The sequence below is a fragment of the Bradyrhizobium manausense genome, from assembly GCF_018131105.1.
GTDB classification, from domain to species: Bacteria; Pseudomonadota; Alphaproteobacteria; order Rhizobiales; family Xanthobacteraceae; genus Bradyrhizobium; species Bradyrhizobium manausense_B.
In genome coordinates, this window is the sequence record NZ_JAFCJI010000001.1 from 3,215,870 (window position 1) to 3,257,500 (window position 41,631).

38 protein-coding genes (2 of these 38 only partly in view) are annotated in these 41,631 nt (G+C 63.7%); 12 read left to right on the forward strand and 26 right to left on the reverse strand.

The genetic code is table 11. The features are described 5' to 3' along the window. The 3 genes from JQ631_RS15395 to JQ631_RS15405 form a co-directional block, all read right to left on the reverse strand. Window positions 1-768, reverse strand: partial view of a class I adenylate-forming enzyme family protein gene (locus JQ631_RS15395; protein ID WP_212327364.1) — the 5' portion only. The gene continues 615 nt to the left of window position 1, outside the view; only the first 768 of its 1,383 coding nucleotides appear in the window; its start codon is at window positions 766-768; its stop codon lies off the left edge, out of view. Then, the gene (locus tag JQ631_RS15400; protein ID WP_015688794.1) at window positions 755-1,000 is read right to left on the reverse strand and encodes an acyl carrier protein; all 246 of its coding nucleotides are present in this window, start codon (window positions 998-1,000) and stop codon (window positions 755-757) included. Before JQ631_RS15400 ends, JQ631_RS15395 begins: the two co-directional genes overlap by 14 nt. Before the next feature lie 151 nt (window positions 1,001-1,151). Next, complete coding sequence (locus JQ631_RS15405) at window positions 1,152-2,966, reverse strand: long-chain-acyl-CoA synthetase (protein ID WP_212327366.1); 1,815 nt, start codon at window positions 2,964-2,966, stop codon at window positions 1,152-1,154. 291 nt (window positions 2,967-3,257) lie between these two features. On the opposite strand from JQ631_RS15405, the gene JQ631_RS15410 reads away from it, so the two are divergent. Beyond that, window positions 3,258-3,998: an SGNH/GDSL hydrolase family protein gene (locus JQ631_RS15410; protein ID WP_212327367.1), complete on the forward strand. Its 741-nt coding sequence runs from the start codon at window positions 3,258-3,260 to the stop codon at window positions 3,996-3,998. A 42-nt stretch (window positions 3,999-4,040) separates the two neighbouring features. Here the strand turns inward: JQ631_RS15410 and JQ631_RS15415 are convergent, their stop codons facing one another. After that, entirely contained in the window at window positions 4,041-4,319 is a 279-nt protein-coding gene (locus JQ631_RS15415; protein ID WP_212327368.1) for a DUF3551 domain-containing protein, read from the reverse strand. Window positions 4,320-4,746: 427 nt separating this feature from the next. Between JQ631_RS15415 and JQ631_RS15420 the strand changes: the two genes are divergently transcribed. Continuing rightward, entirely contained in the window at window positions 4,747-7,881 is a 3,135-nt protein-coding gene (locus JQ631_RS15420) for an efflux RND transporter permease subunit (RefSeq protein WP_212327369.1), read from the forward strand. Between the two features lie 114 nt (window positions 7,882-7,995). On the opposite strand, the gene htpG is transcribed toward JQ631_RS15420, so the two are convergent. From htpG to JQ631_RS15440, 4 genes are all read right to left on the reverse strand, one after another. Beyond that, the gene (htpG, locus tag JQ631_RS15425) at window positions 7,996-9,870 is read right to left on the reverse strand and encodes a molecular chaperone HtpG (protein WP_212327370.1); all 1,875 of its coding nucleotides are present in this window, start codon (window positions 9,868-9,870) and stop codon (window positions 7,996-7,998) included. A 123-nt stretch (window positions 9,871-9,993) separates the two neighbouring features. Then, the gene (locus JQ631_RS15430; RefSeq protein WP_212327371.1) at window positions 9,994-10,440 is read right to left on the reverse strand and encodes a hypothetical protein; all 447 of its coding nucleotides are present in this window, start codon (window positions 10,438-10,440) and stop codon (window positions 9,994-9,996) included. A 251-nt stretch (window positions 10,441-10,691) separates the two neighbouring features. After that, entirely contained in the window at window positions 10,692-11,291 is a 600-nt protein-coding gene (locus tag JQ631_RS15435) for a nuclear transport factor 2 family protein (RefSeq protein WP_212327372.1), read from the reverse strand. A gap of 154 nt (window positions 11,292-11,445) precedes the next feature. Continuing rightward, window positions 11,446-12,252: a response regulator gene (locus JQ631_RS15440; RefSeq protein ID WP_187434896.1), complete on the reverse strand. Its 807-nt coding sequence runs from the start codon at window positions 12,250-12,252 to the stop codon at window positions 11,446-11,448. Between the two features lie 208 nt (window positions 12,253-12,460). Here JQ631_RS15440 and JQ631_RS15445 point away from each other — a divergent pair, with 208 nt between their 5' ends. Together JQ631_RS15445 and JQ631_RS15450 are read left to right on the forward strand one after the other, a co-directional pair. After that, window positions 12,461-12,691, forward strand: a complete 231-nt coding sequence (locus JQ631_RS15445; RefSeq protein ID WP_212327373.1) for a NepR family anti-sigma factor — start codon at window positions 12,461-12,463, stop codon at window positions 12,689-12,691. Then, window positions 12,691-13,239, forward strand: coding sequence for a sigma-70 family RNA polymerase sigma factor (locus tag JQ631_RS15450; protein WP_084292346.1), 549 nt, complete (start codon window positions 12,691-12,693; stop codon window positions 13,237-13,239). The genes JQ631_RS15445 and JQ631_RS15450 overlap by 1 nt, the downstream gene beginning before the upstream one ends. Before the next feature lie 86 nt (window positions 13,240-13,325). Here JQ631_RS15450 and JQ631_RS15455 read toward each other — a convergent pair whose 3' ends face one another. The 8 genes from JQ631_RS15455 to JQ631_RS15490 form a co-directional block, all read right to left on the reverse strand. Then, window positions 13,326-14,024, reverse strand: a complete 699-nt coding sequence (locus JQ631_RS15455; protein WP_212327375.1) for a nitroreductase — start codon at window positions 14,022-14,024, stop codon at window positions 13,326-13,328. A gap of 168 nt (window positions 14,025-14,192) precedes the next feature. After that, on the reverse strand, window positions 14,193-15,437 hold the full coding sequence (locus JQ631_RS15460) for an acyl-CoA dehydrogenase (protein WP_212327377.1): 1,245 nt from the start codon (window positions 15,435-15,437) through the stop codon (window positions 14,193-14,195). A 9-nt stretch (window positions 15,438-15,446) separates the two neighbouring features. Then, on the reverse strand, window positions 15,447-16,691 hold the full coding sequence (locus JQ631_RS15465) for an acyl-CoA dehydrogenase (RefSeq protein WP_212327379.1): 1,245 nt from the start codon (window positions 16,689-16,691) through the stop codon (window positions 15,447-15,449). 15 nt (window positions 16,692-16,706) lie between these two features. After that, window positions 16,707-17,834: an acyl-CoA dehydrogenase family protein gene (locus JQ631_RS15470; RefSeq protein ID WP_212327381.1), complete on the reverse strand. Its 1,128-nt coding sequence runs from the start codon at window positions 17,832-17,834 to the stop codon at window positions 16,707-16,709. A gap of 27 nt (window positions 17,835-17,861) precedes the next feature. Then, a complete protein-coding gene (locus JQ631_RS15475; RefSeq protein ID WP_212327382.1) occupies window positions 17,862-19,733 on the reverse strand; it encodes an AMP-binding protein in 1,872 nt (623 codons plus the stop codon). A 43-nt stretch (window positions 19,734-19,776) separates the two neighbouring features. Beyond that, window positions 19,777-20,583 (reverse strand): enoyl-CoA hydratase/isomerase family protein, encoded by an 807-nt coding sequence (locus tag JQ631_RS15480; RefSeq protein ID WP_148775057.1) that lies wholly within the window; start codon window positions 20,581-20,583, stop codon window positions 19,777-19,779. Window positions 20,584-20,760: 177 nt separating this feature from the next. Next, entirely contained in the window at window positions 20,761-21,519 is a 759-nt protein-coding gene (locus tag JQ631_RS15485; RefSeq protein WP_212327383.1) for an SDR family NAD(P)-dependent oxidoreductase, read from the reverse strand. Window positions 21,520-21,586: 67 nt separating this feature from the next. Continuing rightward, window positions 21,587-22,189 carry a TetR family transcriptional regulator gene (locus tag JQ631_RS15490; RefSeq protein ID WP_249160673.1) on the reverse strand — a complete coding sequence of 201 codons (603 nt, stop codon included), beginning with the start codon at window positions 22,187-22,189 and terminating at the stop codon, window positions 21,587-21,589. Between the two features lie 213 nt (window positions 22,190-22,402). Between JQ631_RS15490 and JQ631_RS15495 the strand changes: the two genes are divergently transcribed. Further along, a complete protein-coding gene (locus JQ631_RS15495; protein ID WP_212327385.1) occupies window positions 22,403-23,575 on the forward strand; it encodes an acetyl-CoA C-acetyltransferase in 1,173 nt (390 codons plus the stop codon). 77 nt (window positions 23,576-23,652) lie between these two features. Then, the gene (locus tag JQ631_RS15500; RefSeq protein WP_212327386.1) at window positions 23,653-25,197 is read left to right on the forward strand and encodes an acyl-CoA synthetase; all 1,545 of its coding nucleotides are present in this window, start codon (window positions 23,653-23,655) and stop codon (window positions 25,195-25,197) included. A 123-nt stretch (window positions 25,198-25,320) separates the two neighbouring features. Here JQ631_RS15500 and JQ631_RS15505 read toward each other — a convergent pair whose 3' ends face one another. Then, on the reverse strand, window positions 25,321-25,863 hold the full coding sequence (locus JQ631_RS15505) for a methylated-DNA--[protein]-cysteine S-methyltransferase (RefSeq protein ID WP_212327388.1): 543 nt from the start codon (window positions 25,861-25,863) through the stop codon (window positions 25,321-25,323). A 140-nt stretch (window positions 25,864-26,003) separates the two neighbouring features. Here JQ631_RS15505 and JQ631_RS15510 point away from each other — a divergent pair, with 140 nt between their 5' ends. Continuing rightward, window positions 26,004-26,822, forward strand: coding sequence for an alpha/beta fold hydrolase (locus JQ631_RS15510; protein ID WP_212327390.1), 819 nt, complete (start codon window positions 26,004-26,006; stop codon window positions 26,820-26,822). A 2-nt stretch (window positions 26,823-26,824) separates the two neighbouring features. Beyond that, entirely contained in the window at window positions 26,825-27,637 is an 813-nt protein-coding gene (locus tag JQ631_RS15515) for an alpha/beta fold hydrolase (protein WP_212327392.1), read from the forward strand. 34 nt (window positions 27,638-27,671) lie between these two features. On the opposite strand, the gene JQ631_RS15520 is transcribed toward JQ631_RS15515, so the two are convergent. Further along, the gene (locus JQ631_RS15520) at window positions 27,672-28,127 is read right to left on the reverse strand and encodes a carboxymuconolactone decarboxylase family protein (RefSeq protein WP_212328614.1); all 456 of its coding nucleotides are present in this window, start codon (window positions 28,125-28,127) and stop codon (window positions 27,672-27,674) included. A gap of 99 nt (window positions 28,128-28,226) precedes the next feature. Between JQ631_RS15520 and JQ631_RS15525 the strand changes: the two genes are divergently transcribed. The 4 genes from JQ631_RS15525 to JQ631_RS15540 all read left to right on the forward strand — a co-directional run bounded on the left by JQ631_RS15525 (window position 28,227) and on the right by JQ631_RS15540 (window position 32,322). Beyond that, the gene (locus JQ631_RS15525; RefSeq protein WP_212327394.1) at window positions 28,227-29,084 is read left to right on the forward strand and encodes a sigma-70 family RNA polymerase sigma factor; all 858 of its coding nucleotides are present in this window, start codon (window positions 28,227-28,229) and stop codon (window positions 29,082-29,084) included. A gap of 154 nt (window positions 29,085-29,238) precedes the next feature. Further along, window positions 29,239-29,916 (forward strand): GntR family transcriptional regulator, encoded by a 678-nt coding sequence (locus JQ631_RS15530; RefSeq protein ID WP_212327395.1) that lies wholly within the window; start codon window positions 29,239-29,241, stop codon window positions 29,914-29,916. A 136-nt stretch (window positions 29,917-30,052) separates the two neighbouring features. Then, window positions 30,053-30,853, forward strand: coding sequence for a phytanoyl-CoA dioxygenase family protein (locus JQ631_RS15535; protein ID WP_212327396.1), 801 nt, complete (start codon window positions 30,053-30,055; stop codon window positions 30,851-30,853). Between the two features lie 161 nt (window positions 30,854-31,014). Beyond that, window positions 31,015-32,322: an NAD(P)H-dependent oxidoreductase gene (locus JQ631_RS15540; protein ID WP_212327397.1), complete on the forward strand. Its 1,308-nt coding sequence runs from the start codon at window positions 31,015-31,017 to the stop codon at window positions 32,320-32,322. Window positions 32,323-32,365: 43 nt separating this feature from the next. On the opposite strand, the gene JQ631_RS15545 is transcribed toward JQ631_RS15540, so the two are convergent. The 8 genes from JQ631_RS15545 to JQ631_RS15580 all read right to left on the reverse strand — a co-directional run. After that, window positions 32,366-33,313 (reverse strand): DUF4432 family protein, encoded by a 948-nt coding sequence (locus JQ631_RS15545; RefSeq protein WP_212327398.1) that lies wholly within the window; start codon window positions 33,311-33,313, stop codon window positions 32,366-32,368. Beyond that, window positions 33,310-34,848, reverse strand: coding sequence for a sulfatase (locus JQ631_RS15550; RefSeq protein ID WP_212327399.1), 1,539 nt, complete (start codon window positions 34,846-34,848; stop codon window positions 33,310-33,312). The genes JQ631_RS15545 and JQ631_RS15550 overlap by 4 nt, the downstream gene beginning before the upstream one ends. A gap of 24 nt (window positions 34,849-34,872) precedes the next feature. Next, window positions 34,873-35,703, reverse strand: a complete 831-nt coding sequence (locus tag JQ631_RS15555) for a carbohydrate ABC transporter permease (RefSeq protein WP_212327401.1) — start codon at window positions 35,701-35,703, stop codon at window positions 34,873-34,875. Continuing rightward, entirely contained in the window at window positions 35,700-36,674 is a 975-nt protein-coding gene (locus JQ631_RS15560; protein ID WP_212327403.1) for a carbohydrate ABC transporter permease, read from the reverse strand. The genes JQ631_RS15555 and JQ631_RS15560 overlap by 4 nt, the downstream gene beginning before the upstream one ends. 5 nt (window positions 36,675-36,679) lie before the next feature. Continuing rightward, window positions 36,680-38,038, reverse strand: coding sequence for an extracellular solute-binding protein (locus JQ631_RS15565; protein WP_212327405.1), 1,359 nt, complete (start codon window positions 38,036-38,038; stop codon window positions 36,680-36,682). A gap of 111 nt (window positions 38,039-38,149) precedes the next feature. Next, window positions 38,150-39,070, reverse strand: a complete 921-nt coding sequence (locus JQ631_RS15570) for a LysR family transcriptional regulator (protein WP_212327407.1) — start codon at window positions 39,068-39,070, stop codon at window positions 38,150-38,152. Between the two features lie 153 nt (window positions 39,071-39,223). Next, window positions 39,224-40,888, reverse strand: a complete 1,665-nt coding sequence (locus JQ631_RS15575; RefSeq protein ID WP_212327409.1) for a sulfatase-like hydrolase/transferase — start codon at window positions 40,886-40,888, stop codon at window positions 39,224-39,226. A gap of 218 nt (window positions 40,889-41,106) precedes the next feature. Beyond that, window positions 41,107-41,631, reverse strand: the 3' portion of a protein-coding gene (locus JQ631_RS15580; protein ID WP_212327410.1) for a hypothetical protein. The gene runs 66 nt beyond the window's last position; the window shows 525 of its 591 coding nt (coding positions 67-591); its start codon lies beyond the right edge, outside the window — the gene reads right to left on this strand; the stop codon is at window positions 41,107-41,109.

A 41,631-nucleotide genomic window follows, 5' to 3' on the forward strand; every position in this document is an offset into this window, starting at 1 on the left:
GTCGGCGATCTCGCCGGAGAGACGAACGTATCCAGGCGCGAATCGGGCAGCCGAACCGCTCATCAGGAGCTTGCGCCAGTGCGAGGGCGTGCCGGAGATATGCGAGACGCCGCGCGCGTTCAACCGCGCGACATGATCGGGAAGCGCTTCGTGCGGGTCCGACAGCACCATCGAGCCGCCGGAGAGGATGGCGCGGAGGAATATCTGCAGGCCGCCATAGCGGCGAATGTCGTAGAACGTGGCCCAGACCGGCGCGGGTCCCTTTGCAGGACCTTCGGCGACGATGGCGCCGGTGAGCGCTTCCAGCGTGTGACCGACGATTTTCGGCACGCCCGACGTGCCCGAAGTGAGCATCAGCCATTCCGTGGCGCGCTCGGTCTTGGCGGGCGCCGTGGCTTGAAGCGGCAATTGTGCGGTAATGACCAGCGACACACCGGTCTCGGCCCAGCGATGGGGCTCGTCGGTGACGACGGCATCGATCCCGGCATCGGCGATCAATGCATCGAGATGCGCCGGATTGAGATCGGGCGGACACAGCAGCATGCGGCAGGCGATGCCGTCGAGCTCGATCATGGCAAGGCCGGACCGGAGCTGGTCCGACAGCTTTAACAAGACGGCACGGCCGGAGAGCTCGCGCAGGCGGCCGCCGAGCACGGTCTGCGACAGGATGTCGGTCATCGACACGACATCCTGCGGATCCGAGATCGTTCTGCCTTTCAGCTCCGCGCCGAGATGGTCACGGAGCGCGAAGATCTCACGCGGGGACATTTTCGTAGGCTCGCACGAAATCGCCCACGGTGGCGGGGAACGCTGCGTCCTCGGAAATGGTGAACGGATCGACGCCGGTCTCGTCCTCGAGACGCGCGACCAGGATCGCGAAGGCGAGCGAGTCAAAGCCCGTCTCGTGCAGGGACAGGTCGTCCGAGAGGGCGGGAAGCGTGACGTGCTGCTCTTTGGCGATCTGCTGGATCGCTTCGATGACTTTGGACCTTACCGACATGGCTTTCTCGCCTCTTGCTTAGTTAATCAATCGTGTTTCTTGCGGCGGCTCTCGAAGACCGCCTCCCATGCCCGTCTGTTTACCCGACAGAAGTAAATGGCCTCTTGGACAATTCAGATAAAATTGGACCTATCTGCCGATTTCACTGCGGCTACAGCCTGATCGTACCGTCCACGATTTGCGCAAACGCACCGGAATCAAGCGCGACATAGGCGCCGGATTTCGGCTCCAGCATGAACATCGGATCTACCACCGCGCCCGGATCGAAGCCTTCACGCGCGAGTTCCCCCTTCTTCTGCTTGAACGTCTCGGTCGCATCGAGCTCGCGCGAGATCCGGATAAAGACGGGGCGGGCATAGACCGGAAGGCGCTGCGCAAGGTGGCCTGGCAGCGCTTCGATATCAAAACCTTCGTTCACGACGATCGCGCTCATGCCGGCGCGGCCGTCAGTTCCGGGGATGCTGACGCCATAGGTGGTGGCGTCGACCACCCCGGTGAAGTCGCGCACGGCATCGTTGACCTCGGACGTCGCGACGTTCTCGCCCTTCCAGCGGAAGGTATCGCCGATGCGATCGACGAAGTGGAAGAAGCCCTTGTCATCGAGCCGCATCAGATCGCCGGTACGGAACCAGGCATCGCCCTTGGCGAAGACGTCGCGCAGGACCTTCTTCTCGGTCTCAACCGCATCGGTATAGCCCTCGAAGCGACCGCCGCCCTCGTCGGCCTTGCCGATCCGACCGATGGCCTCACCGGCCTCACCGCGGGTGCAGGCGATGCAAAAGCCACTGTCGTTACGCAGCGGCGCGCCGCTGTCGGGATCGAGCTTGATGAGGCCTGCGGGAAAGCGATGCGCGAGCAACGGCGGGATGCGGCCGATCGCACCGGGCTGCCCCTCGACGTTGAACAGCGAGAAATTGCCTTCCGTCGCCGCGTAGAATTCGAGAATGCGGGGAATGGCGAAGCGACCCTGGAAGTCTTCCCAGATGTCGCCGCGTAGGCCGTTGCCGCAGACTAGCCGCAAGCGATGGCGGTTTTCGTATTCCGACGGCGCCGCCTTGAGCAGATAGCGGCAGAGCTCGCCGATATATTGAAACAGCGTGCAGTCGTGCCGTACGATGTCGGGCCAGAAGTTCGACGCCGAAAACTTCTCCGCGATCACGACGGAGCCGCCGGCGGCCAGCATACTGCACGGCGCGACAATGCCGCCGACCGAGTGAAACAGCGGCAGGCTATCGTAGAGCCGATCCTGCGGCGTCGCGCCGGTGAGACCGGCGAACCAAAAACCCCAGTTGAGGATGCGGCGATGGCTGATGCTGGCGGCTTTCGGCAGGCCTGTCGTGCCTGACGTGTAAATCAGCAGCGCGCGGTCGTCGATGGTGACGTCGCCGCGTTCATCCGGCGACAGCGGGCCATCATCAAGTGCTGCAAGCGCAACGTCGATCGCGCGCTCGCTGCGCGCATCGCCGAGCGTCCATATCTTGGCGTCTGTCTTCAGATGCGGCGCAGCGCTCTCCAGTGCTTCCGCAAGCTCGTGGGCAACGATGATATGCGAGGGTCTTGCGACGTCGACGCAATGCGCGAGAGATTTCCCGATGAGCCTGGTATTGATCAGCGCCACCACGCCACCGACGCGGCTGATGCCGAGCCAGGCTGCGACATAATCGATGCCGTTCGGCATGATCAGAGCAACGGTGTCACCCTTGACGACGCCAACCGAGCGGGCCCAGCGCGCATAGCGGTTGATGCGCTTCGACAGGCCGTCATAGTCGAGCATGGCGTCGTCCATGAGCAGCGCGATGCGGTCGGGCTGGCGCCGCGCCCAGTCGTCGACGACGTCCGCGAACAGGCGGCCCGGCAGCATCTCGATCCGTGCGGTCAGCTCAATCGCCTTCAGCCAGATCTTTGAGGCCGAGGGCGCGCGCGCGGCTTTCGTTTGCTCGATGACGCCGGTGGTCATGCCGTTCATTCTTTCGGACGGTATCTGCTTGGTCCCGGCAGCTTATCCCGCGCGTCCTGCCCAGGCGTTAAGAGACAAGGTAAAACCCGGTTAGGTCTCGATTAACTGCAATCATCCTTTACCAAACCGGCGGGAACGTGCGGCCTCGCACCATTCTTGCCATAGCAATTCCAGTCATACCGGCGCGCTGTGCGCGTCGCTATCTGACCACGGCCAACCCACGAGACTGGCACTTTCTGCCGAACCGGCTATCCTTTGTTCTACCTTGCGTTGTCCTGGTTATGACAAGGGAGATGCGTTGTGGCTCTCGACCTCTCACGGATTCCGGTTCAGGCAACGCCTTTCGAGCAACCGCTGACCCATCTTGCCGACCGCCTGAGAGGCGGAGGACCCGTCAAGGTGGTCGCGATCGGCTCGTCGACCACCGCCGGCGAAGGCGGCATCGCACCGTATCCGCAACGCCTGCTGGCGGATCTTCGCAACCAATTCCGCGCGCCATTCCCGAACGCTGCGATCGATGTAATCAACAGGGGCGTCAGCGGCGAGGAAGCTCCGCTGGAGCTCAGGCGGTTCGACAACGACGTCTTTAGACTGGATCCCGATCTCGTGATCTGGCAGGTCGGCACCAATTCAGTCTGGCAACCCGCCGATCAGCATCCGCCCTCGTTCGAAGAAACCACGAAGGCCATCCGAGATGGCGTGGACCTGCTGCTCGGTACCAAGAAGATCGATGTGATCCTGATGGACCTGCAATACGTGCCGGCCGTGCTGACACCAGCCAAGGCCGGCGCGACTCACGCCATGGTCGAGGCGATCAGCGACATCGCCCATAAAAAGGGCGTCAATGTCTTTCGCCGCTTCGAGCTGATGAAGGGTTGGCATGACATCGCCCGGATTTCATTCGACCGGCTGGTCGACCCGGGCGATGACTCCAGACTTCACGCAAGCGACTGGACCACGGACCAGATGACCTGGCAATTGACAGGGGCGATCAACACGGCGGTGAACCAAGCCCCGCCATCCTCGGGCGCGCGCGGCTAATCGACTGGCGGCAGTCGAGCGATGAGCGCTGGCCGCTTCCCGTCAGTACGCCTGCTTGTAACGCTTGCGCGGCCGCTGCGGCTCATCGAATGCGTAGTACGGATTGACGTCGCAGCTGGCTGCGCGGCCTGACGCCGAGGCGCGGCATTGCGGCAGCGACGTAAAGGAGCAATCGAACCAGCTGCCACCCCCACCGCTGTGCCCACCGCCCGAGTAGACGTGCATGCACACCGGGTAGCGCGGATCGTAGGTCTGGGCGCTGGCATCTGCCGCGACGAACAGCGTGGCAATGGCTGTGAGGGCCAGGAGAGGCAGGCGCATCGGACATTTCCTCGAATCGGTAGCAACGACAGGCGTTATGCCATTTCGATATGGCACAGCCGCGCGGAAGAAGCGATCGTTGCTATTCATACCTCTCCCGCTTGTGAAACGCAGCAAAAAACGATCTGACACGACGCCGCAACGACCTGAAACCGCGAAGGCGCGCCGTATCCGGCCTGCACGAAACGCATATCTCGCGACACCAATTCTTCGACAAAGGTCGCACACCCCCGGCGCAGGAAACCATTCGCAGGCAAGGACGAACGGACTAGTCTTCCGATGACAACGCCGGCCCCGGAACGATGACGTCCCAGGGCAATCAACAAACATATGGGCTGAAGGAAACGCACATGCGCGCTCGGGCTCTCGAGCGCGGCTCCGCTCTGCGCGGGGACAAGATGCGCTGGCCGGTCCGTGGGCTCAGGGCATGCAAGAGAGCATTTCGTCTCCTTTTATCCGCTATCCGATCGGCACCTCGCTGCTGATGGCTGGCATCCTGTTCGTAGGCCTCGTGGCCTATCCCCTGCTGCCGGTTGCGCCGCTGCCGCAGGTCGACTTTCCGACGATCCAGGTCTCCGCGTCGCTGCCCGGCGGCAGCCCCGAAACCATGGCGTCCTCGGTGGCGCAGCCGCTGGAGCGCCAGCTTGCGCAAATCCCCGGCATTACACAGATGACCTCGACGAGCTCGCTCGGCTCTGCCTCGATCACCATCCAGTTCGCGCTCAATCGCCTGATCGACGCCGCCGCAAACGACGTGCAGGCTGCGATCAACGCCGCCGGCGGTCAATTGCCGAAGAACCTGCCCTCGCCGCCGACCTACAGGAAGGTCAACCCGGCGGATTCGCCGATCATGATCCTGTCGGCGACCTCCGAGACGCTGCCGCTGACCACCGTCAGTGACCGTACCGACGCCCAGCTTGCGCAGCAGATCAGCCAGATTCCCGGCGTCGCGCAGGTGTTCGTCGGCGGACAGCAGAAGCCCTCGGTGCGCATCCAGGTCGACCCGGCCAAGCTGGTCGCCAAGGGCCTGTCGCTGGAGGACGTGCGCAGCCAGATCGCGATCGCGACCACGGACAGCCCGAAGGGCAACATCGACGGCACGCGGCGTGCCTATACCGTCTACGCCAATGACCAGCTGCTCGAGGCTGCGCAGTGGCAGGATGTGATCATCGCCTATCGCAACGGCGCACCCTTGCGGATTCGCGATATCGGCGAGGCGGTGTCAGGACCGGAGGACATGAAGACCGCCGCCTGGGCCGACGGCAAGCGCGGCGTGTTCCTGGTCATCTTCAAGCAGCCCGGCGCCAACGTGATCGAGACGGTCGACCGCATCAAGCAGAGGCTGCCGCGGCTGATCGCGGCAATCCCGCCGGCCATCCGCATCAAGATCATCAGCGACCGCACCATCACCATCCGCGCCGCCGTCGACGACGTGCAGATCACCCTCATGATCACGATCGTGCTGGTGGTGATGGTGATCTTCGTCTTCCTGCGCAGCTTCTGGGCCACGATCATCCCGAGCATCACCGTGCCGCTGGCGCTGCTAGGGGCCTGCTCGCTGATGTGGGTGTTCGGCTACTCCCTCGACAATCTGTCGCTGATGGCGCTGACCATCGCGGTCGGCTTCGTGGTCGACGACGCCATCGTGATGCTGGAGAACATCACGCGCTATGTCGAGCGGGGCGAAAACCCTGTTGCCGCTGCCTACAAGGGCGCGGCCGAAATCGGCTTCACCATCGTCTCAATCAGCATTTCGCTCGTCGCCGTGCTGATCCCGCTGCTGCTGATGGGCGGCATCATCGGCCGGCTGTTCCGCGAATTTGCGGTGACGCTGTCGATGGCGATCTTCGTCTCGCTGGTGGTGTCGCTGAGCCTGACGCCGATGATGGCCTCGCGCTTCCTGCGTTCCGACCACGAGGCCCGCCACGGTCGTTTCTACCAATGGAGCGAGCGACTGTTCGAGCGACTGCTCGCCGCCTATGAACGCGGGCTCGACCTCGCGCTGCGGCACAGCCTCATCACGCTCTGCGTTTTCTTCGCCACCGTCGCACTATCGGCGCTGCTGTTCATCCTGATCCCAAAGGGCTTCTTCCCGCAGCAGGACAACGGGTTCCTCACCGCAGTGTCGGAGATGCCTCAGGACATCTCCTTCACTGAGATGAAGCGGCGACAGGAGGAACTCAATGCCATCGTCCAGGCAGATCCGGCCGTCGATTCCATCGCCATGTTCATCGGCGGAGGCGGCACGGCGCTGAACTCGGGGCGCATGTATGTCACGCTGAAGCCGATCGGGGAGCGCGATGCCAATGCGCAACAGATCATCGCACGGTTGCGACCGCAGCTCGCCAAGGTCGAGGGCGCACGGCTCTATATGCAGGCTTCGCAGGACGTGCGGCTGGGCGGTCGCGCCACCCGCACCCAGTTCGAGTTCACGCTCCAGGACGCCAATCTTGCCGAGCTGAATGCCTGGGCGCCGAAGATCCTGACGGAGATGAGAGGCCTGCCGGAGTTGCGCGACGTCGCCACCGACCAGCAGACCGAAGGCACCACGGTGCAGCTGACAATCAATCGCGACACGGCCGCGCGCTACGGCATCCAGCCACAGCTGATCGACGACACGCTCTACGACGCCTTCGGGCAGCGCCAGGTGGCGCAATATTTCACGCAGACCAACAGCTATCACGTGGTGCTCGAGATCACGCCGGCGCTGCAAGGCAAGCTCGACACGCTCAACAAGCTCTACATCAAGTCACCGCTGACCGGCGACGAGGTCCCGCTCTCGGTCATCTGTAGCTGGAACAACGAGCCGGTGCGGCCGCTTGCGATCGCGCATCAGAGCCAGTTTCCGGCGGTGACGATCAGCTTCAACCTGGCCGAGGGTATCGCGCTCGGACAGGCAACCGCGTCCGTGATGCAGGCGGTCAGCGAGATGGGCGCGCCGCCGACGCTGTCCATGAGCTTTCAGGGGACCGCACAGGCCTTCCAGCAATCGCTCGGCACCGTGCCGATGCTGATCCTCGCCGCACTCGTCGTGGTCTATCTGGTGCTCGGGGTGCTCTACGAAAGCTATATCCACCCACTGACCATCCTGTCCACGCTGCCGTCGGCCGGCGTCGGCGCAATCGCGATCCTGATGATCTTCGGCTTCGACTTCAGCCTGATCGCCCTCATCGGGGTCATCCTTCTTATCGGCATCGTCAAGAAGAACGGCATCATGATGGTGGATTTCGCCATCGCCGCCGAGCGCGAGCAGCATCTGACGCCGGAACAATCGATTCGCCAGGCCGCGCTGCTGCGCTTCCGGCCGATCATGATGACGACGATGGCGGCGCTGCTCGGCGGCGTTCCCCTGATGCTCGGCACCGGCACCGGCGCCGAGATCCGCCAACCGCTCGGCTACGCCATGGTCGGCGGCCTCGTGGTCAGCCAGGCGCTGACCTTGTTCACGACCCCCGTCGTCTACCTCTACCTCGACCGCCTCTCCAACACGCTGTCACGCTGGATGGAGAGGAAGCCGGAGGCGGAAGAAGAGCGCGAGGAGCGGAAGGATGCGGCGGAGTAGGTGGGACGACCACTATATCCGTCATTGCAAGCGCAGCGAAGCAATCCAGACTGTTGCCGCGGAAACATATCTGGATTGCTTCGTCGCTTCGCTCCTCGCAATGACAGCAGACCGTCAGCCCAGGCTCTGCAACACCAGCCGGTTCAGCCGCGCGGCAAACGCGGCCGGATCTTCCGGCAGCTCGCCATCCAGGATCTGCGCCTGTTCGAGCAGGAGCAGGCTGAGGTCGTCGACCGTGTCGGAGCCGGCCTGGGCCCTCGTGATCGCCGTAACCATGGGATGGCGCAGGTTGATCTCCAGGATCGGCTTGGTACGCATGCCGCGGTTTTGCTGCGCCAGGATGCGCTCGAGCTCGCGGCTCGGCCCCTGGCTGTCGGCGACGAGGCAGGACGCCGAACTCGTCAGGCGGGTCGAGGCCTTGACGTCGCTGACGCGTTCGCCGAGCGCGGACTTGATCACTGCGATGGTGGCGGCCTCGTCCGCCTGAGGCTCGTCCTTCTTCGCCTCGTCCTTCTCGTCGACGCGCGGGATCAGGTCGAGATTGAGGTCGCCCTGGCTCAGCGACTTCAGTGGCTTGCCCTCGAACTCCATCGGCATCGAGGTCCAGAACGCATCGACCGGGTCGGACAGCAGCAGCACTTCGATGCCGCGCGCGGACGCGGCTTCCAGCCGCGGACTGGACTTCAGCCGCTCGATGCTGTCGCCGACGAGATAATAGATCTCGGTCTGGTTCGGCTTGAAATCGGCGACGACGTCCTTGAGCGCGCGCTTCTCACCGGTCGTGGTGGTGAAGCGCGACAGCGCGAGCAGCTTTTCGCGCCGCTCGAAATCCTCGTAGATGCCCTCTTTCAGCACCGCGCCGAAGGCGTTCCAGATCTTGGCGAAATTTTCTGCGTCCTTCTCGGCGAGACTTTCGAGTTCGTTGACGACGCGGGTCGCCACGGCCTTGCGGATCTGCGCCAGCTGCGGGTTGTTCTGCAGCATCTCGCGCGAGATGTTGAGCGGAAGATCCTCGCTGTCGACGACGCCGCGAATGAAGCGGAGATAACCCGGAAGAAGGTCGGCATCATCAGTGATGAAAACGCGGCGGACATAGAGCTTGACGCGGCCCTTGCGGTTCGGCTCGAAGAGGTCGAACGGCGTCGTCGAGGGCGCGAACAGCAGCACAGCGTAGGAATAACGCCCCTCCGCGCGGTAGTGCAGCGTCATTGCGGGGTCGTCGAAGGCGGACGCGATCTGCTGATAGGCCTTCTTGTAGTCTTCCGCCGTCAGCTCGGATTTGGAGCGCTGCCACAGCGCGCTTGCCGAGTTGATCTGGCGCGGCTCGCCTTCTTCCGGCACCAGCTCGATCGGGAACAGGATATTGTCGGAATAGGCGCTGATGATGCGCTCGATCTCGTATGTTTCGAGATACTTCCTGGCGTCGTCCTTCAGGTGCAGGACGATCTCGGTGCCGCGCGTGACGCGGGCCGCTTCTTCGTCGCTGGCACGCGCGATCTCGAAGCCGGAGCCGCCTGATGACGTCCAGGTCCAGACGTCGCTTTCGCCGGCGCGGCGACTGATGACGACGATCTTGTCGGCAACCATGAACGCGGAATAGAAGCCGACGCCGAACTGGCCGATCAATCCGAGGCCGTCCTTGGCCTCCTTCAGCTTCGACACGAAGGCCTTGGTGCCGGAGCGGGCGATGGTGCCGAGATGGTCGATCAGCTCTTGCCGCTCCATGCCGATGCCGTTGTCGGCGATGGCAAGCGTTCCCCCGATCTTGTTCGGGATGATCCGAATCTTGAGCGCGTCGCCCTCGCCCAGCAGGGCGGGATTGGCGATCGCCTCATAGCGCAACTTGTCGCAGGCATCGGAGGCGTTGGAGACGAGTTCGCGCTGGAAAATATCAGTCTCCGAATAGACGGAATGCACCATCAGGTGCAGCAGTTCGGAAACCTCAGCCTGGAAAGGCTGCGTATGCGTGGCCGTATCGGACGTCGTCATGCGTTTACCCGGTCAATCGGAAATGGAGAAAGCCGGGATATAACGCGATGGGAGAGGGGATCAAGTGCACACGCAAAATCGCTCTCCACGAAGGAGAGCGGTTTTGCCAGAGGCCGACGCCGATCAGGTCACACAGCGGCCGGGCTGGAGCAGTTTTGCGACTTCGGTCAGCGAGCTGACCATCGGCTCGCAGGCAATCGTCGGCTTGCGGCCGGGCTTGAGCAGCGTCGGAGCCGGCTTGGCGTTACCGGTCTCGATGGCGGCCGGCACGCGGAGCAGCACCGACGTATCGGGCAGGTCGTTCAGCCGCATCGATACGGTGCGGGTGGGAACTGCTGATGGCTTCAGGCCGGCCTGGCGGTCGGACTTGGCGGCGCGATTGACGTTATGACTTGCGACGCCATGACCCGCGACACTGCGGCCAGAGGTTTGGCCCGGCTGACTGGCGACCGCTTCCCAGCGATCGGCGAGATCGTGGCCGGAAGCCAGCTGCACGGCGCCGACCTGAACGGCGCCAAGCGTCGCGGCGAGTGCGATGGCACCAAGAAATACCTTTTGAATCTGTGGCATGGCTGTCGGTCCCTCGCCCCATGGCGATCGCAGGAACAACGCAAGGGGCGGACCGGAGTTTCCGGCATGTTAAGATCACTTAACCGTGTGCGGAATTCACGCCAGGGCGCACAAAAAATTTTGCAACGACCTGGAACGACTCTGGCGCCTGCGAGTCGTCTCAACAGCCGGCTATTCCCCCCTGCCCCATAAGCCGGCGACGTAGGGCGCGACTGTGGTGATGCCAGTCGCGCCTTACTTTTTTCTGGCGTTCACTTCGCCTTGCCGGCGAGCCACTCTCGCCCCTCGCCATAGAGCTTTTCGACTTCAGGGCCGATCAGGCCCGGCATGTCGCGCTTGACCTTGTAGCCGATCAATTCCTGCATGTAGCCAAGGTGGCGGTAGCCTTCGGGTAGCGCGGCCAGCGCCTGCTGGTCGAGGCGAAGTGTCGCGGCGGGATCAACCGGGTCGATCCGATCCTTCTCGTAGATCGGCTGGCGGCGGACGATGCCCCACAGGCCTTTCCGCTTCTCCAGGAAATCGTAGAAGCGCCCGGTGCAGACGACGTCGCAGAGCACGTCATGCACCGGGGCCCGCTGCGAGATCGTCATCTTGGTTTGCGCGATCGCCCGCGCGCCTGCGAGATCGATGCTGATGCCGCCGAGGAAATGCAGGATGCGCACGCCCTTGGCAAAGCCCTCCTGGCTGACCCGCATGAAATCCCGCGCCGACCCCTGAAACCAGGTGGCGGACATCAAGCCTTCTTCATGCCAGACGGTCGCGAACCGCTCCCAGTCACCGGCATCGCGCCACACCGCCCAGTTCTCGACGAGGTCGCGGATGGCGAGGCGGTCGAGCAGCTGCTGGTCCATGGGCACGTCTCCAAATGGGGGCGATGCGCGAGGTATGGGCGGCGAACGCGACGCCCGTCAAGCGGGCGCGAAAAATCCGGCGTGCCTTGCGACACGCCGGATCGGATCGTCATAGCCAATGGCGGGCCGTTGCCCTTACGCAGCCGGCACCTTGCTAAGCCGCGGGCGCCTTGGGCGTGCGGTTGCGCGAGTTGCGCTGGAAGAACAGCGCCTGGCTCGCCACTGCCGAGACCATTGCGGGCTGAAACGGCTTTGAGATCAGGAAGGCCGGCTCGGGGCGTTCGCCGGTGAGGAAGCGCTCCGGATAGGCGGTAATGAACACCACCGGCACCTCGAAGGTGCGGAGCAACTCGTTGACGGCATCCAGGCCTGACGAGCCGTCGGCAAGCTGGATGTCGGCGAGGATGAGGCCCGGCCGCTTGTTCTTGGCCAGTGCCACCGCATCGGCATGGGTGCGTGCGACGCCGACAACATTATGGCCGAGATTTTTCACCAGGCTTTCGAGATCCATGGCGATGAAGGTCTCGTCCTCGATGATCAGCACGTCGGTGGCGATTTCGGCTGCCATCTCCCGGCCGGCAGCATCGGCGAGCCGCCGCGTCTCGGCGACATCGGTCGCGAGGATATAGGCGACTTCCTCTTCCGAAAATCCTTCGAGCGAGAGCAGCAGGAAGGCCTGCCGCGGCAGCGGCGTGATGTTGGAGAGCCGCCGTTCCGGCGGCATCGGCAGCGTTGCCACCTCGGCATCGTCATTGACCGAGACCGAATTCCAGATCTGGGTGAACAGCCGGAACAGGCCGGCGCGCGGCCCATGGCTCTCGTCGAGCACCGACGGATCCCCCAGCATGGCTTCCAACATGGCTGCGACATAGGCGTCACCGGAGGCCTGGCTGCCCGTCAGGGCGCGCGCATACCGGCGCAACAACGGCAAGTGTTCAGCAACGAGCTGTGAACGGGACATCCCCACTCCATTCATCTTCGGGCCAACCTTGCAACGCGGGGGGCCCGGGTTCCCCTGCTGGGCTGTTTACGCCTCAGGCCAAGAAAAGTTCCGCGAAGGGGGGAACTTTTTGTCGTACCTCGAATTGAACTCGTCCAGGGAACGGCTCCCGGTTGAGAAAACTTCTCGATTTTGCAGTCACTTAACTCGGGGAAACGTGGAACAGGTCATGAAAGATCTCAAGTCTCAAGCCAGCAAAAGCACGACCCCCGGCAAGGGAGGCCTAACTCCGGAGATCCAATCCCGGATCGGGCACCAACTGCGCGCCATGTACGACGACGTCGTGCGGCAGGGGGTCCCGGACCGGTTCGCGGAGCTCATCAAAAAACTTGATGCGCCGGGAGGATCCCAACACGAGAATGGGGCTGGGGGCTCCAACGACAACAATGGGAGGGATTAATGCCTCTCACGAACTCCCTGCGTGACGACATCCTCGCGGCCGTGCCAAGCCTTCGCGCGTTCGCGATCTCGCTCAGCGGCAATGCGGACCGCGCCGACGATTTGGTGCAAGAGACGCTGTTGCGCGCGCTCGCAAATATCGACTCGTTCCAGCCCGGCTCCAACCTGCCGGCATGGCTGTTCACGATCCTGCGCAACCTGTTCCGCTCCGACTATCGCAAGCGGCGGCGCGAGGTCGAGGACGCCGAGGGTAACTATGCCAAGACGCTGAAGACGCAGCCCTCGCAGAACGCCCATCTCGAGTTCGAGGAATTTCGCGGCGCCCTGGAGAAACTTCCGCAGGACCAGCGCGAAGCGTTGATCCTGGTCGGCGCCTCCGGCTTCTCCTATGAGGATGCGGCCTCGATCTGCGGCTGTGCGGTCGGCACCATCAAGAGCCGCGTCAATCGCGCGCGCTCGAAGCTCGCCGCACTGCTATATGTCGACGGCGCCGAGGACTTCGGGCCCGACGAGACCGTGCGCGCCGTGATCGGCGGCAGCGGCGGATAGCGTCAATCGATTGAAGGCGACAGCTGTGAAGGCGGCCGTCCGTGCGGTCGCCTTTGCGTGCGTACAGGCAGGCTATTTCCGCTGGATCATTTCTCGACGAACGTGACCGTGTCAGCGACGGACGCCCGCGAGGTGCGGTAGCTGTTGACCTTGTGCGCGACGTCGGCATAACCGAACGAGATGCCGCAGACGACGCGGCGGTCCTCGGCCAGATTGAAGTGGCGCCGGATCAGGCCGGAATGCCGCGCCAGCGCGGCCTGCGGAATCGTGCCGAGCCCGAGCGCCTGGGCGGCGAGCATGAAATTCGAGACATAAGCACCGCAGTCGATCGCGCCGTAAATGCCGAGCGGTTCATTGGTGTGAATGATCGCCACATGCGGCGCGCCGAAGAAATTGTAGTTCTCCAGCGCCTGCTTGGCGTAGGCCGTCTTGTCGCCCCTGATAATGCCGAGCGTGTTGTAGAGCTGAAAGCCGCTCTCGCGGCGGCGATCGAGGTAGACGCCGACATATTCACGGGGCGGCGTGAAATCATAGTCGTCGCCGAGACCGCCCGACGCCTCCTTGTAGATCAGCTGACGAAAGCGCTCCTTGGCCTCGCCGCTGGCGATGATGACCTGCCAGGGCTGGCTGTTGCACCAGGACGCCGTGCGCTGCGCGGTAGTCAGCACATGCTCTATAGTGGCGCGATCGACTTCTTTCGGCAGGAAGGCGCGGACCGAATAGCGCTCGTTGAGGAGCTCTTCGAGTACGCCGATGCGGTCGTTCTGGTTTACTTTTGCGTCCATGGATCAGCTCGCTTTCGTGCCCCGGGCGCGCCGCAGCACCATAAGTGCGTTTACGCACGTCTTCGACGCGCTATGGTGAGCGCCGCAAAGCCGGGGCATTGTGGCCTCTGGGCCCCGACTTTGCGGAGCGGCACTAGGCGCCGCACCGCGTCCGGGACACAGGATCTCTTATCTACCCTTGGTCGGGATCTTGTTGTACGGCACGTCCTTGTCGACCCGGATGTCGCCCGGCAGACCCAGCACGCGCTCGGCGATGATGTTGCGCAGGATCTCGTCGGTGCCGCCGGCGATGCGCATCGAGGGTGAGGACAGCAGCATCTGCTGGAACTGACCGTGCACCGTTTCCTCGTCGCTGCCTGTGAGAACACCGGCCGCGCCCTGGAGGTCCATCGCATAGGTCGCGATGTCCTGCAGCATCATACCCGAGACCAGCTTGCCGATCGAATTCTCAGGCCCCGGCCGCTCGCCCTTCGACAGCGCCGAGATAGCACGGTAGCTGGTGTATTTCAGCCCGCTCGATTTCACCGCCCAGCTCGCGAGTTTCGATCGCACGGCAGGATCGTCGATCGCGAGCCCGTCCTCCAGCATCAGGTTCGAGCAGAACTCGAACAGTTCAGGCACGCCGGTCGCAAGCCGCGCACCGATCGACATGCGCTCGTTCATCAACGTGGTCAGCGACACGCTCCAACCTTCGCCGACGGCCCCGAGCCGCTGGCTGTCCGGGATCACGACGTCGGTGAAATAGACCTCGTTGAACTCCTGCATGCCATTGGCCTGCCTGATCGGCCGCACCTCGACGCCCGGGCTCTTCATGTCCAGGAAGAACATGGTGAGGCCCTTGTGTTTTGGTACGTTCGGGTCGGTGCGCGCAATCAACAGGCCGTAGTCGGAGTAGTGCGCGCCCGAGGTCCAGATCTTCTGGCCGTTGACGACCCAATTGTCGCCCTTCTTCTCCGCGCGCGTGCGCAGGCCGGCGACGTCCGAACCCGCAGATGGCTCGGAGAACAGCTGGCACCAGATCTCCTCGCCCGCAGCCAGCTTCGGCAGATAGCGGCGCTTCGCGTCTTCGCTGCCCCAGGCCATCACGGTCGGGCCGCACATGCCCTCGCCGATCTGGAATGGCTGCGTCAGCTTGCCATAGACGCCCTCTTCCTGCTGCCAGATCACGCGCTCGATCGGCGTGGCGCCGCGGCCGCCATATTCCTTCGGCCAATGCAGGCAGGCCCAGCCGCCTTCGGCCTTCTTCTTCTGCCAGGCCTTGCCGACCTCGACCATGTCATGTTTGGCAAGCCGGATGCGGCCGAGCGAAGACTTTGACAGCTCCTGCTCGAACTCCTTGGGCGCGTTGGCGGCGACCCATTTGCGCGCGGTCTCGCGAAACGCGGCTTCCTGCGGGGTGTCGTCGAAATTCATGGCGAACCTCTACCCTCTTCCCTTGGTCGGAATCTTGTTGAACGGCACGTCCTTGTCGACACGGATATCGCCGGGCAGACCCAGCACCCGCTCGGCGATGATGTTGCGCATGATCTCGTCAGTGCCGCCCTCGACACGGGTGCCGGGCGCGCGCAGCAGCATCGCCTGGAAACGCCCGGCGAGCTCGGCCTCCTCGCCGCTGACCACGCCGCTCGCCCCTTGCAAGTCCAGCGCGTAGGTCGCAACGTCCTGGATCATCGAGCCCGCCACCAGCTTGCCGATGGAATTCTCCGGTCCTGGCCGCTCGCCCTTCGACAGTGCCGAGATCGCGCGCATGCTGGTGTATTTCAGCCCGCTCGCCTTCGCCGCCCAGTTCGCCAGCTTCGAGCGCACCGCGCGATCCTCGATCGCCGGACCGTCGTCGAGCATCAGGCTGGCGCAATACTCGAACAGCTCCGGAAAACCGGTTGAGACGGCCGCACCGATCGCACTGCGCTCGTTCATCAGCGTGGTGAGCGACACGTTCCAGCCGTCACCGACCTCGCCGAGACGCTGATGATCGGGAATGCGGACATTGGTGAAATAGACTTCGTTGAAGTCGGAGGCGCCGCTCGCCTGCTTGATCGGCCGCACCTCGACGCCCGGGCTCTTCATGTCCAGGAAGAACATGGTGAGGCCCTTGTGCTTGGGCACGGTCGGATCGGTGCGGGTGAGCAAAATGCCGTAGTCCGAATAATGCGCGCCCGAGGTCCAGATCTTCTGGCCGTTGATGACCCAGTCGTCGCCGTCCTTCTCGGCGCGCGTGCGCAGGCCGGCGACGTCGGAGCCGCCGGCCGGTTCGGAGAACAGCTGGCACCACACCTTTTCGCCGGATGCGAGCGGCGGAAGATAAGCACGCTTATGCTCCTCGCGTGCGAACGCCATCATGGTCGGGCCGCACATGCCGTGTCCGATGATGAACATGCGGGAGAGCTGGCCGAACGGCCCCTCTTCCTGCTGCCAGATCACGCGCTCGATCGGCGACGATCCGCGGCCGCCATATTCCTTCGGCCAGTGCAGGCAGGCCCAGCCGGCATCGGCCTTCTTCTTCTGCCAGGCTTTTGCCACGTCGAGAATGTTGGCGTTCTTGAGCGCGGTGCGGCCCAGCGAGGATTTGCGCAGCTCATCCTCATATTGCTTGGGCGCGTTGGCGCCGATCCAGGCGCGCGCTGTGGCGCGGAATTCGGCTTCCTGCGGGGTATCGTCGAAGTTCATATTCGTGCCCTTCGCTTACGCTGCGTTCTTCTTGCGCATGCGGTCGATCAGCTGGTCTTCCCAATAGGACAGGCTGCCGAGCCCGAGCGCCATCGCGTTGGCGCGGCGGTAGTACATGTGGCAGTCGAACTCCCAGGTGAAACCCATGCCGCCGTGGACCTGGATGTTGTTCTTGGCGCAATGCTGAAACGCCTGCGTTGCGCTGATGCGCGCGGCGGCGGCGGCTTCCGGCAATTCGCCGGCATTGGTCGAGAGCGCCCAGGCGCCGTAATAGCTGTTGGAGCGCGCCAGCGTCGCCGACACATACATGTCGGCCAGCATGTGCTTGATCGCCTGGAACGAGCCGATCTGACGGCCGAAGGCGATACGGTCGAGCGCGTAGTCGCGGCCCATCTCCAGCGCGCGGTCCGAACCCCCAACCTGCTCGAAGGCGCACAGCACCGCGGCGCGGTCGAGCACCTGGGTCAAAATGCTCCAGCCCTCGCCGGCCGCACCGAGCGGCTCGGCTTTCACATCCTTGAATGTGATCTCGGCCTGCCCGCGCGTCGGATCGAGATTGGTGAGGCTCTTCACCTCGATGCCACCCGCCTTGAGGTCGACCAGGAACAGCGAGACGTCGCTGTCGCGTCCACTCGATCCCGTGCGCGCGGCGACCACCGCGAAGTCCGCGATGGCGCCATCGGCCACCGGCTTCTTGACGCCGTTGAGCACGCCATTCGCGGCCGTCAGCTTGACATTCTTCGGCGCCGGATTGCCCTTGCCCTCGAACAGCGCCAGCGTGCCGATCGCCTCGCCCGAGGCGATCGCGGGCAGCCACTTCTTCTTCTGTGCGTCGCCGCCGGCGATCAGCAGCGCTTCGGCGGCGAGATAGACGGTCGAAGAGAACGGCACCGGCGCATTGGCCCGACCCATCTCCTCCGCGATCACGCAAAGCTCGAGATGACCAGCGCCCGCGCCGCCGAATTCCTCGGGGATTGCGACGCCGAGAAAGCCCATCTCGGCGAGGCCCTTCCAGAGATCCTTGTCATAGGGCGCCTTGCCGTCGAGTACGACGCGCACCGCCTTGGGCGAGCACTTCTCAGCAAGAAACTTGCGCGCCTGATCGCGGAGCTGCTTCTGGTCGTCAGAGAAATCGAAGTTCATGGCGCGTATCCGTGTTGATGATGTCGATTACTTGAGAATGATGATGCCTTGGTCCGGCTTATCGGCATAAAGCCGATCGACCAACGCCGCGCGTCGTTCGAGGCCGGCGCGCTGGTTGATGTAGCCCTTGTCGGTGAGCTCGTTGCCGTCGATCGATGGCGGTTCGGCCATCAGCATCGCGCGCGCAATGATGCGGCTGCTGGCGCCCTCGCATTCCTTGTTGTGAGCCTGGAGCCCGCGCTTGAAGCACGCAATGACCTCGGGATGTTTTACGGCATCTTCAAAGCTAAGATCGGGATTACCGACGAGCTGGCGGCAGGCGTGCAGGTTCGGCCAGGCCAGCAGGCCGATGAAGGCGCGGTCCTGCCCCGCGACCAGCGCGTCATGCACGACGGGCGTTGCGGCAGCGATCGCATCCGTACGCAGCGAGCCGACATGCACGAAGGTGCCGGTGGTGAGCTTGAAGTCTTCCACCACGCGGCCGGCGAAGATGATGCCCTTCACCGGATCGGCATCGTCGACGAAAATGCCGGCATCACCGATGCAATAAAAGCCTTCCTCGTCGAACATCTTCTTGGTGAGATCGGGCTGGCCGAAGTAGCCGGGCGTGACGTTGACGCCGCGCAGACGCAATTCGTATTTCGAGCCGCACGGCACCATCTTCAGTTCGACGCCGGGGAACGGCAGGCCGATCAGGCCGACGCGCTCGGTGTCCCAATAGGTGCCGGTCGAGGTCGGCGCGGTCTCGGTCGAACCCCAGCCGGTGTAGAACACGATGCGTTCGCCGGTGGTCTTCACGGCGAGCGCCTGCATGCGGTCGTAAAGATCATCCGGCAGTCGCGCGCCGCCGTAGGCCATGATCGACAGGTTCTTGAAGAAAGATCGACAGAGGGCGTCGTCCTTCTCCATGGCAGCCGCGAGCGCGGCATAGCCGGCCGGTACGTTGGCGTAATAGGTCGGCGAGATCTCGCGGAGATTCTTGATCGTCTCCTCGAGTTGGCCCGGCATCGGCCGGCCGTCGTCGATATAAAGCGTGCCGCCATCGACCAGCACCGGATGGAATGCCGCATTGCCGCCCATGGTATGATTCCACGGCATCCAGTCCAGCACCGTGGCAAGCGGACCGCCCGGCGTACGCGGCCGCACCTGCATCATCATGGCAGCATTGGCGCACATCATCTCCTGCGTGTTGATGACGGCCTTGGGCATGCCGGTCGAGCCTGATGTGAACAGCAGCTTGCCGACGGTGTCGGGCGTAATCTCAGCGATCGACGCCTCCACATCTGTGGTCACCGGCGTTGCGGCGAGTTCGGCGAAGCTGACGCTCTTCACGCCCTCGCAGGGCCGCACAACATGGACAACGGTGACACCAGTGAGATCGAGCGCTTTCAGTGCCTTCTCGAAGGTCGGGCCATCCTGCACCATCACCACGGCCGGCTTGACCAGGTCAAACAGGTATTTCAGCTTGACGTGATCATGGCTCATCAGCGAGTAGGCCGGCGACACCGGAGCAGCCGGCGAACGCGCCTGCATCGCAGCCTGCGTCATCAGCGCGTGCTCGATCGAATTGCCGGAGAGGATCGTGACCGGGCGGCCTTCGAGCTTGAGATTCAACAACGCCTGCGTCAGCGCATCCACGGTGCGCTTGGCTTCGCCATAGGACACCTTGCGCCATTCGCGATTGGGACCGCCGCGCTGCGCGAGCCAGATGCGCTCCGGTGCTTCCTTTGCCCATTTCGCGAGCGAGGCCGGAAGATGTGTCTCGTAGGCCTGCAAGGGAATGCGCGACTTCAGCACCACCGTGCCATCAGCGCGGCGCTCGACATCGATGTCGCGCGCGAGCCACTCGACCTTGCGAAAGGCGGGCTTCGCCATCACCGCCGCCGCGCTTCCACTCATTTTGCGTCTCCCGGAATTACTGTCCTTTGCGGATCTTTGTTGCTCAGCGCTTGATATAGACAGGCTTTCGCTTCTCAAGGAAGGCCCTGATGCCTTCCGAAAACTCCTCGGAGCGGCTGCACAGGACCTGGTTGCGATCCTCCATCGCAATCACCGCTTCAAGCGATCCCGCGTCGACGCTCATGTTGAGACATTCCTTTGACAGCCGCAGCCCGACGGGGGAGGCTGTCATCATCGCATCGACATAAGGCTCGGCCGCTGCATCGAGCTTGTCTTCGTCGACGACTTCCGAGACGAGCCCCACTGCAAGCGCGCGTTCGGCACCGATGAAGCGCCCTGTGAGGATCAGTTCCGACGCCACCGACACGCCGACGAGCCGCGGCAAAAAATAGCTGGTGCCGATGTCACAGCCGCCGAGACCGAGCTTGATGAAGGCGCAGTTCATCCGCGCCGACTTGGTTGCGATACGAATGTCGGAGGCGAGCGCCAGTGCAAAGCCGCCACCGGCCGCCGCACCCTGCACCAGCGACAGGATCGGCTGCGGGCAGCGCCGCATCAGCATCACGATGTCAGCGATGCGCCGCTGCGAGTCCAGCGACTCCGTGACACCGGGCGGCTCCTGCTGCCCGGCGCGGCGCGCCATCGCGGCCTTGAGATCGAGACCGGCGCAAAAATTCTTGCCGGCGCCCTTCAGCACCACGACACGCGTGTCGCGGTTGCGCTGCAAGCCCTGGAAATAGACATTGAGCGCATCGATCAGCGCGGGATCGAGCGCGTTGAGGCTATCAGGACGATTGAGCGTCACCCGGTCGACGCCGTCGTCGTGCTCGATCAGCAACGGTTGGGACATGAGGCGCTCCTGCGTGCCGCTGATAGCGGTGCCGGTTACTGCGCCCTCTCCCCTTGTGGGAGAGGGCATGTACGTCGCTGAAAGACCTCGCTTGGGTGAGGGGTCTGTCTCCGCAGAGAGAACCCCTCATCCGGCGCTTCGCGCCACCTTCTCCCACAAGGGGAGAAGGGAAGAGCCCTACCGCGGAGCCATACGGATGGCGCCGTCGAGACGGATGGTCTCGCCGTTGAGCATCGGGTTCTCGACCATGTGCACGGCCAGCGCGCCGTATTCCTTGGCATCGCCGAGACGCGAAGGGTGCGGCACCTGGGCGCCAAGGCTCTTGCGGGCTTCCTCGTTCAGGCCCATCAGCAGCGGCGTGAAGAACAGACCCGGTGCGATGGTGTTGACGCGGATCTTCTGGCTGGCGAGATCGCGCGCGGCCGGAAGCGTCAGACCGACGACGCCGCCCTTCGACGCCGAATAGGCGATCTGGCCGATCTGGCCTTCGTAGGCGGCAACCGAAGCGGTGTTGATGATGACGCCGCGCTCCTCGCCGATGGGCTCGATGGTGACAAGGCGCTCAGCGAACAGACGCAGGCAATTGAACGTGCCGATCAGATTGACATTGATGATGCGCGCGAACTTTTCCAGCGGGTAGACGCCGTCGCGACCGACGATGCGCTGCGAGCCGCCGATGCCGGCGCAGTTCATCAGCACGCGGGCAACACCGTGCGCCGCTTCCGCCTTGGCGATCGCGGCCTTGATTTGCTCTTCGCTGGTGACGTCGGCATGGAGTGCGACGCCCTTCACCTCGGCGGCGACCTTCTCGGCGTTGTCCTTGTTCTGGTCGATGACGCCGATCTTGGCGCCCTTGGCCGCCATGGCGCGGGCGGTGGCTTCGCCGAGACCCGAGCCACCACCGGTGATGAGAACGGCTACGTCTTTCAATTCCATGACTGGCTACCTTTCTTCTGCCTTTTCCTTGGGCGTTTCTTCTCTAGACTTGAACGTCTCGACCAGATTATCCGGCCGCGGCAGCTTCCTCGGCTTGCGTGAGGATGCCGCCGCAGATCAGCGTTTCCATGTGCTTGATGTATTGTCGGCAGACGTCATCGTTGACCGGACCGACGCCGGTCGCGCGAGACATCGCGTGCCGGCCGAAGAACAGGTGATCGCAGGCGCCGATCAGGCTGGTGTAGAACAGCACCGGGTCGGTGGCGCGGAATTCGCCGCGACTGACGCCCTCGGTGAGCAGTCGGCGATGAAAGTCGAGCAGCGGCGCGACGAAGAACTTTGAGACTTCATCCGCAGAGCCGGCAACGCTCTCGTGCAGGAGGTAGTGGATCAGCCGGTTCATGTAGGGGAAGCGATGATAGGCACGGATGATGCCGGCGATGTGCAGCTTCAACTTCGCGGTCGACGTGATCTGCTGCGCGAGGAGATATTCGAGATTCGACATCTCGGTCGCCGCATCCCGCGCGAGCAGTGCCAGAAGCAGGCCGTCCTTGTTGCCGAAATGGTATTTGACCAGCGCGGCATTGGCCCCCGACTTCTGGGCAATGTCGGAGAGCGAGATCTCGATCGATGAGCGTTCGATCATCAGCTCGCTTGCGGCCACGAGCAATTTCTCTGCCGTGGAATTCTTTCCGCTGGGGAGCCTGTTCGGTACGCTGGTAGTCACGGAGATTCCTTGTGCTCGCCGCTCGAAGCGGGCGCAGATAAGCCGAAGCAGCGCCTCATCACAAGAGTTAATTGATCGATTGACTAAACCATGTCCCGCCCATTAAATCCGCCCCGACAACGAACCCAATTCAGAACAATCATGGGAGAGACCGAAATGGCCGAGGCTTATATCGTCGCCGCTGCGCGTACCGCGGGCGGGCGCAAGGGGGGCCGCCTCGCCGGCTGGCATCCGGCTGATCTCTCCGCCAAGGTGCTGGACGAGCTGGTCGATCGCACCAAGATCGATCCGGCGCTGGTCGAGGACGTGATCATGGGCTGCGTGATGCAGGTCGGCGAGCAGTCCAACAACGTCGCGCGCAACGCGATCATGGCCTCGAAGCTGCCGGAGAGCGTGCCAGGCACCTCGATCGATCGCCAGTGCGGCTCGTCGCAGCAGGCGCTGCACTTCGCAGCACAGGCCGTGATGTCCGGCACGATGGACGTTGTGATCGCCGCCGGCGTCGAGTCGATGACGCGCGTGCCGATGGGCCTGTCCTCGCAGCTCCCGGCCAAGAACGGCTTCGGCAATTACAAGAGCCCGGGCATCGAGACCAAATACCCGAACATCGTGTTCAGCCAGTTCACCGGCGCCGAGATGATGGCCGAGAAGTACGGCCTTTCGAAGAATGATCTCGACGAATATTCCTACAACAGCCATCAGCGCGCGATTGCAGCGACCCAGGCCGGCCACTTCAAGAAGGAGATCGTGCCGCTCGAGATCACCCGCGCGGACGGCTCAAAGGACACCCATCACATCGACGAGGGTATCCGCTTCGACGCCACGCTCGACGGCATCAAGGGCGTCAAGCTGATTGCCGAGAACGGCAAGCTCACCGCCGCCAGCGCCAGCCAGATCTGCGACGGCGCCTCCGGCGTGATGGTCGTGAACGAGCGCGGCCTCAAGCAGCTCGGCCTGACGCCGCTCGCACGCATCCATCACATGACCATGACCGGCGGCGACCCCGTCATCATGCTCGACGCGCCCCTGCACGCCACCAAGAAGGCGCTGGAGAAGGCCGGCATGAAGATCGACGACATCGACCTGTTCGAGGTCAACGAGGCCTTCGCCTCGGTGCCGACCGGCTGGCTCAAGACCACCGGCGCCGATCCGGCCCGCCTGAACGTCAATGGCGGCGCCATCGCGCTCGGTCATCCCCTCGGCGGCTCCGGTACCAAGCTGATGACGACGCTGGTCCACGCCCTGCATCAACGCGGCAAGCGCTACGGCCTCCAGACCATGTGCGAAGGCGGTGGCATGGCCAACGTGACGATCGTCGAACGACTTTAGGCTGCGGCTGCCACACCAAGGATGTCGTCCCGGCGAAAGCCGGGACGGACATCTCGTGTGCCTTGGAACCTACGCTTATGACTCATCCGTCCGTTTACGCCCGCACCACGCCCGACAAGATCGCCTACCAGATGGCCGGGACCGGCAAGGCGATTACCTATCGCGAGCTCGACGAGCTCTCGAACCAAGGCGCACACCTGTTCCGCTCGCTCGGCCTGAAGGCCGGCGACCACATCGCCTTGCTGATGGAGAACCGTCTCGCCTTCATGGAGATCTGCTGGGCGGCGCAACGCAGCGGGCTCTATTACACAGCGATCAGCCGTTATCTGAAGCAGGACGAGATCGACTACATCATCGGAGATTGCGGCGCCAAGGTCGTGATCACCACGCCGAAATGCGCCGACCAGATCAAGGATCTGGTCAAGGGCGCAGCCGGCGAGCCGATCTTCTACATGGTCGACGATCCCCTGTTCGGCTTTCGCTCCTACGACAGGGAAGCGGCCGCACAGCCGACAACGCCGATCGCGGACGAGGTCGCCGGCTACGACATGCTGTACTCCTCGGGCACCACCGGTCGCCCGAAGGGAATCAAGAAGGCGTTCGAGGGCAACGCTATCGACGTGCCGAATGCGTTTCTGCGCGTGCTCTGCGCTGATATGTGCGGCATGAATGCCGAGAGCACTTATCTGTCGCCGGCGCCGCTCTATCATGCGGCCCCGCTGCGCTTCAACATGATGGTGACCGTGCTTGGCGGCACCTCCATCATCATGGAGCATTTTGACGCCGAAGAGTTTTTGAAGCTGGTCGAGAAATACAAGGTGACACAGTCACAGCTCGTGCCGACCATGTTCGTGCGTATGCTGAAGCTGCCGGACGAGGTCCGCACGAAGTACAACGTCTCGACGCTGAAGGGTGCGATCCATGCCGCGGCGCCCTGCCCGGTCGACGTCAAGGCGAAGATGATCGAATGGTGGGGGCCGATCCTGATCGAGTATTACGCAGGCTCGGAAGGGAACGGCGTCACCGTCTGCAACTCGCAGCAATGGCTGGAGCATCGCGGCAGCGTAGGCCGCGCCGTGGTCGGCAAGATCAAGATTCTCGACGAGAACGATGAAGAGCAGCCTATTGGCGAGATCGGCACCGTGTACTTCGCCGATGCGCCTGTTTTCACCTATCACAACGATCCCGAGAAAACGAAGAAGGCCTACAACGCCAAGGGCTGGTCGACGCTCGGCGACGTCGGCTATCTCGACAAGGACGGCTTTCTGTTTCTCACCGACCGAAAGTCCTACATGATTATTTCGGGCGGTGTGAACATCTACCCGCAGGAGACCGAGGACGTGCTGATCACCCACCCCGAGGTCGCGGACGTCGCCGTGTTCGGTGTGCCGAATGAGGAGATGGGCGAAGAGGTGAAAGCGGTGGTGCAGCCGCACGACATGAAGCGTGTCGGTAGGGATCTCGAGGCTGATTTGATCGCCTACTGCAAGACACGTCTCTCAGCGATCAAGTGTCCACGCTCGATCGATTTCGAAGCCGAGCTGCCGCGCACGCCGACAGGGAAGCTGGTGAAGCGGCATCTGCGCGATCGGTACTGGCCGAACACGGCGGCGAAAATCTAGGTCGAGCAGTCCGCTCCGAACACCGCCATGGCCGGGCTTGACCCGGGCATCCACGCTTGTACCGCGAAGAAAGACGTGGATGGCCGGGTCAAGCCCGGCCATGACGCCGAGCAAGTTTCCGCCTCAGTCAAACAAACTCGGCGTGTGGTTCACCAGCGCGCCTTCGATCTCGAGCATCTTCAGCTTGGTCACCACCCCACCATTTGCCGAGAAGCCGCCTGGCTTGTTGCCGGCAGCCAGCACGCGGTGGCAGGGCACGACGATCGGGCACGGGTTGCGGCCGAGCGCCTGGCCGACATCGCGCGACAGCTGGACGCCGCCGAGCTGCTTGGCGATATCGCCATAGGTGATGGTCTTGCCGGGTGGGATGGCGCGGGCGATCTCATAGACACCGCGGTTGAACTCCGGCACGCCGTCGAGATCGAGCTCGATATCGGTGAGGTCATCCGGCTCACCGGCGAGCAGCTTCACGATACGGTCGATCGCCTGCTGCACCTCGGCGGTCGGCTCGGCTTCGCTGGCGTCGGCATGGCGCTGGGTGATGCGGGTGCGGATCTTCTCTTCGCCGCCCATAGGCAGCTGGGTGCCGTTGATGCCGCGAGGGCCCCAGGCGACGGCGCAGAGGCCGATCCTGGTGTCGAACAGGGCAAAATGCTGGTCGGTCATGGCTTGGTTCCTGGATTAGCGTCTTCGTCGCATGCCCCCAATGTGATCTCGGCTTGAATGTAGGCTTGGAAATAGTTGCGATCCACCCGGTTTCCGGGAATCTTGCACAGGAGTTGCGCACACTTTTCGGCGAGCCAGGAATGCAAAGCCTCCACGTCTTTGGATACGACATGCCCTATCTCGACGTGGGCGAGGACAGAGACAGGCCGCCGCTGGTCTGCGTGCACGGCTCGCTCTCCGACTTCCGCGTCTGGGGCTGCGTGCTCGGGCCGCTGACGCAGCGACACCGGCTGATCGTTGTCAGCCTGCGGCACTTCTTCCCCGCACAATGGGACGGCGTCGGCGACACCTATTCGATTGCCCAGCATGTCAGCGACGTCATCGCCTTCATCGAGAAGCTCGACCTGGGCCCGGTCGACCTGATGGGCCATTCGCGCGGCGGACACATCTGTTTCCGCGTGGCGCAGCAGCGGCCGGATCTGCTGCGCCGGCTGGTGCTGGCCGAGCCCGGCGGCGAACTGGATGCGAGCCTCGATCCTGAGTATGCCGGCGGCCCCTCGCCGCTGCTGGCGCGGTTCACGGCCTCCGCCGAGAAGATCGCGGCCGGTGACGTCGATGGCGGCCTCGCCGTCTTCGTCGACACGCTGGAGGGCGCCGGCACCTGGCCGCGGCTGCCGGCGATGGTGAAGCAGAATTTGCGCGACAACGCCTACACGCTGATCGGCCAGGTCCGCGACAACCGCCCGCCGTTCTCGAAGGCGGACGCGGAGCAGATCACGATGCCGACGCTGTTCATCCTGGGCGCACGGACCAAGGGCCTGCTGCCGAAAGTGCTGCATGCTCTCGCGGCGCATGTGCCCTACTCCAAAACGGCGATCATCCCGAACGCGACGCATCCGATGTTCGAGCAGGCGCCGCAAAAATACTCCGAAGTTGTTCTCGATTTCCTGGCGAGCTGATCATGCAGACATTCCGCGTCAACGGTTACGACATGGCCTATCTCGAAGTTGGAAAGGGCCATCCTCTGGTCTGCGTGCACGGTACGCTCGGCGATTTCCGCACCTGGTATTCGGTGCTCGGCCCGCTGTCGAAGTCCCATCGCGTGATCTCGGTCAGCCTGCGGCACTTCTTTCCCGAGCATTGGGATGCCGTCGGCGACGATTACAAGATGGCGCAGCACGTCGCCGACACGATCGCCTTCATCGAACAGGTCAAGCCCGGACCGGTCGATCTGATGGGCCATTCGCGCGGCGGACACATCGCATTTCGCGTGGCGCAAGCGCGGCCTGATCTGGTGCGAAAGCTGGTGCTGGCTGAGCCGGGCGGCGATCTCGATGCCAGCCTGCCGGTGCCGGAAGGCACGCCCGCGCATCCCCCGCTCGCCGCCAAGACGATACGCTCGGTCGAGATGATCCGCGCCGGCGACATCGAGGGCGCGTTGCAGAATTTCTATGAAGGCATCGAAGGCGACGGCTCGTGGCGGCGCGTGCCGGCTGCCGCAAAACAGCAGCTGCGCGACAATGCGCTCACCTTCCTCGGCCAGATCAACGAGCAGCGCCGGCCCTACACGCTCGCGGATGCGCAGGCGATCAGGACACCAACGCTGCTGATCGGCGGCGGCGCCACCACCGGCAGCTTGTCGGTGATGTGGCGCGTGCTGGCCGAGCATATCGCCGGCGCGCAGACGGCGGTGATTCCGAATGCGGGTCACTGGATGTTCGAGCAGGCGCCGCTTGAGTTCGGCGAGGCGGTGCACAAATTCCTGGCCGATTAGTCCTCTCCCCGCCTGGGGGAGAGGACAGGACGCCTCACACCTTCCAGACGCCGACCGGCATCTTGATGGTCGCGTTCAGCCGGTTCCAGACGTTGATGGCCGCGATCGCGAGGATCAGCGTTGCGAGCTCGCGCTCGTCAAAATGCTTCGCGGCCTCGTTCCAGATCGCATCCGGCACCGGGTCTTCACGATCGGCAACGCGGGTGACAGCCTCGGTCAGGGCCAGCGCGGCGCGCTCGGAATCGGTGAAATAGGGTGCCTCGCGCCAGGCGGAGACGGCGAACAGGCGCTCGTCAGTCTCGCCCAGCTTGCGGGCGATTTTCGGATGCATGTCGACGCAGACGCTGCAGCCGTTGATCTGGCTGGCGCGCAGGTGCACCAGTTCCAGGAGCTTTTCCGGCAGGCCCTGCTTGGTGAGGTTGCCGAGGGCCTGAAGGTGGTTCATGGCCTCGGGCAGGACCATCACCGGGTGATTCATGCGGGCGTGCATCATCTTGCGTCTCCGTTTGCGAATTTCGAAGGTTCCGGTCACATCGGCCGGATCGGCTTCGTCATGGGCATGACGGATCGCGACGAGGGAATGTGACCGATGGCTGAAGAAAATTTTCTGACCCGGCAGTTCGAGGCCAACCGGGACCATCTGCGCGCCGTCGCCTACCGGATGCTGGGTGCGAGCGGCGAGGTCGACGACGCCGTGCAGGAGGCGTGGCTGCGGCTCAGCCGGAGCGACACCTCAGACGTGGCCAACCTCAGAGGATGGTTGACCACCGTGGTCGCGCGCATCTGCCTCGACATGCTGCGCGCGCGGAAATCGCGCAGGGAAGATCCGATGGGTCCGCACGTGCCCGAGCCTGTCGACGAGACGCGGGAGCGCGAGGCGGAGATGGCCGATTCCGTCGGCGCCGCGCTGCTGGTGGTACTTGAGACATTGCAGCCGGCAGAGCGGCTCGCCTTCGTGCTGCACGATTTGTTCGCCGTGCCCTTCGAGGAGATCGCCCCAATCGTCGGCCGCTCGGTCGATGCCTCGCGGCAATTGGCGAGCCGCGCGCGGCGGCGCGTGCAGGGCGCGCCGGTGCCGGAGGCGGACCTGTCGCGCCAGCGCAAGATCGTCGATGCCTTTCTCAAGGCGTCTCGCGAGGGCAATTTCGAAGGGCTGCTGGCGGTGCTCGACCCCGACGTCGTGTTCCGCGCCGACGACGCCGCGGTGCGGCTCGGTACGCTGCCGGAGATCCGCGGCGCGGATGCGGTCGCACAGCTCTACAAGGGCCGCGCCCAGGCGGCACGCACCGCCCTTGTCGATGGCGAGATGGGCGTCGCCGTCATCCTCGGCGGGCATCTGCGCATCGCGCTGCGCATCTCCTTCCGCGGCGACCGGATCACGGGGATCGAGGCACTGGCCGATCGAGAGCGGGTTGCGGCGCTTGAGGTCGAGGTGCTGGAGGGCTGAGCCAAGTCAGTTTGCGCGAAAACAACCCCATGCACAGTAGGCCAGCCTAATAAAATCAAAGGCTTGCGCGGCCGGTAACGACGGCATTGACGCCCTCCCCCTCCCGCGATACCTTCGCATACGGAATTCCGTATTCCCTTTCGGAGATGTCGGCGTGATCCCTCTCGACCCGCTCCCGAACCTGATCGACCAGGTCTACGCCCGGATCCTGGAGGCGATCTCCGATCGCACGCTTCAGCCCGGCCAGCGCATCCGGCAGAACGAGCTCGCCGACAAGCTCGGCGTCTCGCGCCAGCCGGTGTCGCATGCGCTGCATCTGTTGCATCGGCAGGGCCTCGTCGCCGAAAGCGGCAAGCGCGGCTTTGAAGTCACCCAGCTCGACCCCGCGCGCATTCGCCAGCTCTACGAAGTGCGCGGCGCGATCGATGCGCTTGCTGCCAGACTAGCCGCCGAACGCGTGGCGATTGACGCGGCAGGACGCGCACGACTCGAGGCGGCGCTCGCCGCAGGACGCCGCATCGATCGCAAGACTGCGCTCGGCGAGCTGATCGCGCTCGACGTCGAGTTTCATCGCGCCATCTATCAGCTCGCCGGCAATCCCGTGATCGAGGAAACCATCACGCCGCAATGGCCGCATATGCGCCGCTCGATGGCGACCGTGCTGGCGGAGCTCGATTATCGCGGCAGCGCCTGGGCCGAGCACGCCGATATCGCCAAATACATTCTCGCAGGCGATGCGAACGCAGCCGAGCGCGCGGCGCTGGCGCATGCGCAGACGGCGGGACGGATGACTGAGGAGAGATTGAGGGCGACGGACGAGGTGGCGGCGTAGCTCGCTGTCGTTCCGGGGCGATGCGCAGCATCGAACCCGGAATCCATCGAGCGTCCTACGCTGAGGAGAAATGGATTCCGGGCTCGCGCTTTGCGCGCCCCGGAATGACAACAAAAATCAAACAGGAGGACGACCCATGAAACTGTCTCAGGAGCAATTGGAGTTCTTCCACCGCGAGGGCTGGCTGTTCCTGCCCGAACTGTTCAGCCAGGAGGAGGTGGATTTCCTTGCGCGCGAGGCGGTCGGCATCTACGACGCGAACCGGCCGGAAGTCTGGCGCGAGAAGAGCGGCGCGCCGCGCACGGCGTTTGCTGCGCATCTCTACAACGAGGCCTTTGGCGTGCTCGGCGCGCATCCGCGCATGATCGATCCCGTCGAGCAATTGTTCGGCGAGCCGGTTTACATGCACCAGTTCAAGATCAACGCGAAATCGGCCTTCACCGGCGACGTCTGGCAGTGGCACCAGGATTACGGCACCTGGAAGCGCGACGACGGCATGCCGGAGCCGCGCGCGATGAACATCGCGATCTTCCTCGACGAGGTGATGCCGATCAACGGCCCCCTGATGCTGGTTCCGCAGAGCCAGAACGCCGGCGATCTCAAGGCCTCGCATGACCTTGCAACCACGTCCTATCCGCTGTGGACGCTCGATGAGGAGACGGTGACGCGCCTCGTCAAGCAGGGCGGCATCGTCGCGCCCACCGGCAAGCCCGGCGGCATGCTGATGTTTCACGGCAATCTCGTGCACGGCTCTAGCGGCAACATCACGCCCTATCCGCGCAAGATCGTGTACCTGACGCTCAACGCGGTCTCGAACTACATCCGCACCCCGACGCGCCCCGAATACATCGCGCATCGCGACTTTGCGCCGATCAAGACGGTGGACGATGATGCCTTGGTACGGCTGGCGCGGGCGCCGCGGCAGGCGGCGGAGTAAGAAGACACTCTCGTGCCCCGGACGCGTCGCAGCACGTCAGTGATGCGCCGCTGAGCCGGGGCCCACGCCACACGGATAGTTTTCTCTGGGTCCCGGCTCTGCGAAGCAGCGTTTCACGCTGCTTCGCGTCCGGGACACGATCGTTACGCAGGAATTTCCCCATGAACCTCTTCCGCATCCTCCAGGCCCGCGCATCCGGCGGAATGCCTGTTCGTGTCGCCCTGATCGGCGCCGGCAAATTCGGCTCGATGTTTCTGGCGCAGGTGCCACATACGCCGGGGCTGGAAGTGCCCATCATCATCGACATCGATCGCGAACGTGCGCGCGAGGCCTGCCGCACCGTCGGCTGGAGCGCGGAGCGGATCGCGGCCACCGTCTTCACCGATGACGGCGCGCGCGCCATTGCCGGCGGCGCGATGGATGTGGTGGTGGAGGCAACAGGCAATCCCGCCGTCGGCATCAAGCACGCGCGGGCTGCAATCGCGGCGGGCAAGCACATCGTGATGGTCAATGTCGAAGCCGACGTGCTGGCCGGGCCCCTGCTCGCCGAGGAAGCGCGCAAGGCGGGCGTCGTCTACTCGCTTGCCTATGGCGACCAGCCCGCGCTGACGGCCGAGATGGTCGATTGGGCCCGCGCCACCGGCTTTCGTGTCGTTGCCGCCGGCAAGGGCACAAAATATCTGCCTGCTTATCACGACGTGACGCCTGATGGCGTCTGGCAGCACTACGGCCTGACCGCCGGCGAAGCGCAGTCGGCCGGCATGAATCCGCAGATGTTCAACTCCTTCCTCGACGGCACCAAATCGGCGATCGAGATGGCTGCAATCGCGAATGCCTGCGGACTTGACGTGCCCACGGGAGGCCTGTTGTTTCCGCCCTGCGGCGTCGACGATCTCCCGCACATCATGCGCCCCAGCGACAAGGGGGGCGTGCTGGAGCGGTCCGGCGTCGTCGAAGTCGTCTCGTCGCTGGAGCGCGACGGACGACCTGTGTTTCGCGATCTGCGCTGGGGCGTCTATGTCGTGCTGGAGGCGCCGAACGACTACGCAGCCGACTGCTTCAGGCAATACGGCCTGAAGACCGATGCCAGCGGACGCTTTGCCGCGATGTACAAGCCCTATCATCTGATCGGGCTCGAGCTGAATATCTCGGTTCTGTCGGCGGCGCTGCGGGGCGAGCCGACCGGGCAACCTTTCGGATTCCGCGGCGATGTCGCGTCCGTGGCCAAGCGAAATCTGCGCGCCGGCGAGATGCTGGACGGCGAAGGCGGCTACACGGTGTGGGGCAAGCTGGTGCCGGCGGCCGCGAGCCTGAAGGCCAGTGCGCTGCCGATCGGGCTGGCGCATCGCCTCAAGCTGAAGCACGACGTCGCCCATGGCGAGATCGTGCGCTGGAGCGATGTCGAATTCGATGCCACCAACGAGACGATCAAGACAAGGAAGGCGATGGAGGCGGCATTCGCGAAGTAGCAACCACGTAGCCGCAAATGGAGCTGGCGAACGAACGCTGCTGCTAGCCTTTCACCGCAAATTCGATCTCCAAGGCGTAAGCGCGGCTCTCGCCAGGCATGAGCACCGCTTCGGATCCATTCACCTTGGCGCTTGTGCAGGGCTCGATCGCTAGCACGCAGGCATGTGGACGCAGATCGTGCCAGAGCTGAAGATGCGGAAGGGTGCTGACGTCGAATCTGACTGCAATCTCCAGCGTCATGCCGTCATCCATCGGTGTTGCGAGCCTGCAAACAGCGGAAGCGCCATCGCTTTCAGCGGGAAAGCTGACGGACTCGGACAACAGCGAGACGTCAGGTAGCGCCGTGACCTCAAGCAGCCGTCGCGAGCCAAAGGTCACAGATGATCCCGGCGCGAGAGCCGGGTAGCCGAAATTGAAGTGATAAAGGCTTGCCTGCGGCGTCGGCTCGTTGGAAAGGTTGGTCACCTCGTCGCGAATTCGCAACAGATTGCCGCCGATGGGCGTCTCCAGCCGACGCCTGAGACGCAGCGCCTCGTCGCCGAACCGGAATTGCATGACCTCGCCCTCGCAGAACAGCACGGGCTCACTCCGATTCCAGTCTTCGCCAAGCGCCGTGACACGTGCCGGCGTGAACGGCAGCCGGCCGTGCATGGGATGACCTGAAACGGGTTGTCGAAAATGATCGAGGCCGCAGGTGACGAGGAATCCGGAATTGGTGCGGCTGTAGCCGCGCCCGCCGTCCTCCTCCGGATGGTGCAGATGCGGGCTGCGGAAACCGGCCATGCTCTGCCAGGCGACCGGCATGCCCCTCCACCACAGCGGCCCGATGTCGAGCGAGCGGTCGGCAAGCGCCCAGAAATCGAGGCCGCCTCCATTGGAGAAGGCAAGCGCGGCGACGCCGCGCTCCACTCCGTCGTCGAGCACGATACGCCGGACGCTCGCAAACTGCCTGAGATCGCCGACCTTGGCGCGCAGATCCTTGCCGGTCACGAGGACATCTCGCGTTGGACAGCCGGTTCGGGCAAGTCGAGCCTGCCGAACGCTTCGGGCGGTGCTTCGTTCGCCGTCATCAGCCGCGTCATCAGCGCCACAAGGCGTGCCTCCTGCGCCTCGTTCTTCACGGGCTGTTGCTGGCCGGGATCTTTCGCGAGATCGTAAAGCCGCGTGTCGTTCTCGAGCAGCGCGCCCGGACCATAGTTGAGGTACATCGGCGAGCGTTCGATGACGGGGACCTTGAGCAGCTTCGCACCCTTGGTGAAGGGGAAACCGTCCGAAAGCGACGCACCGGCGAGTTCCTCCGGCAGGAACGGCGAGCGGATATGCGTCGGCATCACCGTGTACTGGAAGATCTCCTGCGTTTTCAGATCCGTGGGAAAACGGTGATAGGTGTAGTCGCCATCGGTGACGTTCACGGCGCCGCCGAAATAACCGAACAGCGCCGCCTCGCGCAGGGGCTTGCTGGATCGCGCAGCCTTCAGGATCGAATGGCCCTCCATCTCGCGCGGCGGCGCCACGTCGAACAGATCGAGGAATGTCGGTGCGAGATCGATGGACTGGGTGAGGACCCCGCTTCGCGCACCGGGTTGCGGACGGCGCGGATCATGCACGAACAATGGAATGTGCACGATCTCTTCATAGAGGTTCATGCGGTTCTTGGCCCAGAAATCGTGCTCGCCGAGCAGAAAGCCGTGGTCGGTCGTGACGACGAGGGCAGTGTCCTTCCACATGTCGTGGCGGTCGAAATCGTCGAGCAACTGTCCGAGCAGGAAGTCGCACATCGACACCACGGCATAATAGTTTGCACGCAGCTCCTCACATTCGGCCGGCAGCTCGTCGACGCGGCCATAGCGCGGCCAGTCGCGGATCGGCCCGTTCCAGCCGCTGTCGAACGGCGCCTTGAAGCGGGCCGGCGCATGGAACGGCTCGTGCGGATCGAAAGTCTCGAGCTGGAGCAGCCAGTTGTCGGCGTCGCGATTGCGATCGAGGAAGTCGAAGGCGTGCGCGAAGCACTGCACCGACGGAAAGTCCTTCTCCTCCTTGATGAACTCGCGGTTGATGATGTTCTGCGAGTGGTACTTGCGCCGGTCGGTGGTGAACTGGCGCGCGTGATACATTTCGCGCAGCCGCTCCCAATGCGGCTGCACCATCGCCTTCCAGGGGTCGCCCTCCTGGCCGCGCACGAACTCATAGCTGTCGTAGCGGTTGTGATAGGTCGCGCCGCCGTCTTCCCAATAGTGGAAATGATCGGTGATGAGGTGGCTATAGATGCCGGCGTGGTGCAACAGCTCCGGCATCGCGTTGTCGAACGGCTCGAGCGGGCCCCAGCTCCGGTGCAGGAAGCTGAGCCGGCCGGTGAGGAGATCGCGCCGCGCCGGCATGCAGGGCAGACTGCCGACATAATGGCGGTCGAAGGTCAACGTCTTCGCGGCGAGGCGATCGAAGTTCGGTGTCGGAATCCGGCTGCCGCCATAGGCGCCGAGCAGATGGCGGTTGAGGGAGTCAAAGAGAACGAAGACCGTCTTCATGGCATTTCCTTCGTTGGTCGCGTCTTATTTCACGGCGCCTTGCGTGAGGCCGGCCACGATGTAGCGCTGGCCAATGATGAGCAGAACGAGTGCGGGCAGGATCGACAGCGCCGCGGCGGCCGCCATCTGTGTGTACAGAATCTCGTAATCCTGGGCGAATTTGGCGATCGCGACCGGCACCGTCGCGGTCTGCTTCATGGTGAGAGTCAGAGCGACGCCAAAGTCGTTCCAGCTGAACACGAAGGTCAGGATGGCGGTCGCGGCAAGGCCCGGCGCGATGATCGGCATGACGATCCGCCACAGCAGGACCGGCGTCGTGGCGCCGTCGAGCCGGGCGGCTTCCTCGAGCTCGACCGGAACGTCGCGCACGAACACGCCCATCAGCCACAGCGCCATCGGCAGATTGAGCACGGTGTGGGCGAGCACCACGGCCGTCAGCGTATTGTCGAGGCCGACGGTGCGCATGATGGTGAACCAGGCGCTCGCCAGCGCCAGCGGCGGGAACATATGAAACACCAGCGCCCAGCCGAGGAAGATGTGCACGAACCAGCGCGGCCACGACATCCGATTGAGCGACCATGCGGCGAGCGTGGCGGCGACGAGGCAGATCAGGGTGCTGAGTGTGCCTACGACGAGCGAGTTGCGATAGTTGACGAGGAAGTCCGAGGTCTTGGAGAACAGCACCTCGTTGAAGTTCTTCAGGACCGGCGTGAACCAGAACGCGCCCGAGAGCAGCGAGATCTGGGTGCGGAATCCCGCGGTCACGACCCAGACCACGGGGACGAGCACCAGCAGGGCGGCCGCGATAAGCAGCGCGTGAACGATCAGGGGCCGTGCTCTCGGAGACGTCATCATTTCACAGCCCCCATCCGTCCGCGCGCCGCGAAGGCGGCCGACAGCAGAATGCAGGTCATGAATATGATCGCGACCGACATTGCCGAGCCGTATCCGGTCTGGTCCTCGCGGAAGAAGCGCTGATAGAGCGTGAAGCTCATGACCTGGGTCGATGTCCCCGGTCCGCCGCCTGTCAGCAAATAGACCTCGTCGAAGACCTTGAACGCGAGCACGAGGCGGAAGGCGAAGGTCACCATGATGGTCGGCAGCATCATCGGCAGCGTGACATATGTCAGCTCCTGCCAGCCGCTGGCTCCGTCGATCTTGGCGGCTTCGTAGACATCCTGGGGCAGCGATTGCAGGCCTGCCAGAAACAGCAGGAAGCAGAACGGTGTCCAGTGCCAGATGTCGACGAAGATCACCGAAGCCAGGGCCGTGTTGGGCGAGCCGAGCCAGTTGAGGGGATCGATACCGACCAGCGCGATGGCCTGGTTGACCAGGCCGAAATCGAAATTGAGCAGGAGTTTCCAGATCGCGCCGACGACGATGCCGGGAACCAGGATCGGCAGGATGAAGATGGTGCGATAGAGCAAGCGGCCACGTGTAACGCCGGTGCAGAGCAGCGCGAGCACAAAGCCGCACAGCATCTGCCCGCCGACGGCAAACAGCGCGAACAGAATGGTGTTGAGAATGCCGGCGCGGAACAGCGTGTCGCCGGCAAGCGCGCGGTAGTTGTTCAGGCCCGCGGCGGCGAAGCTCGAATGGCCGCCGCTCCAGCTCACGGTGAAGAAGCTCGTCGCGAACAGATTGACCAGCGGCAGCACGCTGAGTGCCAGCAACAGCAGCAATGCCGGCGACAATGTCAGCCAGCGCCACAGCCGCTCGTCGAGGCCGCGCTGGAAATCAGCCGCCGTCGGCTGTCCCGCCGAAGCGGATGGTTCTGCCATCACCGCGCCGATTTGCGCGGTGGCGCTCGCGGTTGGCTTCATCATTGGCCTCAGGGCAATGCGGGCAGCTTGCCGGTATTGTAGCTGTGCTTCGACATCACGCCAAAGATCTGCTCGGCCATGCTGTTGAGAGCCTGCACCGACGTGGCATTGCCGGCGACGGCCTGATTGAGGCCGAGTTCGAGGATCGAGATCACCTCGCTCGCTTGCGGAAACTGGTAGATGTTGACCGCGTGCGGCAGGGCCTCGCCGAGCGGCTTCATCCAGCGGTAACGCCGCTCCTGCGCGATCGGGTCGCGATAGCTCGCCGCACTGACGGGAATGCCGCCGACCTTGGCATAGGAGAGCTGCGCCTCCCTGGTCTGGAACCAGCGCAGGAACTCGAGCGCGCTGCGCTTGCGGTCGTCGGGCACGTTGCGCGCGATGCCGCCGAGCCAGTGGCCAAGACCGGGGCCGGTCGAAAAGCCATCCGCATGCGGCGTGACCGCGAACTCCACCTTGTCGATCACGGCGGATTTGTCGGGATCGTCCATCTGCGACCATGCCGAGACCACCACACTGATGTGCGCAGCCTTGCCGGTCAGCATGTTCTGGATCACCTCGGCCTGGTCGAGGGAGGCGGTCTGCGGATGGCCGGCTTCCTTGGCGATCCGCAAGTAATAGTCGAGCGCGGTGCGGCCGGCCTCGTTGTTGAGCGTGACGGTATAGTCGCCGGCCGACTGGTTCTTGAAGATGCCGCCGCCGAAGCCGTAGAGATAGGGATAGAAGTCGTAGCTTACGGAGGCCGGGCCGCGGGCGCCGCGCTGGACGATGCCATAGCGGCTCGGCGGCTTGTGCAGCTTCCTGGCATTGGCCTCGAGCTCGGCAAACGTCTCCGGCGCCTTCAGTCCCGCTTCCTTGTAGAGATCGCCGCGATAATAAAGCAGCGGGATCAACGGCGAGATCGGCACCGACATCAGCTTGCCGGCCGCCGACATCGTCTTCTTGTCGGCATCGAAATAGACGGTGTTGTCGAGGGTGTAGATGTCGGAATCGAGCTTGAAGGACGGATCGATCGCCCCGATCGGCTCGACGAAGCCGCCGAAATACATCTCGGCGACCCATCCGGAGTTCATGATCAGCAGATCGTACTGGCCATTCGCGGCGCGCACGGAGTTGCGCTGCTTCTCCAGCGATCCCGCAAAGGGATTGACGTCGAGCTCGACCTGGTTGCCGGTTTCCTTCTCGTAGAGCTCGACGGTCTTGCGGAAGCTGTCGAACCACGGTGACTGGTTGATCACAATGGTCATCGGCGCGACCTTGGCCGCCGCCGCGTATCGCCATGGCGTTGCGAGCCCGAGCGCGACCGCGCCACCTGCACCAACAACCTGACGGCGCGTCAGGCCGTGCTTTCCGCTCTGTCCCGGCATCTCAATCCTCCCGCCCGCGCTTCGGCCGATTCCGGCTCTCTCGAAAGCCAAGCAAAACAGGATTCAGGTATTCTTACAAAGAGATAATTGTACCGCCGGTATAGCTGAAAGCTATGTCTTGGCTTTGCGGCTCGCGGTCTCCGCGGCGCAGACGGCCTTGAGGGCATCGATGATCCCTGCGGCCGCCGGTGAGACCCAACCGTCCTTGCGCGTGATGATGCCGGCATCGCGCGTCAGCGCAAGCTCGGGAACATCGAGCATGACGAGGCCGTCGCCTTCAGGTGTTTGCAACGTCTTCGACACGGTGGTGGCGAGCGCGTCGGACTGGCGGAGCACGTTGAGTTGAAGCGCGACCGAGCCGCTTTCGAGCACACTCGAGGGCGGCGGCAGATCGTTCGCGACGAACAGCGCATCGAGCCGACGATGGGCGCGCGTGGCATGCGGCGGCTTGATCCAGGGATATTGCAGCAGGTCGCGCATGTTGACCCGCCGGCGCCGGGTCAGCGGATGACCACGCCGGCAGCAGACGCCGAGCCGGTCCGACGTAAGCGTCAGGGTCTCAAAGTCCCGCCGATCCTCGGGCGAGGGAATCTCGGCGACCACGAAGTCAAGCTCGCCTTGTCTCAGCGCGCGAAGCAGCGATTCATCGAAACCGGCCTCAATGCGGACTCGGATCAGTGGATTCGCCGAGAACGTGCGTGCCAGCGCCGCGGGAAGATAGCGTCGCAGCCAGGTCGGCCCCGCTCCGATCACGACCGTGCCGACTGCACCGGAGCGCTGCGCGGCAATCTCGTGGCCGGCATCCTTCAGCTGGACGTGGACCGCCTCCGCATGGCGCAGCAGCGTAGTCCCGAACGATGTCAGAGCCACACCGCGCGGCAGGCGCTCGAACAGCTTCACGCCAAGCTGCTCCTCCAGCAGCTTTATGCTCTTGGTCAGCGTCGGCTGTGCGATGTTCAAGTCAGCCGCGGCAAGCGATATGTTCTTGCGCTGCGCGACGCGCAGGAAATATTCAAGCTGTCGGAAGTCCATCGCTGCCCGTACCCCGAACGAGTCGCCGCATTCAGCATGTCCATCGCGCCAAGAAGACGTTCGTCCGCAAGCGGCCGCTCCGGGCGCGGGACCGAGTTAATACCGGGCATTCAATTGTGACAACCCATCGGCCTGCCCGGCGAGCGCGCCGAGCTAGCGCGCTTGTCTGGCGTTGGGCATCAGGTCGATCAGACCCAGATCCACGAGCGTGCGATGAAAGCGGCGTTTCCGTTCGGAGGCTGACGCGAAGTAGGATTCTCTGCAATCATCCAGCAGGCTCGCGCGCGTGGCGAAGATCGGGTCGAGCGCAAGGCCCGCCCGCTGCAAGGCAACAGTCCCGAGGAAGGCGATGTCGAGGTCGGCACCCTTTCCGGGGCTGAGGTGGGGAATATTCAAGGCCTCGATCGCGTAGAATGTACCAAACGCGCGCCGCCCGTCGCCCAGTCCCTTCAACTGCCGATCGATCTGCTTCGTCAGCACGGGTTGATGGTCCCCATAGTGCACGATGAGAACAGGCCTGTCAGGAAAGCTGCTCGCCAGTTTGGCCCTGACCCTTTGCCAGGCAGACGCGGTCTCCGCCAGTCGCGCGTAGTACTCGGCGTAGCCAACGTCAGGGAAGCTGGCCATGGCAAAGGCACGCTCGCTCTCGAATTGACCCGGTGGCACCAGCTGTCGGCTATGCGGACCGTGATTGAAGTTGGTCAGCGCATAGAGAAATCTCGGCGTCGGATCGCGAGCGACGCTTTTGATATGCGCATCGACGACCGCGTCGAGGAACATCGCATCGGAATTTGTTGCCTCGAAGCGCCGGACATCGAACGGCGGCGGAAGCTCGTCGACGAAGATGCGTTCGTCGACTCCGATCGAACTGTAGAACTTATCGTAGCTGAGAAACGCGCGGCGACAGCTGGAGATAAGAGACGTCTTGTATCCGAGCGACGCCAGCGAACGTGGCAGGCTGCTGTGAAAGCGGCCGGCGCCCTTCTGGAAGAGGTAGTAGGCGCTTGAACCGAAGCTCGCGCTTGAGAGGCCGGTGAGCAGGCTGAACTCGGATTGCCAGGAACCTCCGCCGAAGATGTCGACGTTCAGGCGCCCGAATTCCGCATCTGGCGGGGACAGGAAGGCTTCGACTGTTGGTTCGACCGGCAGCCCGAAAATGCGCGGGTCGAACACGGATTCGTGCTGGATGACGATAATGTCCGGCGAGTCGGCAGAACGCGCAGGGGTCGCCTCCCTCAGAGGCAGGGGTTCGTTTGCGATATCGCTCAGGGCCAGCGCACCGAACTGCCGCCAGCAAGCGGGGTCCGCCAGCGAGGCCATGAAGGTCGCGTAGAAGCACCGCCCCTGCGTCAGGGTGTGTCGCAAGGACATTGCACCTTTCGACGTGGAAGCCTTGGCAAAGCCAGCGAGCGCCAGGAGGAACAGGACAATTCGAAACGCGATCGAGATGGGAGATCCGGCGGCATAGAGCAGAACCGCGATCGAAGCGACCGCGAACAACACGCTTCCTGCCAGAACACCCAGCATCATGCGCGGGTATTGCAGCACGAAGAACGGGACTGTACCTGCAAACGCCAGAGGCAAATCGGACACGGTCAGCTTGAGCGCGCTGTGATTGAATTTGACCGAGGATATGCCGGCAATGGCGACGGCCAGCATGCCGGACAGCAGAAGCGGTCGCTCGAGATCGGCAAGAAAGAGCAGCAGCAGAGCCGCGTTGAAGACGAAAGCCGCGACCGCAAACGGCAGATGTTCGACGCTCCGCTCCGTGAGTGCGATTGCGGCGACCGCCGCGACAAGAATAAAAATCGGAATCATGGGATCAGGATGCCCCGAGCATTCCGGTTTTTCAATTTAGCCCTTGGTTTCCTCGCGCAACGCGTGCGGTGATTTCGGCATCCGGTTCCGTACCGCACAACGCCTTTCGGGTCACATCGTGGTGGAAACGACGAAAGCCCCGGAGATGTCTCCGGGGCATTTTTAGTCGAGGCGATGAAGGTCTCGTAGGGTAGCCGATGCGAGGCGCGCCAACATCCTCAATTCTGATCGTCGCCCAGCGCGGCAACGAGCTTGTCGTAGTACTTGCCGACGAGATCAATGTTGGCCTTGTTCTCGATCGCCGGCGCCGGCGTCTTCAGGGCCTGGTTGAGCTCGTCGAGCGCTTCCTTTTTGTCCTTGGCCGGCATCTTCTTGTCGGCCTCGACCTGCGCGATCTGCGACTTGATCACGGCGTCGTTGCCGACATATTTCTTGGTCGCGGGATCGAAGCCGCCCAGCACCAGGCTGATGTTGTCGACCACATTGTTGTAGTCGTCGTAGCTGGCAAAGCCGTGCTTCTTGGCGGCGCCGTCGAGCTGGGCGATCACCTTCGCGTCGGGCGCGGTGTTCTCCGGCAGCTTCTCCGTGATCGCGTCCATGTCCTTTTGCGCAGCGAGCACGCCATCGAGTTGCTTGTCGGTCAGCGCGATCTGCTTGAGCGCGGGCGCCTGGGCCGGTGCGGCCTGCTGGGCCGGCGCCGGCTGCTGCTTGGCTTGCGCGAACGCCGCGCCCGAGGAGGCAAG

What these genes read in the sequence shown, in the direction of transcription:
- JQ631_RS15400 (WP_015688794.1), bottom strand. Translation starts at nt 1,000, where the DNA reads ATGTCGGTAAGGTCCAAAGTCATCGAAGCGATCCAGCAGATCGCCAAA.
- JQ631_RS15405 (WP_212327366.1), bottom strand. Translation starts at nt 2,966, where the DNA reads ATGAACGGCATGACCACCGGCGTCATCGAGCAAACGAAAGCCGCGCGC.
- JQ631_RS15415 (WP_212327368.1), bottom strand. Translation starts at nt 4,319, where the DNA reads ATGCGCCTGCCTCTCCTGGCCCTCACAGCCATTGCCACGCTGTTCGTC.
- JQ631_RS15420 (WP_212327369.1), top strand. Translation starts at nt 4,747, where the DNA reads ATGCAAGAGAGCATTTCGTCTCCTTTTATCCGCTATCCGATCGGCACC.
- htpG (WP_212327370.1), bottom strand. Translation starts at nt 9,870, where the DNA reads ATGACGACGTCCGATACGGCCACGCATACGCAGCCTTTCCAGGCTGAG.
- JQ631_RS15430 (WP_212327371.1), bottom strand. Translation starts at nt 10,440, where the DNA reads ATGCCACAGATTCAAAAGGTATTTCTTGGTGCCATCGCACTCGCCGCG.
- JQ631_RS15435 (WP_212327372.1), bottom strand. Translation starts at nt 11,291, where the DNA reads ATGGACCAGCAGCTGCTCGACCGCCTCGCCATCCGCGACCTCGTCGAG.
- JQ631_RS15440 (WP_187434896.1), bottom strand. Translation starts at nt 12,252, where the DNA reads ATGTCCCGTTCACAGCTCGTTGCTGAACACTTGCCGTTGTTGCGCCGG.
- JQ631_RS15445 (WP_212327373.1), top strand. Translation starts at nt 12,461, where the DNA reads ATGAAAGATCTCAAGTCTCAAGCCAGCAAAAGCACGACCCCCGGCAAG.
- JQ631_RS15450 (WP_084292346.1), top strand. Translation starts at nt 12,691, where the DNA reads ATGCCTCTCACGAACTCCCTGCGTGACGACATCCTCGCGGCCGTGCCA.
- JQ631_RS15455 (WP_212327375.1), bottom strand. Translation starts at nt 14,024, where the DNA reads ATGGACGCAAAAGTAAACCAGAACGACCGCATCGGCGTACTCGAAGAG.
- JQ631_RS15460 (WP_212327377.1), bottom strand. Translation starts at nt 15,437, where the DNA reads ATGAATTTCGACGACACCCCGCAGGAAGCCGCGTTTCGCGAGACCGCG.
- JQ631_RS15465 (WP_212327379.1), bottom strand. Translation starts at nt 16,691, where the DNA reads ATGAACTTCGACGATACCCCGCAGGAAGCCGAATTCCGCGCCACAGCG.
- JQ631_RS15470 (WP_212327381.1), bottom strand. Translation starts at nt 17,834, where the DNA reads ATGAACTTCGATTTCTCTGACGACCAGAAGCAGCTCCGCGATCAGGCG.
- JQ631_RS15475 (WP_212327382.1), bottom strand. Translation starts at nt 19,733, where the DNA reads ATGAGTGGAAGCGCGGCGGCGGTGATGGCGAAGCCCGCCTTTCGCAAG.
- JQ631_RS15480 (WP_148775057.1), bottom strand. Translation starts at nt 20,583, where the DNA reads ATGTCCCAACCGTTGCTGATCGAGCACGACGACGGCGTCGACCGGGTG.
- JQ631_RS15485 (WP_212327383.1), bottom strand. Translation starts at nt 21,519, where the DNA reads ATGGAATTGAAAGACGTAGCCGTTCTCATCACCGGTGGTGGCTCGGGT.
- JQ631_RS15495 (WP_212327385.1), top strand. Translation starts at nt 22,403, where the DNA reads ATGGCCGAGGCTTATATCGTCGCCGCTGCGCGTACCGCGGGCGGGCGC.
- JQ631_RS15500 (WP_212327386.1), top strand. Translation starts at nt 23,653, where the DNA reads ATGACTCATCCGTCCGTTTACGCCCGCACCACGCCCGACAAGATCGCC.
- JQ631_RS15505 (WP_212327388.1), bottom strand. Translation starts at nt 25,863, where the DNA reads ATGACCGACCAGCATTTTGCCCTGTTCGACACCAGGATCGGCCTCTGC.
- JQ631_RS15510 (WP_212327390.1), top strand. Translation starts at nt 26,004, where the DNA reads ATGCAAAGCCTCCACGTCTTTGGATACGACATGCCCTATCTCGACGTG.
- JQ631_RS15515 (WP_212327392.1), top strand. Translation starts at nt 26,825, where the DNA reads ATGCAGACATTCCGCGTCAACGGTTACGACATGGCCTATCTCGAAGTT.
- JQ631_RS15520 (WP_212328614.1), bottom strand. Translation starts at nt 28,127, where the DNA reads ATGCACGCCCGCATGAATCACCCGGTGATGGTCCTGCCCGAGGCCATG.
- JQ631_RS15525 (WP_212327394.1), top strand. Translation starts at nt 28,227, where the DNA reads ATGGCTGAAGAAAATTTTCTGACCCGGCAGTTCGAGGCCAACCGGGAC.
- JQ631_RS15535 (WP_212327396.1), top strand. Translation starts at nt 30,053, where the DNA reads ATGAAACTGTCTCAGGAGCAATTGGAGTTCTTCCACCGCGAGGGCTGG.
- JQ631_RS15540 (WP_212327397.1), top strand. Translation starts at nt 31,015, where the DNA reads ATGAACCTCTTCCGCATCCTCCAGGCCCGCGCATCCGGCGGAATGCCT.
- JQ631_RS15550 (WP_212327399.1), bottom strand. Translation starts at nt 34,848, where the DNA reads ATGAAGACGGTCTTCGTTCTCTTTGACTCCCTCAACCGCCATCTGCTC.
- JQ631_RS15555 (WP_212327401.1), bottom strand. Translation starts at nt 35,703, where the DNA reads ATGATGACGTCTCCGAGAGCACGGCCCCTGATCGTTCACGCGCTGCTT.
- JQ631_RS15560 (WP_212327403.1), bottom strand. Translation starts at nt 36,674, where the DNA reads ATGATGAAGCCAACCGCGAGCGCCACCGCGCAAATCGGCGCGGTGATG.
- JQ631_RS15565 (WP_212327405.1), bottom strand. Translation starts at nt 38,038, where the DNA reads ATGCCGGGACAGAGCGGAAAGCACGGCCTGACGCGCCGTCAGGTTGTT.
- JQ631_RS15570 (WP_212327407.1), bottom strand. Translation starts at nt 39,070, where the DNA reads ATGGACTTCCGACAGCTTGAATATTTCCTGCGCGTCGCGCAGCGCAAG.
- JQ631_RS15575 (WP_212327409.1), bottom strand. Translation starts at nt 40,888, where the DNA reads ATGATTCCGATTTTTATTCTTGTCGCGGCGGTCGCCGCAATCGCACTC.